The organism is Commensalibacter nepenthis (genome assembly GCF_029953305.1).
In the GTDB taxonomy this organism is placed as follows: domain Bacteria; phylum Pseudomonadota; class Alphaproteobacteria; order Acetobacterales; family Acetobacteraceae; genus Commensalibacter; species Commensalibacter nepenthis.
Genome location: NZ_JASBAN010000001.1, coordinates 1,308,186 through 1,365,856 on the forward strand (window position 1 = coordinate 1,308,186; position 57,671 = coordinate 1,365,856).

At 38.6% G+C, this 57,671-nt stretch carries 47 protein-coding genes and 2 pseudogenes (1 of these 49 only partly in view); 25 read left to right on the plus strand and 24 right to left on the minus strand.

Annotated features, from left to right (window positions below; all coding sequences use genetic code 11):
* From QJV33_RS06045 to QJV33_RS06080, 8 genes and pseudogenes are all read left to right on the plus strand, one after another.
* Positions 1-2,165, plus strand: a pseudogene (locus QJV33_RS06045) (bifunctional transaldolase/phosoglucose isomerase); it begins 698 nt to the left of the window's first position.
* Positions 2,166-2,241: 76 nt separating this feature from the next.
* Complete coding sequence (gnd, locus tag QJV33_RS06050) at positions 2,242-3,225, plus strand: phosphogluconate dehydrogenase (NAD(+)-dependent, decarboxylating) (protein ID WP_281462474.1); 984 nt, start codon at positions 2,242-2,244, stop codon at positions 3,223-3,225.
* Between the two features lie 384 nt (positions 3,226-3,609).
* Positions 3,610-5,241, plus strand: a complete 1,632-nt coding sequence (locus QJV33_RS06055) for an NAD(P)-binding protein (protein WP_281462475.1) — start codon at positions 3,610-3,612, stop codon at positions 5,239-5,241.
* 19 nt (positions 5,242-5,260) lie between these two features.
* Positions 5,261-8,839, plus strand: a complete 3,579-nt coding sequence (gene nifJ, locus QJV33_RS06060) for a pyruvate:ferredoxin (flavodoxin) oxidoreductase (protein WP_281462476.1) — start codon at positions 5,261-5,263, stop codon at positions 8,837-8,839.
* 177 nt (positions 8,840-9,016) lie between these two features.
* Positions 9,017-9,868, plus strand: a complete 852-nt coding sequence (locus QJV33_RS06065) for a Cof-type HAD-IIB family hydrolase (RefSeq protein ID WP_281462477.1) — start codon at positions 9,017-9,019, stop codon at positions 9,866-9,868.
* An 86-nt stretch (positions 9,869-9,954) separates the two neighbouring features.
* Positions 9,955-10,719 (plus strand): 6-phosphogluconolactonase, encoded by a 765-nt coding sequence (gene pgl / locus QJV33_RS06070; protein WP_281462478.1) that lies wholly within the window; start codon positions 9,955-9,957, stop codon positions 10,717-10,719.
* Positions 10,720-10,801: 82 nt separating this feature from the next.
* On the plus strand, positions 10,802-11,503 hold the full coding sequence (gene rpiA / locus QJV33_RS06075; protein WP_281462479.1) for a ribose-5-phosphate isomerase RpiA: 702 nt from the start codon (positions 10,802-10,804) through the stop codon (positions 11,501-11,503).
* A 16-nt stretch (positions 11,504-11,519) separates the two neighbouring features.
* Positions 11,520-12,077 (plus strand): gluconokinase, encoded by a 558-nt coding sequence (locus QJV33_RS06080; RefSeq protein WP_281462480.1) that lies wholly within the window; start codon positions 11,520-11,522, stop codon positions 12,075-12,077.
* On the opposite strand, the gene QJV33_RS06085 is transcribed toward QJV33_RS06080, so the two are convergent.
* Together QJV33_RS06085 and QJV33_RS06090 are read right to left on the minus strand one after the other, a co-directional pair.
* Entirely contained in the window at positions 12,067-14,271 is a 2,205-nt protein-coding gene (locus QJV33_RS06085; protein ID WP_281462481.1) for a TonB-dependent receptor, read from the minus strand. The genes QJV33_RS06080 and QJV33_RS06085 overlap by 11 nt on opposite strands.
* A gap of 59 nt (positions 14,272-14,330) precedes the next feature.
* A complete protein-coding gene (locus QJV33_RS06090) occupies positions 14,331-14,807 on the minus strand; it encodes a DUF2946 family protein (RefSeq protein ID WP_281462482.1) in 477 nt (158 codons plus the stop codon).
* A 162-nt stretch (positions 14,808-14,969) separates the two neighbouring features.
* On the opposite strand from QJV33_RS06090, the gene QJV33_RS06095 reads away from it, so the two are divergent.
* Together QJV33_RS06095 and QJV33_RS06100 are read left to right on the plus strand one after the other, a co-directional pair.
* On the plus strand, positions 14,970-15,767 hold the full coding sequence (locus tag QJV33_RS06095) for an energy transducer TonB (protein WP_281462483.1): 798 nt from the start codon (positions 14,970-14,972) through the stop codon (positions 15,765-15,767).
* A 30-nt stretch (positions 15,768-15,797) separates the two neighbouring features.
* A complete protein-coding gene (locus QJV33_RS06100; RefSeq protein ID WP_281462484.1) occupies positions 15,798-16,802 on the plus strand; it encodes an acyltransferase in 1,005 nt (334 codons plus the stop codon).
* A 65-nt stretch (positions 16,803-16,867) separates the two neighbouring features.
* Here the strand turns inward: QJV33_RS06100 and QJV33_RS06105 are convergent, their stop codons facing one another.
* The 11 genes and pseudogenes from QJV33_RS06105 to QJV33_RS06150 all read right to left on the minus strand — a co-directional run bounded on the left by QJV33_RS06105 (position 16,868) and on the right by QJV33_RS06150 (position 26,014).
* On the minus strand, positions 16,868-17,476 hold the full coding sequence (locus QJV33_RS06105) for an SCO family protein (RefSeq protein ID WP_281462485.1): 609 nt from the start codon (positions 17,474-17,476) through the stop codon (positions 16,868-16,870).
* A 65-nt stretch (positions 17,477-17,541) separates the two neighbouring features.
* Positions 17,542-17,838: a hypothetical protein gene (locus QJV33_RS06110; RefSeq protein WP_281462486.1), complete on the minus strand. Its 297-nt coding sequence runs from the start codon at positions 17,836-17,838 to the stop codon at positions 17,542-17,544.
* Positions 17,839-17,995: 157 nt separating this feature from the next.
* A pseudogene (locus QJV33_RS12075) lies at positions 17,996-18,133 on the minus strand (DUF7660 family protein); the annotation flags it as partial.
* 150 nt (positions 18,134-18,283) lie between these two features.
* On the minus strand, positions 18,284-19,252 hold the full coding sequence (locus QJV33_RS06115) for a HesA/MoeB/ThiF family protein (protein ID WP_281462487.1): 969 nt from the start codon (positions 19,250-19,252) through the stop codon (positions 18,284-18,286).
* Entirely contained in the window at positions 19,249-19,851 is a 603-nt protein-coding gene (locus tag QJV33_RS06120) for a thiamine phosphate synthase (RefSeq protein ID WP_281462488.1), read from the minus strand. The genes QJV33_RS06115 and QJV33_RS06120 overlap by 4 nt, the downstream gene beginning before the upstream one ends.
* Positions 19,852-20,613 carry a thiazole synthase gene (locus QJV33_RS06125; RefSeq protein ID WP_281462489.1) on the minus strand — a complete coding sequence of 254 codons (762 nt, stop codon included), beginning with the start codon at positions 20,611-20,613 and terminating at the stop codon, positions 19,852-19,854.
* On the minus strand, positions 20,613-20,810 hold the full coding sequence (gene thiS / locus QJV33_RS06130; RefSeq protein WP_281462490.1) for a sulfur carrier protein ThiS: 198 nt from the start codon (positions 20,808-20,810) through the stop codon (positions 20,613-20,615). Before thiS ends, QJV33_RS06125 begins: the two co-directional genes overlap by 1 nt.
* Before the next feature lie 14 nt (positions 20,811-20,824).
* Positions 20,825-21,739, minus strand: coding sequence for an FAD-dependent oxidoreductase (locus QJV33_RS06135; protein ID WP_281462491.1), 915 nt, complete (start codon positions 21,737-21,739; stop codon positions 20,825-20,827).
* A 436-nt stretch (positions 21,740-22,175) separates the two neighbouring features.
* A complete protein-coding gene (locus QJV33_RS06140; protein WP_281462492.1) occupies positions 22,176-22,646 on the minus strand; it encodes a glycine zipper family protein in 471 nt (156 codons plus the stop codon).
* Between the two features lie 355 nt (positions 22,647-23,001).
* Positions 23,002-25,788 (minus strand): DNA polymerase I, encoded by a 2,787-nt coding sequence (polA, locus tag QJV33_RS06145; protein ID WP_281462493.1) that lies wholly within the window; start codon positions 25,786-25,788, stop codon positions 23,002-23,004.
* 37 nt (positions 25,789-25,825) lie between these two features.
* Positions 25,826-26,014, minus strand: coding sequence for a zinc-finger domain-containing protein (locus tag QJV33_RS06150; protein WP_281462494.1), 189 nt, complete (start codon positions 26,012-26,014; stop codon positions 25,826-25,828).
* Between the two features lie 135 nt (positions 26,015-26,149).
* Between QJV33_RS06150 and QJV33_RS06155 the strand changes: the two genes are divergently transcribed.
* From QJV33_RS06155 to QJV33_RS06165, 3 genes are all read left to right on the plus strand, one after another.
* Complete coding sequence (locus QJV33_RS06155) at positions 26,150-27,211, plus strand: alpha/beta fold hydrolase (RefSeq protein WP_281462495.1); 1,062 nt, start codon at positions 26,150-26,152, stop codon at positions 27,209-27,211.
* A 384-nt stretch (positions 27,212-27,595) separates the two neighbouring features.
* On the plus strand, positions 27,596-28,045 hold the full coding sequence (locus QJV33_RS06160; RefSeq protein WP_281462496.1) for an META domain-containing protein: 450 nt from the start codon (positions 27,596-27,598) through the stop codon (positions 28,043-28,045).
* A 33-nt stretch (positions 28,046-28,078) separates the two neighbouring features.
* Positions 28,079-28,816, plus strand: a complete 738-nt coding sequence (locus QJV33_RS06165) for a dienelactone hydrolase family protein (RefSeq protein WP_281462497.1) — start codon at positions 28,079-28,081, stop codon at positions 28,814-28,816.
* A 47-nt stretch (positions 28,817-28,863) separates the two neighbouring features.
* Here QJV33_RS06165 and QJV33_RS06170 read toward each other — a convergent pair whose 3' ends face one another.
* Positions 28,864-29,118: a DUF3297 family protein gene (locus QJV33_RS06170; protein ID WP_281462498.1), complete on the minus strand. Its 255-nt coding sequence runs from the start codon at positions 29,116-29,118 to the stop codon at positions 28,864-28,866.
* Between the two features lie 420 nt (positions 29,119-29,538).
* A complete protein-coding gene (locus tag QJV33_RS06175; RefSeq protein ID WP_281462499.1) occupies positions 29,539-31,272 on the minus strand; it encodes a ShlB/FhaC/HecB family hemolysin secretion/activation protein in 1,734 nt (577 codons plus the stop codon).
* Between the two features lie 226 nt (positions 31,273-31,498).
* Here QJV33_RS06175 and QJV33_RS06180 point away from each other — a divergent pair, with 226 nt between their 5' ends.
* On the plus strand, positions 31,499-34,891 hold the full coding sequence (locus QJV33_RS06180; RefSeq protein WP_281462500.1) for a S41 family peptidase: 3,393 nt from the start codon (positions 31,499-31,501) through the stop codon (positions 34,889-34,891).
* Positions 34,892-35,060: 169 nt separating this feature from the next.
* Complete coding sequence (locus QJV33_RS06185) at positions 35,061-35,606, plus strand: DUF805 domain-containing protein (protein ID WP_281462501.1); 546 nt, start codon at positions 35,061-35,063, stop codon at positions 35,604-35,606.
* A 63-nt stretch (positions 35,607-35,669) separates the two neighbouring features.
* On the opposite strand, the gene QJV33_RS06190 is transcribed toward QJV33_RS06185, so the two are convergent.
* The gene (locus QJV33_RS06190; protein ID WP_281462502.1) at positions 35,670-36,026 is read right to left on the minus strand and encodes a hypothetical protein; all 357 of its coding nucleotides are present in this window, start codon (positions 36,024-36,026) and stop codon (positions 35,670-35,672) included.
* 117 nt (positions 36,027-36,143) lie between these two features.
* Here QJV33_RS06190 and QJV33_RS06195 point away from each other — a divergent pair, with 117 nt between their 5' ends.
* On the plus strand, positions 36,144-36,608 hold the full coding sequence (locus QJV33_RS06195; protein WP_281462503.1) for a copper resistance CopC family protein: 465 nt from the start codon (positions 36,144-36,146) through the stop codon (positions 36,606-36,608).
* On the opposite strand, the gene ccmB is transcribed toward QJV33_RS06195, so the two are convergent.
* Both ccmB and ccmA read right to left on the minus strand, forming a co-directional pair.
* Entirely contained in the window at positions 36,524-37,189 is a 666-nt protein-coding gene (gene ccmB, locus QJV33_RS06200; protein ID WP_281462504.1) for a heme exporter protein CcmB, read from the minus strand. The two genes, QJV33_RS06195 and ccmB, sit on opposite strands and share 85 nt — an antisense overlap.
* 1 nt (position 37,190) lies before the next feature.
* Positions 37,191-37,841, minus strand: a complete 651-nt coding sequence (gene ccmA, locus QJV33_RS06205; RefSeq protein WP_281462505.1) for a heme ABC exporter ATP-binding protein CcmA — start codon at positions 37,839-37,841, stop codon at positions 37,191-37,193.
* 161 nt (positions 37,842-38,002) lie between these two features.
* On the opposite strand from ccmA, the gene acnA reads away from it, so the two are divergent.
* Both acnA and QJV33_RS06215 read left to right on the plus strand, forming a co-directional pair.
* On the plus strand, positions 38,003-40,690 hold the full coding sequence (acnA, locus tag QJV33_RS06210) for an aconitate hydratase AcnA (protein ID WP_281462506.1): 2,688 nt from the start codon (positions 38,003-38,005) through the stop codon (positions 40,688-40,690).
* A gap of 155 nt (positions 40,691-40,845) precedes the next feature.
* On the plus strand, positions 40,846-42,000 hold the full coding sequence (locus tag QJV33_RS06215; RefSeq protein ID WP_281462507.1) for an iron-containing alcohol dehydrogenase: 1,155 nt from the start codon (positions 40,846-40,848) through the stop codon (positions 41,998-42,000).
* Positions 42,001-42,027: 27 nt separating this feature from the next.
* On the opposite strand, the gene pflA is transcribed toward QJV33_RS06215, so the two are convergent.
* The gene (gene pflA / locus QJV33_RS06220) at positions 42,028-42,777 is read right to left on the minus strand and encodes a pyruvate formate lyase 1-activating protein (RefSeq protein ID WP_281462508.1); all 750 of its coding nucleotides are present in this window, start codon (positions 42,775-42,777) and stop codon (positions 42,028-42,030) included.
* A 91-nt stretch (positions 42,778-42,868) separates the two neighbouring features.
* Positions 42,869-45,151, minus strand: a complete 2,283-nt coding sequence (gene pflB, locus QJV33_RS06225) for a formate C-acetyltransferase (RefSeq protein ID WP_281462509.1) — start codon at positions 45,149-45,151, stop codon at positions 42,869-42,871.
* A 462-nt stretch (positions 45,152-45,613) separates the two neighbouring features.
* On the opposite strand from pflB, the gene QJV33_RS06230 reads away from it, so the two are divergent.
* The 6 genes from QJV33_RS06230 (at position 45,614) to rbfA (ending at position 53,008) form a co-directional block, all read left to right on the plus strand.
* The gene (locus tag QJV33_RS06230; RefSeq protein ID WP_281462510.1) at positions 45,614-46,714 is read left to right on the plus strand and encodes a glycerol dehydrogenase; all 1,101 of its coding nucleotides are present in this window, start codon (positions 45,614-45,616) and stop codon (positions 46,712-46,714) included.
* 216 nt (positions 46,715-46,930) lie between these two features.
* Entirely contained in the window at positions 46,931-47,473 is a 543-nt protein-coding gene (gene rimP, locus QJV33_RS06235; protein ID WP_281463397.1) for a ribosome maturation factor RimP, read from the plus strand.
* Positions 47,474-47,482: 9 nt separating this feature from the next.
* On the plus strand, positions 47,483-49,015 hold the full coding sequence (nusA, locus tag QJV33_RS06240; RefSeq protein ID WP_281462511.1) for a transcription termination factor NusA: 1,533 nt from the start codon (positions 47,483-47,485) through the stop codon (positions 49,013-49,015).
* Between the two features lie 70 nt (positions 49,016-49,085).
* Positions 49,086-49,667, plus strand: coding sequence for an RNA-binding protein (locus QJV33_RS06245; protein ID WP_281462512.1), 582 nt, complete (start codon positions 49,086-49,088; stop codon positions 49,665-49,667).
* A gap of 54 nt (positions 49,668-49,721) precedes the next feature.
* Positions 49,722-52,586 (plus strand): translation initiation factor IF-2, encoded by a 2,865-nt coding sequence (gene infB / locus QJV33_RS06250; RefSeq protein WP_281462513.1) that lies wholly within the window; start codon positions 49,722-49,724, stop codon positions 52,584-52,586.
* The gene (rbfA, locus tag QJV33_RS06255) at positions 52,586-53,008 is read left to right on the plus strand and encodes a 30S ribosome-binding factor RbfA (RefSeq protein ID WP_281462514.1); all 423 of its coding nucleotides are present in this window, start codon (positions 52,586-52,588) and stop codon (positions 53,006-53,008) included. The genes infB and rbfA overlap by 1 nt, the downstream gene beginning before the upstream one ends.
* A 4-nt stretch (positions 53,009-53,012) precedes the next feature.
* On the opposite strand, the gene QJV33_RS06260 is transcribed toward rbfA, so the two are convergent.
* From QJV33_RS06260 to QJV33_RS06275, 4 genes are read right to left on the minus strand one after another with little or no spacing between them, the layout of a single operon-like run.
* Positions 53,013-53,612 carry a PqiC family protein gene (locus tag QJV33_RS06260; protein WP_281462515.1) on the minus strand — a complete coding sequence of 200 codons (600 nt, stop codon included), beginning with the start codon at positions 53,610-53,612 and terminating at the stop codon, positions 53,013-53,015.
* Positions 53,609-54,559 carry an MlaD family protein gene (locus QJV33_RS06265; RefSeq protein WP_281462516.1) on the minus strand — a complete coding sequence of 317 codons (951 nt, stop codon included), beginning with the start codon at positions 54,557-54,559 and terminating at the stop codon, positions 53,609-53,611. Before QJV33_RS06265 ends, QJV33_RS06260 begins: the two co-directional genes overlap by 4 nt.
* A gap of 14 nt (positions 54,560-54,573) precedes the next feature.
* A complete protein-coding gene (locus tag QJV33_RS06270) occupies positions 54,574-55,350 on the minus strand; it encodes an ABC transporter ATP-binding protein (RefSeq protein WP_281462517.1) in 777 nt (258 codons plus the stop codon).
* 2 nt (positions 55,351-55,352) lie between these two features.
* Positions 55,353-56,504: an MlaE family ABC transporter permease gene (locus QJV33_RS06275; protein ID WP_281462518.1), complete on the minus strand. Its 1,152-nt coding sequence runs from the start codon at positions 56,502-56,504 to the stop codon at positions 55,353-55,355.
* A gap of 222 nt (positions 56,505-56,726) precedes the next feature.
* Between QJV33_RS06275 and truB the strand changes: the two genes are divergently transcribed.
* Positions 56,727-57,647, plus strand: a complete 921-nt coding sequence (gene truB / locus QJV33_RS06280; protein ID WP_281462519.1) for a tRNA pseudouridine(55) synthase TruB — start codon at positions 56,727-56,729, stop codon at positions 57,645-57,647.
* Positions 57,648-57,671 lie beyond the last annotated feature (24 nt).

A 57,671-nucleotide genomic window follows, 5' to 3' on the forward strand; every position in this document is an offset into this window, starting at 1 on the left:
TGTTCGTGGTAAGGTTGCGCTTGCAAATGCAAAAATGGCATATCAATATTATCTTGAAGTGATGAAAAGCGATCGTTGGAAAAAGCTGGCTGCTGCTGGTGCGCATCCTCAACGTTTGTTATGGGCAAGCACAGGGTGTAAAGATAAATCTTTCCCTGATACGATTTATGTTGACGGGTTGATTGGTCAAGATACAGTGAATACAATTCCTCCTGCAACAATGGACGCTTTTCGCGATCATGGAACCGCTTCTCAGACCTTAGATAAAGATATTGAAGGTGCTAAGAAAATATTATCAGAAGCTCAACGATTGAATTTAGATCTAGCAGGCGTTACAGATAAATTATTAGCCGATGGTGTTGCTCAATTTGCCACTGCGTTTGACCAATTATTAGGTTCTGTTAAAGAAAAATTAGAAACTTTAAAAAGTGGGAAATAATTCAATGCAGGGTGAACAATTAATTCAAATGCAATCTGCACTGCCTGCAGAGCATGAAAAAGCAGTGCAAGAAGGTTTAAATGCTTGGGATAAAGATGGTAAAGTCAGAAAACTCTGGGCACGTGATGCATCTGTTTGGACGGGTAAAGATGAAAGCAAGTGGCTAGGTTGGTTGGATATTGTTGATGAACAAATCGGCGATCTTGCAGCTCTTGAAGCGTTTCAAAATGAAGTGAAAGCCAGAGGCTTTACGGATATTTTATTGTTGGGAATGGGTGGTTCTAGCCTTGGACCAGAAGTTTTAGGTGAAGTATTTGGACATCAAGCTGGTTTTCCAACCTTACATGTGTTGGATAGTACTGACCCACAGCAAGTCTTTACGTTTCAACAAAAAGTTGATTTAGGGAAAACGTTATTTATCGTTTCTTCTAAATCAGGTGGAACGTTAGAGCCAAATATTCTCAAGGCTTATTTTTATAACGAAGCCAAAAAGGTTGTTGGAGACACGGTTGGAAGTCACTTTGTAACAGTAACTGATCCTGGGTCTCATATGGAAGATGTTGCCAAGCAAGATGGTTTTTGGAAAATCTTTTATGGTAAGAAAGATATTGGCGGACGATATTCTGTATTATCAAACTTTGGTATTATCCCCGCAGCCGCAGCCGGTCTTCCATTAAGAGCTTTGTTAGAATCTGCTCATAAAATGCAAAAAGCATGTGCCGCAGAGACTTCTGTAGCGAATAATCTTGGTCTTCAGTTGGGCACCATTTGGGGAACTGCGGTTGCGCGATTTAACAAAGATAAATTCACGATTATTGCTTCTCCTGCCATTAACTCTTTGGGTGCTTGGTTGGAACAATTGCTTGCTGAATCAACAGGCAAGATCGGCAAGGGCATTATTCCTATTGACGAAGAAACTTTGACAACGCCAGATCATTATGGAAAAGATCGTTTGTTTGTTTATTTGCGTTTGAATGGCAATGTTGATGCAACTCAAGATAAAGCACTAGAAGCCCTTAAAGCAGCTGGTCATCCAGTGGTTACCTTGAATTTGCAAGACAAACATCAAATCACACAAGTGTTCTTTCAAACTGAGTTCGCAACCGCAGTAGCAGGCTCTTTCATTGGTATTGATCCATTCGATCAACCTGATGTTGAAGCCAGCAAAGTTGAAACCAAAAAAATTACCAATGCTTATAACAATCATGGAAAATTACCAGAAATTACCCCTGTGGTTCGTGATGGTAATTTCGAAGTCTATGCGGGTAAGGTTGAAGTTGAAAAGTTAAAAAATGCTTCTTCTTTAACGGAGGCGTTAAGGGAGGTATTCTCTCAGGTTCAAGCAGGTGATTATGTGGGCGTATTGGCTTATATCGAACGTGACCTTGCAACCCGTGCTTGGATTCAAAAAATACGTTTAGCTATTCGTGATAAGAAAAAAGTCGCGACGGCTGCGGAATTTGGTCCTCGTTTCTTGCACTCAACGGGTCAAGCTTATAAAGGTGGACCAAAAACGGGTGTGTTTTTACAAATTACGGTTGATGATGTCAAAGACTTGCCTGTTCCAGCTGAAAAATATACATTTGGAATTGTGAAAGAAGCTCAGGCTCGTGGTGACTTTGATGTTTTATCAGAACGTGATAGAAGAGTTATTCGCATCCATGTAAAAGGGGATATGAAAACAGGCTTGGAAACTTTGAGTAAAACTATTTTAAGCGCTTTGTAGTCTAAAACAGACAGTGTCTTGTAGAAGAAGCCACAAGGCACCGTCATTTTATGATATTAATTTAAAGGAAATTATTATGAAATTAGGTATGTATGGTTTAGGCAGAATGGGTGGCAATATGGCTGTTCGTTTGGCTCGTCATGGTCATGAAGTTGTTTTATTAAACCGTACGCGTGCAGTCAGTGATAAAATTCATGCTGAAGCACCTAAAAGCAGTGTTGTTGATAATTTAGAAGAATTGGTTGCAGCACTTCCTTCTCCTAAAATTATTTGGGTGATGTTACCTTCTGGTGATGTGACTGAGAGAGCGATTGAAACGCTTGGGAATATGCTCAGCAAGGGGGATATCGTTATTGATGGTGGTAACACTTGTTACAAAGACGATGTTCGTCGTGCAAAAATCTTACATGCAAAAGGTATCCATTACGTTGATGTTGGGACTTCTGGGGGTGTTTGGGGGCTAGAACGTGGTTATTGTATGATGTATGGTGGAAACCAAGAAGCTGTAGATCATATTGATCCAATTCTTGAATCTTTGGCACCTGGAATTGGTGATATTCCTCGCACAAAAAACCGTGGTTCTAATTTAAACCCACGTGCGGAAAAAGGATATTTACATTGCGGTCCAGCAGGTTCTGGTCACTTTGTGAAAATGGTTCACAACGGTATTGAATACGGAATGATGCAAGCCTATGCAGAAGGGTTTGATATTATGCGTATGAAAGGATCTGATCGTTTACCAGAAGATCAACGTTTTGATTTAAATATGGCTGATATTGCCGAAGTATGGCGTCGTGGTAGTGTGATCCCTTCATGGTTATTGGATCTGTGTGCTGATGCATTGGCTGTTGATGGTGACCTTTCTAAATTCCAAGGGGACGTTGCTGACACAGGCGAAGGTCGTTGGACAATCGAAGCAGCAATTGAAGAAGCTGTTCCTGCACCTGTTATTACAGCAGCGTTATTTACACGTTTCCGTTCACGTTCAGGAAATACCTATGCTGAAAAAATGTTATCAGCAATGCGCTTTGGTTTCGGTGGGCACGTAGAAAAGAAATAAAATTTTCATAAATTTTATTGAAACAAAAGCTTTAATCGTAAAGGTTAAAGCTTTTTTTTATGTCGTTTATTTCTCTTTTTGTTTTAAAAATATAATTTTATAATTTTTAATGTTTTTTTGTATTTTTTTTTAAAAAAGTAACTTATTTGTTATATATTCTTTGACATATTATACTATAGAATGACAGTTAAATGGCAATCTTATGCATATTATTAAGGATAAAAGGTAAAGAATTTATGAGCCAATAGTCATATGTTCTCATTTTAACTATCAAAAAATTATTCGATATAACTATCGTAATTATAAAAAATTAATTTAATTATTCAAGAAACAAAATAATGAATATGGCATAGATGATGTCTATTCATACGAGGAGGTCATGGTATGACAATCAAACAACATGATATGAGTCCCCAAATCAATATGGAGAAAAAGGATTTCGCTGGACCCGTTCGAACGGTAGTACCTGTTTATAATCACCATTTACCTCCTTGTAATCATGCTTGTCCAGCAGGTGAGGATATTCAAGGGTGGCTTTCGTTAGCACAAGCGGGTAAATTCCAAGAGGCTTGGGAGCATATTTTGATGAATAACCCTATGCCTGCGGTGCATGGACGTGCTTGTTATCATCCTTGTGAAGATTCCTGTAACCGTGGGGATTTGGATGGTTCAATTACAATTCACGCGGTTGAACGATTCCTGGGTGATATGGCGAATGCCAGTGGTTGGAAAGTTCCAGTTGCAGATAATAAAAATAGCAAAAAGATTTTGATTATTGGTGCGGGTCCTGGTGGGTTGTCTGCGGCGTATCATTTGCGGCGTATGGGGCATGAAGTTGAAATCAGAGAAGCATTTTCCATTCCTGGTGGTATGATGCAATACGGTATTCCAGCCTATCGTTTGCCACGTGATATTTTGAAACAAGATATCGATCGCATTGTTGAAATGGGTGTTAAGATTGTTTGTAACCATCGTGTTGAAGATTTAGAGCAAGAAAGAAAAGATGGTAAGTTTGATGCTGTATTTCTTGGGATTGGTGCAGGCAAGCCGTCTTTGATCGATATTCCCACACAAGAAGGATCTCACGTTTTATCAGCTGCTGAATTTTTACATGATGTCAGTGCTGGAAATCAGCCTAAGGTTGGCGCAAATGTATTAGTTTATGGTGCTGGAAATACCGCGATGGATGCAGCACGCTCTGCATTTCGTATGGGTGCAAAGACGGTTAAGATCATTTTCTTTTGGGATCGCCCTCATATGGAAGCACATGATTTTGAAATCGTTGATGCTGATGCTGAAGGAACCCAATTTAAATGTATGAGCACGATTGCTTCGATTGAAAAAAATAAAGTTGTTTTGAGGAAAATGGTTGTTGGCGATACAGGTCGCCCAGAGCCGACCGAAGAATTTGAAGATATGCCAATGGATACTGTGATTATGGCATTGGGACAAAGACCAGAAAGTAGTTTTCTTAGTAAGGTCGCTGGAATTGAATTAAATTCAGATGGGACGATTGTTATTGGCAAAGATATGATGACGGGTGCCGAGGGTATTTTTGCTGGTGGGGATGCCATTCGTGGACCACGCAGCGTTACCACTGCGGTTGGTTTGGGTAAAAAAGCAGCCAGATTTATTAATGGTTGGCTCAGTGCAAATGCATACCAGATTCCTGATAAAAATCCTATTTCTTACTATAAAGATTTACACTTACCTTTATTGGCAAATACACCTCAGACCATTCAAAAAGAACTGCCAGTTGATGAACGTATTGGATTTAAAGAAACTTTGATTGGTTTTTCTGAAGATGAAGCGGTTTACGAGGCACAACGATGCTTGTCTTGTGGAAATTGTTATGAGTGTGACAACTGTTTGGCAGCATGCCCAGAGCAAGCATTAACAAAATTAGGTCCAGGAAATGGGTACGAAGTCAATATGGATCGTTGCACAGGCTGTTCAGCTTGTTTTGAAACATGTCCATGTCAAGCCATTGATATGGTTACAGAGCAACGGGTGTAAGGTAAGGGAGAATATATAAATGTCTAAAACAATTATGGATGCCAATACAGCGGTTGCGCATATTGCTTATCGTGTCAATGAAGTTTGTGCTATTTTCCCAATTACGCCTTCGTCTCCGATGGCAGAAGATATTGATGATTGGGCTGCTAAAGGCAAGAAGAATATTTGGGGAAATACCCCATTTGTACAACAAATGCAAAGTGAAGGTGGTGCTGCAGGGGCTGTGCATGGAGCATTGCAATCTGGTGCGTTAACAACAACATTTACAGCGTCTCAAGGATTGTTGCTAATGTTGCCAAATATGTATAAAATTGCTGGTGAGTTGACATCAACTGTTTTCCATGTTGCTGCACGTTCTATTGCGACTTCTGCGTTATCGATCTTTGGCGATCATTCTGACGTAATGGCTGCTAGAATGACGGGCTTTGCGTTGCTTTGTTCTGATTCTGTGCAAGAAGCACATGATTTATCGTTGATTGTGCATGCTGCGACATTAAAAGCGCGTGTTCCGTTTATTCATTTTTTTGATGGTTTCAGAACGTCTCATGAATTAAATACGCTTGATATGATTTCTGATGATATTATCGAGAAAATGATCGATGACGATTTGGTTGCGGCTCATCGTGAACGTGCATTGAGCCCCGAAAATCCTTTTATTCGTGGAACAGCACATAATCCAGATACATTCTTTCAAGCACGTGAAGCCGTTAATCCTTATTATAATAAAACGGCTGAAATTGTTGAAGAATATATGGCTCGTTTTGAAAAATTAACGGGTCGTCATTATGATTTGGTAGAATATATCGGCGATCCAAATGCTGAATATGTTGTTGCATTAATGGGCTCAGCTGCGGAAACAGCAGAACAAACCGTTGCAAAATTGCGTGAAGAAGGAGAATCTGTTGGTATTTTAAAAATACGTCTTTATCGACCATTCCCAGCACAACAAGTATTGGCAGCGTTACCGAAAACAGTCAAAAGAATTGCTGTCATGGATCGTACCAAAGAATCTGGTGCGATTGGTGAGCCTTTATATTTAGATATGATTGCAACATTAGCAGAGGCAGTTGCAAGAGGTCATCGTGAGAATCTACCATTGATTATTGGTGGACGTTATGGGTTGTCTTCCAAAGATTTCACACCAGCGATGGTTAAAGCGGTTTATGATGAATTAAAAGTTGAAAAGCCGCGTCATGGTTTTACCGTTGGGATTAAAGATGATTTAACGCATACCAGCCTTGATTATGATCCTGCATATAATATTGAAAAAACAGACACAAAACGTGCAATGTTCTTTGGCTTGGGATCAGATGGTACGGTTGGTGCGAACAAAAACAGTGTGAAAATTATTTCCGAAGATGTCGGACAATATGCCCAAGGATATTTTGTGTATGATTCTCGTAAAGCGGGTGCGCAAACAGTTTCTCATTTGCGTTTTGGTCATGAACCTATCAAAGCAGCTTATCTAGTACAACAAGCTGATTTTGTTGGGTGTCACCAATTCCACTTCTTATATCGTCAAGATATCTTGGAACATGCTGCCGATAATGGAACATTCTTGCTTAACTCTCATTATAGTGCAGAGGAGGTTTGGCAACATTTACCACGTTTGACCCAACAACGTATTATTGAGAAGAAACTAAAATTCTTTGTAGTTAATGCTTCTAAAGTTGCTCAGGAAGTTGGTCTTGGAATGCGTACAAATACCATTCTACAAACTTGTTTCTTTGCAATTTCTGGCGTGTTACCTCGTGATGAAGCGATTGATTATATTAAAAAATCAATTCACAAAACATATTCTTCTAAGGGGGATGCGGTTGTTCAAAAGAACTACAAAGCAGTTGATGCCGCTTGTGACCATTTGTTTGAAGTTAAGGTTCCTGAATATGCATCCAGTAACTTAGCACAGGAAAATCCAGTGCCAGCCGATGCGCCTAAATTTATTCATGATGTAATCGTACCAATGTTTTCTGGTCGTGGTGAAAGCTTACCCGTTAGTTTAATGCCTGCGGATGGAACATTCCCCTCTGGAACAGCGGCTTATGAAAAACGTAATATTTCTGATTTTGTGCCTGAATGGCGTGAAGATTTATGTATTCAATGTGGTCAATGTGGATATGTTTGCCCACATAGTGTGATCCGTGCAAAGACCTATGATAAAAAAGAGCTGGAAAATGCGCCAGATGACTTTAAAACAGCCCCTGTGAATGCACGTGGATATCCAAATACAAACTTTACGTTGCAGTTTTATGTAGAGGATTGCACTGGCTGTACTTTATGTGTCAGCGTTTGTCCTGCACGTAGTACCACAGAACCTGAAGTTAGAGCGATTAATATGACAGCGAAGGAAACTTTGTTGGATCGTGAAAAACGGAATCTTGACTTCTTTAATACTCTTCCAGTGAATGATCGCAGCAAGATTAATTTTTCTAACGTGCGTGGTGTGCAGTTCCTTGAACCGTTATTTGAGTTCTCTGGTGCTTGTGCAGGATGTGGTGAAACCCCTTATTTAAAAGTATTAACCCAGTTATTTGGTGATCGTCTACAAGTCGCAAATGCAACAGGGTGTTCCTCTATTTATGGTGGAAACATGCCTGTAACTCCTTGGGCGATGAATAAAGAGGGAAAAGGACCAGCTTGGTCTAATTCGCTTTATGAGGATAATGCGGAATTTGGATTAGGCTTTAGAGTAGCTGCGGATAAGCAATTGGAAGTTGCTTCTAATTTGTTATTGAAAATGAAAGAGGATGTTGGGGAAGAATTAGTGAATGCTATTCTTACATCTACTCAGGTTCATGAATCAGAAATTAGAGCACAACGTTTACGTGTAGGAGAGCTTAAAACAAGATTAGCCCAGATTAATACTGTCAATGCTAAACGTTTATTAACCTTAACAGATCATTTTATTCGCCGTAGTATCTGGATTGTTGGGGGTGATGGTTGGGCTTATGATATTGGATATGGTGGTTTGGATCATGTTCTTGCCTCTGGTCAAAATGTCAATATTTTGGTGATGGATACCGAAATGTATTCTAATACAGGTGGACAAGCCTCTAAAGCATCTCCATTTGGTTCTGTTGCCAAGTTCGCATCTTCGGGTAAAGAAACAGTTCGTAAGGATTTGGCTTTAATGGCAATGACTTATGATAATGTGTATGTGGCTCAGGTTGCGATGGGTGCTAGCCCACAACATACTTTGGATGTGTTCCGTCAAGCAGAAGCCTATGATGGTCCCTCTTTGATTGTTGCGTATAGTCATTGTATTGGTCAAGGATTGGATATGCGTCAAGGATTGGTACAACAAGGATTAGCCACAGATTCAGGGTACTGGCCTTTGTTTAGATTTGATCCAATGATGCGTAAAATTGGTAAAAATCCATTTCAATTAGATTCTCCTAAACCCTCTATTCCATTAAAACAATATGCAGGGAATGAAATTCGTTATCGTAATCTTGCACGAGTTCGTCCAAATGAAGCAGAAGAAATGATGGATATGGCACAACAAGCCGTATTGCGTAAATATAAACAATATGAAGCATTAGCAGGGATTGAAGGTGGCGAAGTGAACCCCGTCGTCTTTGGGCTTAAAACGCGTTAATGCAATGAGAGTTTGATAAGATGAACCCTGCCATGAAAGTGGCGGGGTTTTTTATTGGAATGAAAGGATATCGAGTTCATATATATTCTACTTTATAGAGATGTTTTCCTTAGAGACAGTTTTAATTTTCATGATAGGATAAACAATAAATAACTATATTTTGTGAAGGAGGTTAGGTTGAATTTCTCTACTATGAGTCATATGAAAAAGACAAAAGAAGTATCAGGTAAAATAAAATTACTGGTTTCCGATATTGATGGAACCTTAGTAACAAATGATAAAAAGATAACACCAGAGGCATTTGCCGCTGCTGAAAAATTACAAAAAGCAGGCATTCATTTATGTCTGGTCAGCAGCAGACCCCCGCAAGGGATTCAGATGTTTTTTAAAGAGTTGAATATATTAACTCCTTTTGCAGCGTTGAATGGTGGGGAAATTATTGGCAATGATGGTACTGTTGTATCCAGTATGGCGATGAATACTCAGGATGCGCATGAAGTCTATGAATTGCTGCATAGTCGTGACGTAAAAGCGTGGGTTTTTGGAGGGTTTGATTGGGTTGTGTTTGATATGAATGACCCCTATATTTCTCATGAAAAGGCGGTGGTGGGTTCTGATCCAGAGCTTTTGAAACATATTAATGACTATCGAAATAGAATTGTAAAAATCGAGGGTGTGTCCTCTAATACAGCATTGCTGGATGAGTTAGCGGCACATATCAATGAAAAATATCCCAATACAGTCAGAGCTTTACGTTCCTCAGATCATTATTTAGATATTACCCATCCCAAAGCCAACAAAGGGTCAGCAGCGATTGAATTGGGCAAGCAATATGGAATAGATATTTCAGAGATTGCCTGTATTGGCGATATGGATAATGATATTCCTATGCTGGAAATTGCGGGTCTATCTATTGCTATGGGACAATCAACTGCAAATGTTCACCAACACGCGCATTTTCAAACGAAGAGCAACGAGGAGAATGGTTGGGCTTATGCGGTAGAACATTATATTTTACCAAGGGCATAATGGCGCTTTATTTTATAGTGAAAATAGTAAATTTTCGTTATGATTTATTTTAATTAAAAATTATTGTGTACAAAAAGGATTTTATAATGAGTGATAAAATAGAAGATATAGGGGAAAAAGGCCATACAGCGACAACAGGGTATGTGCTGGTATTATCCGATGTAATTGCGCAAGCAGAGTATTTAGCCAGTTCTATTTTACATCATGCAGAAGAAAAAAAGGGGGAACCCCTGCGTATTGCTTTGTCAGGCGGATCGACGCCTAAAAGATTATATGAATTATTAGGCAGTTCTGAATATACAGATCGCATGCCATGGCACAAAATTCATTTGTTCTTTGGCGATGAAAGAATGGTTCCACATACCGATTCAGACAGTAATTTTCATATGGTCAAAGAATCTTTGTTGGCTCATATTGATATTCCTTTTCGTAATGTCCATCCAATGCCGGTGTTGGATGATCCAGTAAAAGCGGCTGAAATCTATCAAGCTGAGTTACAAGCGATTTATGGTTCTGATACGCTACAAAAAGGGAAGCCATTATTTGATATAGTCTTGTTGGGTTTGGGTGGTGATGGTCATACAGCGTCTTTATTTCCTGGCACGCCTGTTTTACACGAGCAAGAGAAATGGGTATCTTGGAGTCAACCCTCTGATGCTCCTCATAAAAGAATGACATTAACCTATCCTGCGATTGCTTCCAGTCGTTTTGTGATGTTCGTGGTCAGTGGCGAAAGTAAAGCGCAAATTATTCGCGAAGTGCGTGATGAAAACAAACCCTATCCTTCTGCAGCAATCACAACCGAGGGAGAGTTACATTGGATTCTTGATCGTGCAGCAGGTGGTGAGTAAGTTATATAAAGAATAACTCTATAGCCGATCACGAGTGGAGGGTATAGAGGATTTGTTTTGCTATATCAGGGGAAAATAGTTGATGAGTATGGACGTAAGTCAAATAGAAATTTATAAACAACAAGTAGGAAAGGTTGCTGCTTCTTTAGTCACTTCGGGGATGATAGTGGGGTTAGGGAGTGGCAGTACTTCTGCTTGTGTTGTGCGTGCTTTGGGAAAACGATGGCAAGAAGAGGGCTTGCGTTTTATTGGTGTGCCAACGTCTGTGGAGACAGCACATTTGGCGCAGTCTTTTGGTATCGAATTGGCGACTTTGGGTCAATGTCCAGAGCTGGATTTGGATATTGATGGTGCTGACGAGGTTACGCATCAGCATTATCATTTAATCAAAGGGTTGGGGGGCGCATTATTAAGGGAAAAAATTGTTCGTTATGCAGCTAAGAAATTTGTAGTGGTGGTTGATGAGCGTAAGATGGTGGATCAATTAGGCGATCATACACCAGTGCCTGTAGAGGTAACTCCTTTTGGATGGGAAGCAACCGCCAAACATCTTGAAAAGATTGGTGCAAAAATTTCTATTCGTTTGAAAAAAGAGAGTAAGGAATTTTTTTTAACAGATGGTGCCAATATGATTTTGGATTGTAATTTTGGATTAATTACAGAGCCTGCACAATTAGAAAAAGCAATTAATGAAATTGTCGGGGTGATGGAAAATGGTTTATTTGTCCATTGTACGGATGAGGTTTTAATTGCAGGGCATGATGGAATACAACATTTAAAATAGATGGAGTACCTTTTTAATGAATAATCCCATAGCTGATCTTTCTTTGATCACACCTTGTTTACTGGTTATAATGGGTGTTTCTGGTTGTGGGAAAAGCAAGCTTGCCAAAGGATTGCAACAACAATTAAATTGGCCTTTTCAAGAAGGAGATAACCTGCATTCCGAGCATAATATTCAAAAAATGTCACAGGGAATTCCTTTGACCGATGAAGACCGTATGCCTTGGTTGCAAAAGTGCCATGATTGGCTAAAGGAACGTCAAACCAAAAGTAATGGCTGTGGGATTTTGACCTGTTCGGCTTTGAAAAAGAGTTATCGTGATATTTTAAGAAAAGATATTTATGGCTCTTTTTATTTTATTTATATTGATGTGCCTCCAGAAATATTGTTACAGCGTTTGCAAAAACGGAAAGGGCATTTTATGCCTGCCAGTTTGCTATCAAGTCAACTCGAAACGTTAGATACTCCAGAAGCAGATGAGGATTTTATCAAGATTACTGTAGCAAACGATCCTTTTGAAGAGGTGCTGCAAAAGGTATTACTCCGATTACAGCAAATCTCAATTAAAAGCTAGCGGTTAAGGAAACGTTAAAAGAGCGTCCAATGCCCGGTAAAGCACGGACTTGATTGTTTGCTATTAAATCTCCAATGGATAATCCACCCATTGGTAAGTAATATTTTTTATTCATAACGTTTTCGATACTGGCATCAAGACGGAACATATTCCAAGTATAGCTGGTGCCTAGGTTCAATAAAATATAACCAGGTGTTTTTGGTTCACGACGTAGTGGATCGGTTAGACCTTTGGCATTCACAAATTCCCCTTCAATACGACCGCTCCATGCCCCAATATATTGATTAAGACTTAGAGTGCCATTGACGGGCATCATATGATAGAGGTTCGTGTGATTGGTTAAATCTGTGCCTCTGACCCAGTTTAAATTACCGCGTAAAACGCCTTTACCAAATTTCTTATTATTCCATACATTATAGGTTCCAACAGAATTGACCCCATATAATTGCGCATTATGATTGGCAAACTGCAAGTTTGAAATGGTGGTTCCTGCACGCCCTGAGGCACTGCCGAGATAATTGACGTTAATATAATGATGGATATAGGTATAATAAGGTTGGATTTTTAACTCCCAGACTTCTTGTTTGACATCATGGAAATTAAAGCTGGTGCTGATGGTATTGGCGATTTCAGGTTTGAGGTTAATATCTCCTCTATATCCATTTCCATCTCCAAACCAACCAACCATACGCATTGCCATGCCTGTAGTTCCCCAAGAATAGCGTTCATATAAATTAGGAGAACGTGTTTTCCTGGCGTATCCTGTTTCCCAAGTTAAATGGGGATCAACTTTGTAGCGTACAAGGGCGGTGACGTCGAAATTAACATCTGTTTTTCCACGATCTGCACGATTAAAACGATTGATTGCGGCGCGTTCTGCGGCATTCATGCCAGTGAAGCCTTGATATCCAGAAACTTGCCCAGTATTCATCATGACCACATCGTTTCTGACACCCAGCAATGTTGTTACTTTGCGGTTCCATTGGGTTTCAAGCTCAGCATAGGTTCCTAAACGATTGCGATGACCGTTATTGATGTTATGATAAGTATTTGGACCCATCATCATGCTGCCTTGCAAGGCTGGCCACCAGTCATTGAGGGTATAATATGCGAATTCATTACCGATACGCAGGGTGTTTTTATTGTCCAAATAAATACTGCTTTTGATATCATATCCAGCCAGACGTCCGATATTATTCATGGGCATACCTGTGGTTGCGGTGTGCCCACCTTTGTCCCCAAGCATATTCATGGCGTGGGTGACACGTTGCCAATAACCACGTGCTTCCAAAGTCCCCCAATCAAAGTCACCTTTATAGTTACCGTTTATAAATACAGACTGGTTTTTTGTCATATCCATATAGGCATTGGGAAAGCCTTCGTAAGGTGTGTCTGTTTGACCTAGGTTTAACGATAATACATGGTTGTCTTTTTTATAGGCTAAGGTCACATCATGGTTAAACATTTTATATTGAGTAGACTTCACCTGACCCCCACCAGCGCCAGCGTGATAATTTCTTGATTGAGACCATCCGCCGTTATAGCGGATACTGAGATGGTCATTAGCAACCGTAACATCCCCAGAAGCGCCTAATCCTTTACCATTACTATGGAAAAAGCCAGAGACTTGTCCGTTGACGACGATTTTGTCTTTTTTCTTGGAAAAAACGGGGGATTTTCGTTTTATATCGATGGTTCCTCCTGTGCTGTCTCCACCTAGACTGACGGGGGTTATTCCAGCCATGATGTTAATAACGGATACATCATGGGGGTTCAAATATGAAAGCGCTGGATTCATATGATTGGGGCAATCCCCAGTAATGCGCATCCCATCAATGACGGTAGCCACCCGATCATCTGCCATTCCGTTTAAAGCTGGTAAAGAGGCAATACGTCCTGATTTATAGAGGCTAACCCCCATTTGGTTTTCCAATAAAGCACCTGTATCGGGGCTGTTATTGACAATGCTTTTTAGCTGATCAGCTTTTAGAAGGGTATTGCCTGGTGTGATTTCTGTTGGGTTATCAGAGACATCATCGGCGTTAATATTAATCGTTGGAATAGGAGCTGTGTTTGTGGATACTGACTGTGCAGAAGAAGACGGTGTTTCTGCTGCAAAAGTGGATGCTGTATGAATAAAAAAGACAGAAAGCATCAACGAGAGTTTATAGCTTGAGCGTTTAGAAGGGAACATGGTTCGACTCTGATCTGATATAAATTAGATAAAAATAGAGTAAGCTCTCTTTAAATTATTTAAAGAGAAGCAGTATCAGAATCAAAAGATGGAGGCGCTCGGGGAGGGTTGCTTTTAGTTAAAGGGGTTGGAGGTGCTTGAGAGAAATAAGCTTTGATCTGAAAAGCAATAAGAACAACACTTAATGCGGGAAGTTCAGGATTGCCTGATAATAGAGGAGTAGGTAAGGCAAAACTGGTGCATAGAGGGCATAAAACCATTCCATGTTGAGATTTTTGATGGTGATCTTGCTTTGTTTCTTTGGATTGCTGCATATGCTCCATATGCATGCAGTCTTCCATATCCATCGATGTCATAGAAGAAGCGGTTTCACCCATCATCATTGGGCAATGCCACCAATTACTGAATGTTAAAGGTGAAATCAGTAATTGGAGGATAAAGAGCGTCAAAACGACATAGATCATGTACAAAAAACCAGAATGCTGGATTTTATTTCTATTTTGTATCCAATTAATATGTAAATTAAAAGGCTGCATTGACGATCTTACATTTTATACTGTGTTTCTTTTCTGGTTAAAAAGAACGCGATTGTCAAATATCATTTTATTGGAATAGAGAATTGCTTTCTTGGTGTGGCAGGTATATCAACAAAACAAAGAATAAAACTATATCAATAAATATGGTTGCAAAATGAAACGATGAAACAGGAACCGATTTTACCATCTATGCATGTTCTAGAGATGGCTGTTCCACCAAAGCGTATGATACCTGCTTTGACAAAAATAGGTAAAGGGCGTTTGGTAGGGGATGGGTTCGTTGCTGTCTTGTTGCATGGTTTCTGTTTGTTGATTGCTTTTTGGTGCATGGATATTCCAAAGCAAGATAATCCTTTGCATTCAACGATAGAAGTGGCTTTTGAAGCGCCTGAAACACTTCCTATTCCTGAACAAGTCCCAGAATTACCTGATATAGTAAATAAAGACCTTCAAAGTCTATCAATAGATTCTTCTACACCATCAGAGTCGTTGCCTCAAAGTGATTCTATTGCGCCTTTACCAGTCGTTAAACCTCAACCTTTGGTACAAGAAAAAGTTTCTTCTCGCCCACAATCATCAGTAAGACCAAAGAAGAGTGAAGTGACACGTTCCGCGTTTTCTCAAGTTGGACAACAGGCAACACAGCCATCAGAGAATGCGGTTCATGCGAGTAAACCTGTGGTTAAAAATATTTCTGTAGCACAACGATGCAGTGCTTTATCCAAAGAATATCCAATGGCTGCGCGTCGGCGACATGAAGAAGGAACAGTTCAAGTAGGATATCAACTCTTGCCTGATGGGCAGATACAGCATGTCGAGGTGATTGAAACAAGCGGCTTTTCAGCTTTGGATCGTGCCGCAGTGAGTTCTGTGCGGGCAATTAAATGCCAGCCTGCACCAGGGCAGCCAGTCATCAAAACAAGTGTGCCTGTCAACTTTTCATTAAATAAAAATAATTAACCTTTAATTATGTATTCATAAGGGAAATAGGTGAGAAAAAATATTAATATTGAAGTATTAAGATGCCTTGCAATTCTTGCTGTAATTTTAATACATAACTCTGCACCTTATTTCGTTGATAATAGTTTGATGCACAGAGATATTCTGGGATGGGGTGTTATTTATTTTTATTACACAATATCCAGATTTTGTGTGCCTGTTTTTTTTATCATTAGTGCTTATCTTTATTTTACCAGTAATAAACCATTTCAATATATGAAACGGGTAAAAAGGCTTATACTTCCTTTCTTAGCATGGTCGTTGATTTATTGGTATTTTTTAAACCCGCATAGTTGGGGAACATTTTGGGGAATATTAAGCAGCCCAAGGGTCTATCATTTGTGGTTTTTATATATATTTATTGGATATTCGTTTCTGTTACCGTTATTAATGTCTTTTGCAAAAAACGCTAATAAAAATGAGTATAAACCTATTGTTATTCTTGTGTTTATATTTGCAATAACATTGCCTTCTTTATATCAATTTTTGCTGCTTTTCGGAATAAAAATAGTTCCTATTTCAGGGTTTTATTTTGATATCCCAGCCTATTTGGTTTTTGCTTTGGTTGTGCCGTTTATTTTAAAGAAAATGAAAAAGGCGTACGGCATCGCTTTATATAGCGCATTGATTATTATGAATATGATCTTAGCAATGATTTCAACCTATCAAAACAGAAGCTTTGTTGATTATTGGTTTACAGATACAACGTTCTTTGTTTTTACTTCTTCTTTGGTATTGTTTAATGGCTTTATTCATGCTGATTTGAGTTTTATTAAAGGAAAATTGGCTTGGTTGATTTATAAGATTGGAGAATGCTCTTTTGGTATTTATCTATGTCATGTGCTTGTTACAGAAATCATGTTCCGTTATGGTTTTTGTTATTTTGGCTCGCCAATCATAGGACCACTTGTGAATAGTGCTATAGTATTCATTGCTTCTTTTATATTTTGTTTAGGATGTGGTTACATTAAATATATCCGAGCAATTTTGTTATGATTTTTGATATAAAATCAAAGATAGATTATTTAAAATATATATAATCTATGTTTGATTATCATATATTATTGAATAATCGTATTTAATGTTTCAGCCAATTGCTCTGCTGATTCATTAACGCTGATCGAGCGATTATATTGTCCTGTTGGATTCATTAAAATAAATTGGTCATAAGGGTCAATCAATTTTGTTTTTTCAGTGACTTGAAGCGTTTTAAACGGAACATGATATAAAATAGAAATATCTCGGATAGCCAGTTCACCCCCTGATAATGCGATAATTTTACTATTGAAAGGTTTCATATATAACATCAATCGTTCAGGAGTATCATATTGGCTATCAAAAGAAATAAAAATGGAGGCAAGTTGCGATGATTTATTCCCTAATAACTCTATCACTTTACCCATCTTGTTTAAATTTTGACTGCATACATCATGTAGACAGCGAGAGGCTCCAAAATACATTAACATCCATCGTCCTCTAAAGCTGCCGTTACTGACAACGTTTCCAGAAGGGCTGAGTAACTGAAATCCTCCACCAATTGTTGCAGTTTGTTGCGGTGGGGTTTGGATTGTTTTTTTGGTATAAAAGATCCCGAAGGCTCCACCACCTAAAGCGATTAAAAATGCAATGGCGATGATCGCCCAAAAGGGTATTTTCTTTTTCTGTGTCATTGAACTTACTTGGGTTTATTGGTGTATAGAGGGTATAGTGAAAGGGGTAAATTGGGTGTGGTCTATTATTGTTGGTTTATTTTACCTATATCAACTTGGGCGATGCTCGCTTTATGATTTATTTTTGCAAAACAGGTAGTAACAGGACTATCAAATACGGTATCAATAACAGCATCATTTTTAAGGGACTCTAATATTATTGCATATATGTTTCCATGAAGTAAACCCGTTACTTTTACTTGGTTGTTTTGCGTGTCGATTTTGAAGAATGGCTTTCCAAGATGAGCATCGGCGAAATCTTGCATTATACTATTCATACCGCTAGAATCAAGAAAAGGAATAATTTGAAATGTTCCCGTCATATTCTTACATTCCTCAGCATAAGCAGTCATGGATAACAACGACAAAGATATCAACAAGGTAATATAAAATTTTTATTTGATGCTATTCTTGACTAAGAGTGAATTATACTAGTTATTCATATATTTTGGCAGCTTGCAGGAAATCTGTAAATATATTTCATAAAATATGAGTGGGAGGATATTGGTTTATATTTTTATAATATTCCTCTACACTTTCGATCCATGTTCGCATTGCTTTGAGAAAAGAAGATAAATCTTTATTTTCCCATTCCTCTGGATGGTTATGTAAGTTTTGACGAAAATTTTCTTTTAGTGGTAATAGGCTTTGTCATTGTTGTATTGATGAATGAAAATAAGTATGACTAGTTATACTATAAAATTTGTTAAAAAGTCGATCTGTACCCAAAGCAATCAAAGTCATATTATATGATTTTTATAATATAATTTATTGATTATCGACCAAAATAACAATTTCATTTGTAATTGTTGGTTGTAATGCATAGGCTGCTCTTGCTGCCCTGACACCAGTTTTGCACACACAAACAATACGTTGTGACAAAGGCGGTTGCCATGCAACAATTTCATTGGGTAAAAGGCGGATCACATTCACTCTTACACTTTGTGGAGCTTCTCGACTATCTCTTAATTCGATAATGCAATCATCAGGTAGAAGATCATTACGATCGATAAAGGTAATATTATTTTCTTGGGGTTCTTGAGCTTGGTCAAAACGGAAGTCGGTGAAATGCCATGTGCGACAATCGACATTAATTAATTGTCCTAATGGGGTAGGGGTAAAATCAAGTAAGACACTTAACGCCATTTGGGCTTGTATTGCTCCTAAAATAGATACGATCGGTCCCATTACCCCTACCGTATTACAATTTCCATCTGCTAATAGCATTTTAGGAAATAAAGCTCTGTAACTGGGTGCGCTACCACAAAAGCCACCAACATATCCTTGTCTCTCAATTACAGAGGCGCTAATCAATGGTAGTGACAATTTCAGACATGCATCTGATAAGATATAGGTAACCATAAAGCTGTCTGAGGCATCAATAACCAAATCTATATTTTGCAAAGCTTGGTTGACATTGCTAGGCGTTAATCTTTCTTGATGCACATCTATGGCGCAATGAGGATTAGATTGATTTAATATTGTCTTTGCAGATATTGCTTTACTTTTACCGATATCCTCCATCCGATACAAAATTTGTCGATGTAAATTATGTTCTTCAACTATATCATGATCGTAAAGGCGAATATATCCAACACCAGCACCGCATAAAAGTGGTAAAACCGTGCAACCTAATCCACCACAACCCACAACTAGGACACGAGCAGCTTGTAACTTATGCTGCCCATTTTCACCAATTTCTGGCAATCGCATTTGTCTTTCATAGCGTTGCATCATGAACAGCTTTTCCGAATTTGAGCAAGCCATTCATTACAACGATGGATAGGATCAACAGCGCATTGAATATCCGTTACCACAGCTACACTATCAGCGCCTGCGTGTAATATATTTTCTATTCGTTCAGGAGTGATCCCACCTATCGCAACAAGAGGAATATCTCTAATTTTTTGCTTCCATAATGTGATGCGATCCAACCCTTGAGGAGGGCATTTCATCTTTTTCAATTTCGTTGGATAGATAGGTCCCAATGCAATATAATGCGGGTTAAAGGATAAGGCTAACTCTAATTCCGCTTTATCATGCGTTGATAAGCCAAAATGTATATCAGCACGACGTAAGGCATTAAAATCAGCATCACATAAATCCTCTTGACCCAAATGAACAAAATTAATTCCCAGTTCCAAAGCCAATTGCCAATAATCATTTAAAATCAATTGTGCATTATATTTCTCACAATAGAGTTTGGTTTCATAAACATGCTGCCTTAATTGATCGAGGGGCATATTTTTAATACGCAATTGGACGAGTTTTACCCCAATAGGCAGAAGCTGTTTGATAAGATCAACCGAGTCAGTAATAAGATAAAAACGTTCCATTTAATTAAAATCCGCCAAACCATAAATAGGAGTGGAAGCATATGCCATATCGCGCTTTTCCATTAATCCTGCATGATAAGCCTTATGTCCTGCGATAATCGCATCACGAAATGCTGCTGCCATCATGATAGGATCTTTTGCTTTGGCAACTGCAGTATTTAATAAAACTCCATCAAATCCTATTTCCATAGCATGTGCAGCTTGGCTTGGTGATCCTATTCCCGCATCAACAATTAAGGGAATATTTTTGAAATAAGAACGCATTGTGCGTAAGGCTTCTATGTTTCTTAATCCTTGCCCAGAACCGATGGGAGCTCCCCATGGCATTAATACTTCACAACCTGCCTCTAGTAGTTTCTCTCCTACGATTAAGTCTTCTGTTGTATATGGAAAAACTTTAAAACCATCTTGGCATAAAATACGTGCTGCCTCGACCAAAGCAAAAGGGTCAGGTTGTAATGTATCTGCATTCCCAATTACTTCTAATTTAATCCAGTCAGTATTAAAAAGTTCTCTGGCCATTTGGGCAGTTGTTACTGCTTCTTTAACGGTATGACAGCCTGCGGTATTGGGTAAAAATTTCTTATTGACTTGGTTTAAAAGCGTACGAAAAGAAGCACCTGCTTTTCCTTCTCGTCTTAGACTAACAGTGATGATTTCCGTTTGTGATTCTGTAATCGCATCCGCAAGAATTTCTGGTGAGGGATAGCCTGCTGTTCCCAACAAAAGTCTAGAGTTGATTTTATGATCGTAAAACATCATTATCCTCCTTGCATAGGGGATAGAATTTCAATTTTAGAACCTTCTGTGACTGCTGTTGTCTCATAAACATGTCGAGGAACAAAATCACCGTTAATCGCAGTTGCGACAACAGTGCAATCTATATTTTGCTCTTTTAATAAATCAGAGAGTGTTTGTGCAGACGTTGTTAATAAATTTCCATTTAAATAAATATTCATTGAAATTTTTCCACCTAGAGTTTTTCGACGAATTGTTGTGCCATATAGGGTGCTAGTAAAAAGCCATGACGATACATGCCATTGATAAAGAAACGACTATCTTGATAGATAATCTCGGGGACATTATTGGGGAAAGAAGGTCTTAGTCCTGTTCCTGTTTCAACAAGTCTTGCTTCGGCAAATGCTGGATGAATGGCATATGCAGACCCAAGCATTTCTATTAACGCTTTGGCGCTGATTGAGCTGTCATCATGACTTTCTATCATTGTTGCGCCCAACATAAATTGTCCATTATGACGTGGTACTAAATAACACGGAAAACGTGGATGTAATAAACGAATAGAGCGTGAAAAAGAAACATCGTGAGATTCAAAAATCAACATCTCACCTCTGACAGCTCTGAGGTTAGGGAGTGATTTTGCTGCGTTAATTCCAGTACAATCAATAATTTTTCCTGATGGAGTGTTGGTATGAAAAACGACGCCTTTTTCGATTAATGTTGATCGTAATTCTTTTAAAGATAATCTTGGGTCTAAATGAGCTTCTTCTGGAAAAAAGAGCCCTTGTGAAAATCGATTGGATAAATCACTTTCCAAGGATTCAGGTGCAACCCATGTGTGAGAGTGTGTTTTATTGGCAAAGTTTTTAAGCTCAATGGTATCACGTGCTGGTGCAACGACCAATGTCCCTGTTTTTTTTACACTGCTGACATGATTTGACCACCATTCGATGGCTGTCATTCCATATTCAACGACGATATCAGGCGCACTTTCCCCTTCGCAAAAAGGGGCTAACATTCCACCAGCCAATAAGGATGCAGTTTTTACATCAGGGGATTCAATAACTTCGACTTTTTCATTATATTCAGATAGCACTGTCGCGACACATAATCCTGTGACGCCACTACCGATAACAGACCAACCACTCATAATATCATTTTCACTTTGTAAGAGAACATAATAATAAACATACTCTTTTCTTGTTCAATATTAATTTGACAAAAGATAACCTTCACAAAGAATTATAAATTGTTTTGACTATATTGTTTACATGAATTGGATTTTGTTTAAAAAACTACTAATCCTTATGTACTATTCTGTTTACTCTTTTTCGACACGAATATCTAATTATGGCTTATATTATATTAAGTCTGAAAAAAAGAAGTCAATAAAATATTTTTATATTTGTTACATAACAATAATAAAAAAATCTAAAGTTTTTGTTATTATCTTAACAGGCAAGTGATTTATCTGGGATTATATATGAATATTTGTTTTGAATAAAATATAATTCCGCCCTAAGGTTCAGATGGCAAGATTTATAAAATATGAAAAAATCTTATCCATCTGATGTAATTTATATATTTTATTGTGCGTAAACTGAGTTATCACCATTGGGTTGAACAACGACCGCATCAGGTTTCATTTTATTACCACGAGAAACCATGCAAGCCGTATAGGTTTGGTCATATTGTGTTTGAATATTGCCTTGCTTACCGTTGGAGTAACTGGTTGCGTTCAAGCCACCCCCCAATGCACCTCCAGCAGCGCCAATCGCAGCACCAGAGCCACCACCTAAAGCAGCGCCCAGTCCAGCTCCAGCGCCTGTGGCAAGTAATCCACCAATAATGGCTTTTTTATTCTGATGGGATGCTTGTCCTTGGACATCATTAGCAGCATATTTTTGACAATCTTGCTTTTCAGCTAAGAACTGTTCAAATGTTTTACCAGGAGGAGGAGTCATTTGTACTTGTGGTCCTAGTGGTGTTTCAGCACAGGAAGTCAGTGATAGAATTGCCCCCATAAAAGCAACAGTGCGGAGTTTATAAATTTTCATTATACTTAACCTTTTCATGTACAAATAAAGAAATCAAATTAGGAATCCTGTAGTATATGAATGTGCTAAGAGTATGGTCTTTGACCAGTAACAAGATACACATAATACTATTTTGATCATTGTTTTACAGTGAGAAAAAATAAAATTACAAGGGTTTATTCTATTCTGTAAAATATTATTTATTTAATGTTGTAAAATTTTTGATCTTTTTAAATGCTTTATACAAATGAATAGTTTTAATTAAAAGATCGATCTTTATATCTTTCTTAGGCATTAAGGCTATTGAAAATAAAGCAAGGTTGAAATACAGCAGCAATAAAGATTATTTTTATAAACAGTCTGTATTTCATAAGGGCTAATGTGCCTCTGACCAATTTTTTCCAATACCCGTTTCAACAACTAAAGGAATAGAGAGTTGAACCGTTTTTTCCATCGCTTCCTTGGCTAATTGAATCAGTTTCTCAGCATCTTCTTCTTTGACTTCGAATAAAAGCTCATCATGAACTTGTAATAGCATCTTTGCTTGTAATTGATGTTCTTTGATGGCTTTATCCATATCTAACATGGCATTTTTAATAATATCCGCAGCCCCACCTTGTAAAGGTGCATTGATAGCTTGGCGTTCTGCATAAGCACGCATTGGTCCTTTGGCAGTTTGAATCCCTGCAATCCAACATTTTCGACCAAAAGGCGTTAACACATAACCATTTTCTTTGGCTTCTTCTTGTGTTGTTTGCATATAGGTTTTTATTTCAGGGTAACGGTCGAAATAAGTATCGATATATTGCTTTGCAACTCCAGCTGAAACGCCTAGTTGTTTGGCTAATCCAAAAGCACTGATTCCATAAATAATACCAAAATTAATCGCTTTAGCTTGCCGACGAACTAAGGGATCCATCCCTTCAATGGGAGTGTTAAACACTTCAGAAGCTGTTCTGGCGTGAATATCCTCGTGATTAATAAAGGATTCTTTAAGCTGAGGAATATTTGCGACATGAGCCAATAAGCGCAATTCAATTTGGGAGTAATCCGCAGAAACCAAGACATGACCAGGGGCAGAAATAAATGCAGCTCTGATTTTCCCACCTTCCTCACTACGGATAGGAATGTTCTGCAAATTGGGATCCGTAGATGATAAACGCCCCGTTACGGTGCCTACTATATTAAAACTGGTATGAACGCGCCCTGTTTGTGGGTTAATTTGTTCGATTAAAGCATCTGTATAGGTTGATTTTAACTTAGCCAACTGTCGCCACGTCAGGATTCGATCGGCAATGGTGTGGCCTTTATCGCTGAGTTCTTGTAGGACTTTGGAATCCGTTCCCCAAGCTCCCGTTTTCATTCTTTTACTGCCAGGTAAATCCATCTCATCAAACAAGATTTCTCCAAGTTGTTTAGGGGAAGCAACATTGAATTTTTTCCCTGCCAGTTGATGAATTTCTTTTTCTTGTATTGCTATTTTCTGGCTGAATTCTTCTGACAAAGACCGTAACAAATCAGGATTAATTAAAATCCCATCTTGCTCCATTTGTGTCAGAACATTGATTAAAGGGCGCTCCATTTCTTCATACAAGCTCAGTACATGTAAAGAGCGCATTTCAGGACGTAATAACAGCCATAATCTCAATGTAACATCAGCATCCTCGGCAGCATAATCGGTTGCTTTGTTAATGGCAACTTGTTCAAATGAGATTCGTTTCCGTCCCGTGCCAGTAAGCTCATCATAAGAAATATTTTTATGGTCAAGATGAAGCTCTGCCAATTCATCCATATTATGACGATGTTTTCCTGTTGCTTGGACATATGAAATCATCATTGTATCATCATATGGAAAAGGAATAGGAAAGCCATTATGTTTGAAAACAAGGAAATCATATTTGGCATTGTGAAAGATTTTTAAAACAGAGGGATCAGTAAATAGCGGGCTGAAAGTTGTGATTAACTCAGCAACAGGAATTTGCTGCGCGCTTTGTTCTTCGAATAAATTGTCCTGTTGATGCGCAATAGGAATATAACAGGCTTTGCCTGGTGCAACTGCCATGGATATGCCAACAATATTGGCTTGCAATGCGTTTAAGCTATCGGTTTCTGTATCAAGCGCACAATAATGAGTTTCTTGAGCCAACTTTATCCAGTTCTGTAGCTGCTCAATGGAAGTAATCGTTTCATAATTCTCATAAGCAGGGGAAAGAATATGAGAGTGATCTTTATTTTCTTCTTTTACAGGTGCTGATAAAGTGCTGGATGAAGATGATGGTTGGGAAGGAGAGGATTGCCCTTTTGTATATCTTGCCAAGATAGAACGGAACCCTCTTTTTTGTAACCATTCAATTAAGGGTCCTTCTTGAGTTTGACAACATCCCAATTCATCTATGGGTGTTGGTAGATCAAGATCGTCTTTTAATTGAACAAGTTGATAAGAAATACGTGCATTTTCCTGATGTTCTTCTAAATTATCACGGCGTTTAGATGCTTTCATCGTTGGAATAGCAGCTAAGACATCTTCTAAACATCCATATTCATTAATCAGAGCCGCAGCTGTTTTAGGACCAATGCCAGGCACACCAGGTACATTATCTATGGAATCCCCCATTAATGCTTGCAAAGAAATCATTTGTGAGGGTTGAACACCAAATTTGGCGATCACTTCGGGTTCTCGAATAATTTTTTCTTTGATCGGATCTTGCATGCAAACATGGTCATTGACCAATTGCATCAGGTCTTTGTCTGATGAAATAATCGTGCATTGCCCTCCAGCTTTTACCATTGCTTTGGCGTAACTGGCAATAAGATCATCAGCTTCCCATCCTATCATTTCGATGGTTGGCAGTCCTAATAAACGAGAGGCTTCTTTTACCAACGCAAATTGAGGGATTAACTCTTCTGGCGGCGGTGGTCTTTGTGCTTTATAATCAGGATAAATATCATTCCTAAATGTTTTTCGTCCTGCATCAAAGATAACTGCCATGTGGCTTGCAGTGCGTTCACGGATGATTTTCATCATCATATTGGTAAATCCGTAAACCGCATTGACTGGGGTTCCAAAGGGATCCAACATAAGAGGAATTCCGTGAAAAGCACGAAAGATAAAACCTGATCCATCGACCAAGATAAGATGTTTTTCTGCAGAAGAAGAGGGCATGAAGGTAAAATCTATATTATGAATGGGTTTTATGCGATTATTCTTGGAAAAGAAATGTTTTAGAGCAATAAGGGCAAACCGCTTTATTGTCTTTTAATTTTAAAAAGACACGAGGGTGCCCTAATGCTGGGTTATTTCCTTCGCAAGAAACAGTTTTTTTATCAACATAGACGGTTTCGAATTGTCCGCGTTGTGGGTTTTGATAAAGTTCTTGTTCGGTTTTCATTAAAATATCCTTGTTTATTATTAAAAGAAACGTCAATACTAAAAAACTATATAGATATTATGTATTGAGTGTCCCATGAGAATTTTAAATCGATCCTTTCTAACACATTTCTGTCGTATGTGCTTCTCTTTTATAATGGGGTGCAGTTTTTTAGGTGGGAATAGCCATAATGCGCAGGCAAAAAATAGCCAAAAAACTGTTGAAATGGTTCAACAACAAAACTCAAATGATCCTTATGCGCGATATAAAAACTTGATTCCAGCCAGTGAATGGTTGATTTTGTCGGATGGTGCCAAGATTCCGTTGCGTATATGGCAGGCTCCTGCACAACGTGTGATTATTCTTGCATTGCACGGGTTTAATGATAGCCGTGATGCATGGGAAGATTCAGCAGAATATTTTGTTGATAAAGGTATTAGTATTTATTCCCCAGATCAAAGAGGATTTGGTCAAGCGCCTTGGCGTGGAAAATGGTCAAGCACCAATCAAATGGTGCAAGATGTTGTTGAGGAAGTGGCTATTATAAAAAAACGTTTTCCCAATACTCCAATTTATTTAATGGGGGAAAGCATGGGCGGGGCGGTATTAATGTGTCTGGCTGCTCGTGATGATGCCCCTCGAGTCAATGGATATATTCTGCTAGCCCCTGCGGTTTGGGGGTCAAAACAAATTGGCGTTGTGGGGGATATTTCTTTACGGTTTTTGAACCTTGTCGCACCCAATTGGCGACTAAACCCAAGCAAAACACCTGTTAAAAGAGTAACGGCCAGTGATAATAATGATTCTTTGATTCGATTATATTTTAATCCATTAACGCTTCATAACAGTAGAGTTAAGGCACTATATGGATTGGTAAAGTTGATGGATGATGCGATTAAGGCAGCTCCTAGAATTAAATATCATAGTTTGGTTTTATATGGTGATAACGATCAGCTAGTCCCCGCATCATCTATGTACTCTGTGTGGAAACAATTCCCCAAATGGGTTCGAAAAGATTACGTGCCAGGTGGCTATCATTTATTATTAAGAGATAAAAACCGTAAAATCGTAGTAAAAGATATTATTTCTTGGATTAATGATTCTGACCAATGGTTGCCATCAGGTGGAGATGCTGCAACGGCGGCATGGATGTCTGTTCATGGCAACGGTAAAGTTCCATTTTTTATGCCTAGCCAGATGGATAATATTGTTCAGTAAGTTATGTATTATGTTATGTATTATGGGTTTAATTCAGAATTAATCCCTAACAGAGGATGATTTAAAATAGGTCTTGTTATATTTTTACGATAAAATAATAATATTTTTAGATAGAATAAAGTTGTGATTATAAAAATTCACTATTTTTTATAATATCGCTCTTCAAATAAGCGGTTACTTTAAGGTAAAAGTGGTGCTGGTTTAAAGGGTGATTTATATTGAGACTTTGATTAAGACAACGATCCACTAGTAGTTTTTTTATTTGTATAGACAGTCAAAAAAACTGAGTGACGGCAATGAATATGATATTTTATTGATAGAGTAGACCTTTATACATTCTTGAAATTATGACATTATTCTTCTTTTATTATAAGGTTGATTGGAATGTTGAAGAATATTTTTTCGTGGGTTCTAGGGGTGCAAATCATGTTAGGGAGCGGTGTTGCTTATGCTCAAACGGTCACACAAGCTATTGCTCCGTTTGATGAATCTGTTTGGCGTATTGAAACTTTATATAATCAATCCAAAACTATTCAAACCTATCAAGGGGAAAGGAATTATGCTTCTATCTCTTTTAATCCCTATACGCATAGAGTAACAGGTCGTGGTTTATGTAATAAATTTATGGGAAAATTTGACCAGCATGATGATAAAGTGACGATTCATGATGTGGTGACAACCCATGAAAAATGTTTGTCTGACGATGTGAATACACAAGACGATCGTTTGTTTAACTATTTAAAAGAAGTTCATTCTTATTCTATTCATGGAAAAATTTTAAGGTTGAAAGACGCACAAAATCATTCTTTGATTATCGCACGTTGGGCTAAATAATAGATTATAAAATTAAAAAAAATAGGTGGCTAAATGATTATTCAAACCAATGAAATTGTTGATTTAAAAACGCCAACAGGTCTGATGCGCTGTCATATTTTTCGCCCCGTTGCAGATGGTCAATATTCAAGTGTAATTTTCTATTCCGAGATTTATCAAGTCACTCAACCTATTCGCCGTCTGGCTGAGTATATTGCAGGGCAAGGATATATTGTGATTGTGCCAGAGGTGTATCATGAGTATGAGCCATTAGGCACAGTGCTGGAATATGATAAAGAAGGCACTGACCGTGGAAATTGTTTAAAGTTTGAAAAGCCGATTTCTGCGTATGACTCAGATGCGGATACTGTGATTGAGTGGGCAAAACACTACGAACATGGCAATGGCAAAGTTGGGACAATGGGCGTTTGTTTAGGTGGACATTTGGCGTTAAGAGCAGCATTGAATTCTAATGTGCTGGCGGCAGCTTGTTTTTATCCAACCAATGTCCATGATTCAACCTTGGGGCAAGGGCAGAATGATGATACAATTCATCGTTTGGCAGAGCTTAAAGGGGAAACGATGTTTGTCTTTGGAAGACAGGATCCTCATGTGCCTTTTGAAGGTCGTCTTCAAATCCAACAAGCATTACAAAAAGCAGGTGCTGTGTATGAGTGGCATGAATTCAATGCTCAACACGCCTTCTTACGCGATGAAGGTCCGCGTTATGATGCAGAATTGTTCCAATTATGTATGGGATTAGTGATTCGTTTATTTGCGCGGAACTTATAGTGAAAGAAAAAGCATTATATGAGAGTAATATAATGCTTTTTTACTATTTATTTTTCTTCGTCAGTTTTTTCTTTGACATAAGCCTCAACAGGACCATTGAGTTTCATTGTCATGGGTGTTCCATCACGTTTTACAGTATTACCAACGGTTACTTTCACCCATTGTTCACTGATGCAATATTCCAAGATGTTGTCTTTTTCCACACCTTTGAAACGAATACCAACCCCACGGTTCAGTAATTCTTCGTTGTAATAAGGACTGCTGGGGTCAGCAGATAAACGATCGGGAAGAGTATCGGTCATGACAGAGATTCCTTGTTTGTAATCTTTAATTAGAGTGCTTTTATCTATTACAAAAAAAAACTGAAACATGACAAGGGAAATCGTTGGATAATTAGTTGTTTATTGATTTTATAGAGAAAGAAATTTTACTATATGTGAATTTTATATTAGATCGGTCGTTTGAATCTGTCACTTTTATTTCTCAAGAGTAGGTGTTTCATTCGCCTACTTTTTTTATTAACTTATTTAAACGAATAGATTTTTAAGAATGAAGTTTGATTAGTACCTTTCGGATGGTGGTTCTGTCAGGTATTACAAGTTACATGAAGATTACGAATATTTGTCGTATTCTATGAGTCAACGGGAATATACTTCTTTAACAGTTTAAAGAAACAGTCAGTAAAAATCATATTGTGATATACCCTCATTTTTATTGTTCTATCAAAAGTTTACACCTGCTTGAAAGGATGCGATCCACCCTTCTGGACGCAGCCCACTGGTTGTAATGGCATGGGTTGCGGATGCGTCCCATATAAACCGTTTTCCGGTGCGTCTTATGCCTATTCCTGAGCCTGCAATATTCCCGCTTTTTCTTATGTTTGATTGGGTTGAATGGTCGAATACAGCACGGATCATCCCTGTATCAAGGAGGGTATATATTTCTGTTCCTTTAATAAATGTATCGCAAAAACCTTGATAAGAACCACATTTCATGTGCTCTGTAGGTAATGTCCAAAACAGATCATTGCGCATAAAAATTCCTGCATTACCTATTAAACTTTGTTTAAGAAATCCTCGAACGGTATAGGGACCGCCAATTTGTATTTTACTGTTATTATATTGGTTTTTATTGCTATATTCACCATGAATAGAGGTGTGCCAGACAAGTGATTTAGTAATGGGGCTGTATCCATCAATATCAATAAAAGGCTTTACGTATTTCACATGAGGATTATATTCCCCAGTATTGACTACATATGTTTTCGTAGCCATTTCATTTAATCCAATTTTGCTACCCAAGCTTAAAAACCACGTACGTCCCCATATTTTTAAGAATTCGTTTGCACTGATATTGAGAGAGGACAAAGTAGCACTTTGTGAACGTAATTTTTGATGGTTAGTATAATTTTCAAAAGTTTCTGTTTGGTATTCTATACGAATAGAAGTAACGTCAATACGGGTTCTATTGATGACTCTGGAAAAACCTGCATGAAAATTTTTCTGTGTTGAGTCTGCACGTTGAGGATAATTTTTGATATATGTAGGATTATACATATCATCAGAGCGCCACCATCCTCCAAAAAATATCCATGGACCCATTGGGATAGAACCTTGTACAGTAAAGAATGAATTATGTCCGATACTTTGTCGTGCATTTAAGGAATGATCGTACTCAAAAGACCATACGTCTAATAGATGTAATAAATTACCTGTGGTTACTATAGAACGTCCCATTGTGCGACCTGAATTACTTTGACTGTAATTGTCAGAGAAAACTTTACCATGGATGATCCCCGCATTTGGTAATTCAATGTTGACAACGGATGCGTTGGGATCTTGACCAGGCACGATTTTCATAGAAATTTCCCAATTGGGTATCCGATTTAATTGGTCGATCCCTTGAGCAATATCTTCAAAATCCAAAACATCATTTCGTTGCCAAGGAAAAGCTAAGAACTCGTAAGTTCCTTTTTCTTCGCCATTAAATATAAAGGACTCTAGTTTCCCTTCCATTGCAGAAATACGTAAATGTCTAGAAGATAAATCTTGTTTAGGAAAATACATACGGGATGTAATATATTTTTGGTCAATATATTGTTGATTTAATGTATTTAATAACTGATGTAGGTCATCAACGGTTAGGCATCGGTTTTCCCATTTTTTGGTGATATGATGCACTGTTGATGGTGATAATTTGTAGGCGTTTTCAACGGTAATTAAGTTGATTTCCACACAGTTGTGAAGTTTAAAGGGAAAATCCTCACTTTTCATTTTAATACTGGGTGGCAGGGCATCTGATGTATCCATTCTTTGTTGGCGTTGTTGATATTGTAAATATTGAAGTGAACGGAGATATTGGTTGTTGTTGTAATAAGCAAATGCCTGATTTGCAGCGGGAGAAAGGAGGATAAAGTATAGACATGATATTTTAAAGATAATCTTGAGTTTTTCCATGCTTACTACCTTAAACAAGATATTATCAAGTCATTGATTTGTTATATTTATATGATTATCATTTTTATTAGTATATTTTCACGTTTTTCTATCAAAAGATAAATCTATGTCAAAGTATATTGACAGATATCTATTCAATATATCAATGTTGATAGTATATATATCACACTTAGCATATCTCTAATAATGATGATTCCAAAACAAGAATAGAAGGAAAATACCTATTATGATTTTGTTTAACCAGCGTAAAAGATTATGGCTCAGTACGATGTTGGTTCAGGTTGGACTATTAAGCGGTGGTGTATTTTCCTTTTCTGCATTTGCGGTGGAACAGCAGGATTCAAAAGAACAAGCATTAATGCGTTATCCGACTTTACATGGGGGTAAGATCGCTTTTGTTGCTCGTGGTGATGTGTGGGAAGTGGAAAAACAAGGGGGAACAGCTCGTCGTTTAACCGCTGATACGGGCGAGGATTTAATGCCCAGATATTCGCCCGATGGAAAATGGTTGGCTTTTACTGCCAGTTATCAAGGAAACCGTGATGTTTATGTGATGCCGGCTGCTGGTGGAGCGGTTAGGCGGTTAACCTATCACTCTGATGTGGTTGCTTCTGCTCCAGAGCGGTGGGGGCCTGATAATATGGTGGTGACTTGGACGCCTGATTCAAAAGAGATCGTTTTTTTATCCCGTAGAAATGCGTGGAACAGCTGGATGAGCCTTCCATTTACAGTTTCTATTGATGGCGGTTTGCCTAAACAATTGCCGCTCGATCGTTCTGGTTTTATGAGTTACGATACTTCGGGTAAAGAAATTGCTTATACGCGTATTTATCGCGATTTTCGTACATGGAAACGCTATGACGGTGGTTTGGCGCAGGATGTTTATACGTATAATTTTGATACGAAGAAGTTAAATCAAATTACGCATTGGAAAGGCACTGACACTATTCCAATGTGGTATCAGAATAAGATTTATTTCTTGTCAGATCGTGATGCCAATCGCCGTTTGAATTTGTGGGTGTATGACAAGAACACAGGCGAAACAACACAAGTTACCCATTTCACAGATTATGATATTGATTTTCCATCATTGGGTGATAATGGTATTGTTTTCCAACAAGGCGGTAAATTATATGTTTTGGATTTGCCGTCAGAGCAGCTTCATACTGTATCTGTTAAAGTTCCCGATGACGGCACACGTACCATGCCTCGTTTTGTAGAGGTTAATGATTCTATTCGTAAAATTGATGCTGCACAACAACCAGATTATTCAATTTCTCCTAATGGTAAACGTGCTGCTTTTGCCGCCAGAGGGAATATTTTTACGGTTCCTGTGGAACATGGTGCCATTCGGAATTTGATTTATGCTAGTGATGTTGATGCCGATCATCCTGTATGGTCGCCTGACGGGCAGTGGATTGCCTATACAACAGACAAAAACGGTGAACAAAATATTGCTATTCGTCCATCAGTTGGTGGAGAAGAAAAAATCCTAACGGATTTTAAATCAGGATATTATTATGCACCACGTTTTTCACCAGATGGCAAAAAACTAGCCTTTTCTGATGGAAATCATAATTTATGGTTGATTGATGTTTCTGGTAAAAATTTAAAGAAAATTGCTGTTGATCGTAACGCAGAAATTCATGATTTTAATTTTTCTCCTGACAGCAAATGGATTGTGTATAGTTTAACACAGGCTAATCAACAGCGTAATTTATGGGTGTATAATATTAATCAAAATATGCCTTCTCGCTTAACTACAGGTCAAAATAGTGATTATTTACCTGTATTTTCTCCTGATGGGAAATATTTATATTTTGTTTCTAATCGTTATGAAAATACGGTGTTTGCCGATAATGAAATGAACGCCTTAACGGTTAAAAGTGCGGGGATTTATATTGCGACTTTAGCCAATGATACTCCGTCACCTTTTGCTGTGCGTTCTGATGAGGGGCAAACCGAAACTAAGGAAAGCAAGGAAGATAAAGAGGCAAAAAAACCATCTGTTCCTGATGTAAAAATTGATACCCAAGGATTTGGTGAACGAATTGTTCCGGTGCCAATGACAGGGGGTGAGATTACCGATATGCAAGCTGCTGGGGACAAGATTTATTATCTATTATCTCCACCGCAAACGATTTCAGGAGAATTTTCTGGTGAAAAGCCTGAATTGCATGTTTATGATTTAAAAGAACGCAAAGACACATTAATAGAAAAAGGGATTGATAATTACAGCCTTTCTTATGATGGAAAGAAGGTTCTTTATAATCAAAAAGACTCTTGGATAATCGCGGATGCTAAAGAAAAACATGCCGATGATAAAACACTAGATGTTTCTTCGATGCGTGTTCGGATAGAACCACCCAAAGAATGGCAAGAAATGTTCGAGAATGCTTGGCGTTTACAAAGGGATTTATTCGTAAATCCGAAAATGAATGGTCAAGATTGGCAAGCTGTTCATGATAAATATGCGGCTCTTGTTCCTTTGGCTGGCTCTCGTTCCGATGTAAATTACATTATTGGGCAAATGGTGGGTGAGATAGGGAACTCTCATACCTATGTTGGAGGTGGTGACCAACAAGATCCTGTCAAAGCTGTTTCAACGGCGCTGTTAGGGGTGGATTTTGCCTATGATGCACAAAAAGAGCGTTATTCATTGGCTAAGATTTATCAAGGGGATAATAGTCGTAAACAATATCGCAGTCCTTTGACCGAGTCTGGATTGAATATTCATGAAGGGGATTATTTATTGTCTGTTAACGGGCAAGAGATCAAAGGAAATGTGAATCCTTATCAATTCTTTGTTGGGGTTTCTAATCCTGTGCGATTGTCTTTTGAAGATAAAGATACAGGTAAAGTCAAAAATGTTGAAGTTAATACCGTTAAAAATGAACTTTCTTTAAAAGAAAGAGAGTGGGTAGAACATAATCGCCAGATAGTCGATCGTTTATCCAATGGTCGAATTGCCTATATTTATCTATCTGATATGGAAGAATTGGGAATGCAGCAATTTATTCGCCAATTTTATTCTCAGCTTGATAAACAAGCTGTGATTATTGATGACCGTTGGAATGGGGGTGGTTTTATCGATCAAATTTTATTGGAAAGATTAAGACGTATCTTGGTTGGTATGACGACTAATCGTGAAAAGATGCAAGCAACCTTGCCTCAACAATTGATTAATGGACCTAAAGTAACCTTGGTGAATCAATATTCTGCCTCTGATGGCGATATTTTCCCCTATTATTTCCGTAAATACGGATTGGGTAAAGTCATTGGTAAACGCACATGGGGTGGTGTCCGTGGTATTCGCGGATATTGGCCTTTACGTGATGGTGGATATATTACCATTCCAGAGGAAAGCCTGTATGGATTGAATTCTGAATGGATTATCGAAAATCATGGGGTTGAACCTGATATCGAAGTTGAAAATACACCTGGTGAGTTACAAGAGGGTCATGACAAACAACTGGAAACGGCAGTTAATTATTTATTAAAAGAATTAAAAGATCATCCTTCTGTTTTACCAGCCCCCCCAAGTTGGGATACGGCTTATCCTCCTCAAGGGGAGCCTTTTGCGAAGAATGCTTCAGAAGCAAAGCATAATTCGAAATAACGGATATATTTAAAAGTATGTTTTTGATAAAACATGCTTTGCTTCTTATAATTTGTGATTTTAATGCAATGATATTTTACTTATTAATGATTGAAAGTAAAATATCATTGTATCGTAACCTGAAATAATGATTATCATTTTGTAATTTTTATGAATGAAAGAATATTTTATGTTACGTAATTTCTTTTTCTGGGCGATTCAGTGTATTCAAAGAGGATTTGATTTTAAAGGTAGAGCCTGTAGGCGAGAGGTCTGGAGCTATGCTGTTTTTATAGGTATTATCAATCTCTTATTATCCTTGATCATAGGAGAAACCCTTGCTGGAATTTTAATGTTCATTTTATTTATTATTCCGGGAATATCATCATGTGTAAAAAGATTACATGATATTAATCTGAGTGGTAAATGGGTGTTTGTGTTTTATGGGATGATTTTTGCTGTTTATGGATATGTTATATATATATTTATAGCTTTGGGAATGATGTCAGATCAATATCCCGGTATTGAAAATCTCTCTGACGAAGAAATTTGGCAATTTATGACGCAATATATGTCAGATGAAGTTGTAAATTTATTAGTTCTGTTTGGTATACATTTGGTTACCAGTATTGTCCTGTTAGTATTAATGTTAAAGCGCGGTACAGCAGGAGAAAACAAATATGGTCAGCCTCATGATTATATTGATCGAGACCGTTCTATTCTTGATAAACATTAATATCTGTTTAAATAAATAGTAAATTACATGGATTGTTCATGTGCTTTACTAAATTTACTTTACTCACAATAACGGTAAATGCGGTAAAAATATGGTGTAATACCCAGTAGCAAGCGTGCAGCTGTCGATTTTTTTGCCATTTTGTATGGGGCATTGATACCAATGATGGTTTTCAAGGAACATTGCAAAACCATCTTCTTCTTTACACTCTTTTTTCAATTGTCCGTTTGCAACAGTGCATTTTTTATAAAGCTCTTTTTCTTTGACAAAATAATAGCCATCTGCTGGATTGCAGTTAATCGTTGCAACGCCGTCTTTAATCCAACATCTTTTATAATTAGCATGTGCAGAGTAAGAACCCAGCACGCTTGAAAAACATATTCCTAAGAGAGTAAGGAATGCTATATGGTTACTAGGCATAATATTTATAGTTCCTATATTGAGATGCAGAATACAAAGAATGATATTGTTTTTGGGGGTCAAGATAGCTTAGGATGCATAAGGAATAAATTCTTTTTTATACATAAAGGATAAAAAGTGCAAAAATATTATCAAATTAGTTTTGCAGCTCTTTCCATATTCATCGGACTTAGTGTTGCTGGAACGTCTGTATATGCGATTGAGGTCAAAAGCTCTCTTCCAAAAGAAAATCAAACATTACAGGCAGGCATTCAAGAAATTATGTTGAAATACGATCATGAGTTTAATCCTTTTCGCAGTAGGTTATTGTTGGTTGGTGAAAAGGGAGAACCGAAACTTATTCCTGCAACGGTTTCATTGGATCATACACAGGTGAAAACAACTTATCCGTTAATTGCTGGAAAATATAAATTACAATGGCAGATTTGGACTTGGAAAGGCGAAGAAAGCTCTGGTGAAATTCCTTTCACTGTTGTTGGAAATGCACATGATACCAATCACTCCACAGCTAATTTTAGTCCAGCTCCAGCAACGAATGGACAAAGCGGTAATGCCAGCGCAAAGCAAGCACCAAGTAATTGAAGGTGAGGCATATAATTCATTGTATGCAGTTGAGCATCGGTAATCATTGCACCGAAAATGATAATGGGGGTCAGCAAGGGAAATGTCAGTAAAGGAAGCAAAAATGGGCTTCTTCTGGCACCTAAGGCAATACAAGTTGCCATTCCTCCTAGTAAAGACAAACATCCAGTGCCAATCATCAGGCTAAGGATAAATAAAGGGAGTGCATGATAAGGAAAGTTAAACATTAACGCCAAAGGAATGCTGGCAATTAGTAAGGGCAGGCCTGTGGTTAACCAATGCCCCAGCATTTTTGCGAATGCTACGCCATAAGGAGGTAATCCAAGTAACATAAGCTGTTCCAAAGACCCATCTTCATATTCATGGTTAAATAGGCGTTCTATGGGTAATAGGGCGGCTAATAAAACACATACCCATAAAATTCCAGGGGCAATTTGACGTAGTAATTGTGGTTCTGGTCCTAGTGCCAGTGGAAATAAAGAAGCGATTAAAATAAAAAACAAGATTGTGCCCAAACTGTCCGTGCTGTATTTCAGGGATAGTTGTATTTCACGGCGAATAAAGAATAAAAAAATACGCATCTTATAAAGAGGATACCATAGAGGAAGATGGAGTGAGATGAAGTGTTTTACTGTTTTCCAAAGGTAAAGGAATATGGGTTGTAGTGATAATCATTCCCCCTTGTTTGGTAAAATCCTTAAAGATAAACCCCAACTGTTCGATTGTTTCCTGATCCAGACCAACAGTGGGTTCATCCAATAACCATAATTGTGCAGGTTTTAGTAAAATACGTGCCAGCGCTGTGCGTCGCTTTTGTCCCGCAGATAACATACGAACAGCGATATCCGCCATGTGGTTCAGGTTCACAATTGTCAAGGCATGTTGAATATTGGTGTTATAAATTTGGCTGGTAAGTTGTAAGTTTTCTTTGACCGTCAAGGCAGGTTTCAAAGAATCCTGATGGCTAAGCCAAGCAATATTTTGTGTATGTTCTATAAATTGTTTGGAAATATCTTGGTCATTCCAAGTAATTATTCCCGCATCAACAGATTTCAAGCCTGCCAAAATACGCAGTAACGTACTTTTTCCAGCACCATTTTGTCCTGTGATAATTAGAGACTCACCAGAAGAGAGAGAAAAGCTAATATTTTTTAAAATTAGCTTTTCCCCATGAAAAGCACGGATATGATTAATTTTAAAAATATTAGCAGATATGATGGGCAGTGTTTGCATCCTTTTCGTTTCTGTACACACGTAAGTGAAAAAACAAAGTGACTCTGATAATTGCTTTTATTCGATTCGAGATATAAAAACTATATGTGATCGATAATTTTGGTAAAATAGTTTACTATATAGATTGTTCAGAAACGAAATATACGAATAAGGAAGCCATTATGAAGCTCATTGGCCAAGATAGTTTAAAAACATGTCGCACATTAGATGTTGATGGAAAAAGCTATCATTATTTTTCTTTACCCGAAGCAGAAAAAAAAATAGGCTCTGTGAAATATTTGCCTAATACATTAAAAGTATTGCTAGAAAATATTCTACGTTTCGAAAATGGAAAAGCCTTTACAGTTGAAAATGCAAAATCTGTCGTAGAATGGTTAAAAAATCATCGTAGTGATTCCGAGGTCCCATTTCGCCCAGCACGTATTTTGATGCAAGATTTTACAGGCGTGCCAGCCGTTGTGGATTTGGCTGCTATGCGTGAAGGAATGATAAATTTAAAAGGAGACCCTCAAAAGGTTAACCCATTAATTCCAGTAAATTTGGTCATCGATCACTCTGTGATGGTTGATTACTCAGCGTCTTCTACCGCATTAACACAAAATATTACCTTGGAATTCCAACGTAATGCTGAACGTTATGCATTTCTACGTTGGGGGCAGGAAGCATTTAAAGATTTCTCAGTGGTTCCACCGGATACAGGAATTTGTCACCAGGTCAACTTGGAACATATTGCTAAAGTGGTCTGGCATAATGAAGAAGATGGTAAAACCTACGCTTATCCAGATACTTTGTATGGAACAGATTCTCATACAACCATGATTAATGGTCTTGGTGTTCTCGGTTGGGGTGTTGGTGGTATCGAAGCCGAAGCTGCGATGTTGGGTCAACCGATCACCATGTTAATTCCTGATGTGATTGGGTTTAAATTAACAGGCAAATTGGCCGCTGGCGTGACTGCAACGGACTTAGTCTTAAAAGTTACCGAAATGCTTCGGAAAAAAGGTGTTGTTGGTAAGTTTGTTGAATTTTTTGGTCCAGCTTTGGATCATTTACCCCTTTATACCCGTGCAACGATTGCGAATATGGCACCTGAATATGGGGCAACTTGTGGGTTCTTCCCTGTTGACCAACAAGCACTTGATTATTTGCGTTTAACAGGTCGTGATGAGCATCAAATTAAATTAGTGGAAGCCTATCTTAAAGCCCAAGGCATGTTTCGTGATGCGAACGCTGTTGATCCAGAATTTACAGATACGTTGGAGCTTGATATCGGAACGGTTGTTCCTTCAATCTCTGGTCCAAGCCGCCCACAAGATCGTATTGATCTGTCCAGTGCAACAAAGGTTTTTGAAAAAGCATTAACGGACACCTTTAATGTTCCTGTGGCTCAAGATAAATCCTATCCCGTTGCAAATGCTGATTATAATCTGGAGCATGGTTCTGTTGTCATTGCCGCGATTACATCTTGTACGAATACTTCTAATGCCGAAGTGATGATGGCAGCTGGTTTATTAGCAAAAAAAGCACATGCATTGGGATTAAAGCGTAAACCTTGGGTCAAAACATCGTTAGCGCCTGGGTCAAAAGTTGCAACTAACTATCTGCAAAAAGCAGGGTTGATTGAACCATTAAATGCATTGGGTTTTAATATCGTTGGATATGGTTGCACCACCTGTATTGGGAATTCTGGTCCATTAGAAGATGATATTGTTGATGCGATTGAAAATAATAAACTAGTTGCTTCTGCTGTATTATCTGGTAACCGTAACTTTGAAGGTCGTATTTCCCCGAATGTGCGTGCGAATTATCTTGCCAGCCCGCCATTAGTGATTGCCTATGCAATCTTGGGAACGTTGCGTAAAGATATTACCAAAGATCCAATTGGTGTTTCAAAAGATGGTAAAGAAATCTATTTAAAAGATATCTGGCCATCAGCTAAAGAGATTTCTGATGCAATGGCTTCTTCTATTACCCAAACAGAATTCCTTAAAGGATATGATGGTGTAGAAAAAGGTCCCAAAGAATGGCAAGCCTTGTCGGTTGCGACTGGATCTCAAACCTATGGCTGGGATGAAAAATCAACTTATGTTCGTAATCCACCTTACTTTGATGGCATGGGTCAAGAAGCACCAGCAAAACGCCCTGATATCAAAGGGGCAAGAGTATTGGCAATCTTGGCTGATAACGTGACAACTGATCATATTTCTCCAGCTGGTTCTATTCGTAAAGATTCACCAGCAGGCAGATACCTGACTGAAAATGGGGTGAGTGTTGAAGATTTTAACTCTTATGGGTCGCGTCGTGGTAACCATGAAGTCATGATGCGTGGAACATTTGCCAATATTCGTATTCGTAACGAGATGGTTCCTGGTGTTGAAGGTGGATATAGTAAGCATTATCCTGATGGCAAAGAAGGTGCGATCTATGACGTTGCAATGCAATATATGCAAGAAAACACACCGTTGGTTGTCTTTGGTGGTAAAGAATACGGTATGGGTTCTTCTCGTGACTGGGCAGCCAAAGGTACCAATCTTTTGGGTGTAAAAGCAGTTGTTGCAGAGAGCTTTGAACGTATTCACCGTTCTAACCTTGTAGGAATGGGCGTGTTACCTTTGTTATTTGTAGAAGGCACCACACGGAAAACATTGAACCTTAAAGGTGACGAGCAAATTGATATTCTTGGTGTGGAAACCTTGCAACCACGTCAAAAAATGACAATGATTGTTCATCGTGCTGATGGTTCTACTCAAGAAGTTCCATTAATTTGTCGTGTGGATACCCAAGAAGAAGTTGAATATTACCGTCATGGTGGTATCTTACCTTATGTTCTCCGCTTAATGGCTGAGTAAGAATAATTTTATACTATTAAATGAAAAGAGAGCTATTTAGCTCTCTTTTTTTTATGCAGTTGCTTATTCTGATTTCAATTATAATTGAGTTGATTTTTATTATATATTTATTAGCCTTTTAATAAGATTGTGATTAATTATAAAGGTGTATTGGGATGAATCATTCAATTTCTTTGCCACGCTATGTCGAATATGGTAAAAATGCTATTCAAAAATTACCTGAATTATTAAAAAAAATTGGAATTTCAGCACCTTTTATTATCAGCGATCAAGTGATGTTAGCATTAGGTTTTGTAGATCAACTTTCAGATGTTTTACAAGAACAGGATTTTGGAATTTTTACCAATACGGTGCCTGAGCCTACTGCACAATCTATTGTGAATGGTGTGGTAGCGTTTGAGTTGGGACAATATGATGGTATTGTTGCCTTAGGTGGAGGCAGTGTTATTGATAGTGCCAAAGCAATTGCAATTTTAGGACGATTTGGTGGTAAAATTCAGAATTATAAATTCCCATATAGAATTGATAAACCAGGATTGCCTATTATTGCTATTCCTACAACTGCTGGAACGGGGTCAGAATGTACAGCGGTTACTATTATTACTGATGAAATTACACAAGAAAAGATGTTGTGTATGGGAGACGGTTTACTACCAACAGCAACGATTATCGATTATAGGTTTACAGTAACTGTTCCCAAAAGAATTACCGCAGATACAGGGATTGATGCTTTAACGCATGCGATTGAGGCATATGTAAGCAAAAAAGCAAATTTATTTAGTGATCAACAGGCTTTGTCAGCAATGCGTTTGATTGGTAAAAATATTTTAACAGTATATCACGATGGAAAAAATGAAACAGCCAGAGAGGCAATGTTATTAGCTGCAATGCTTGCAGGTGTAGCTTTTTCTAACTCTTCTGTTGCGTTGGTACATGGAATGAGTCGCCCTATAGGTGCGTTTTTTCATGTTCCTCATGGATTATCAAATGCGATCTTATTGCCATTGGTAACAGAATATTCCATTGGCGCTGCGTCAGAACGATATGCACAATGTGCCAAAGCAATAGGAATGGCAGAAGAAAAAGACGATATTCTTGTAGCTAATCAAAAATTAATAAAAGGTTTATATCAGTTAAATAAAGAACTTGAAGTGCCGAAAATTCGGTCTTTGGGAATTGAATATGACAAATTTAATCAAGTAATTCATATCATGGCAGAACAATCATTAAATTCAGGATCGCCTTTTAATAATCCTAAAGTCCCTTCGGCAAGTGAGATTATTGAGATATATCAAAATTTATGGGTATAAATTACAGTATTTGTAAAAACTGTTGTATCAATAAATGACTTTATGTCCGTAACTTGTCAAAATAGAGTGTAATCGTTTTAACGTCTCAACTGATGGAGGCTCAATGCCTTTTAATTTATAATCTTTGCCCAAAGTTTTCCATTTACTTGCACCCATTTGATGGAAAGGTAATAGTTCGATGCGTTCAATATTATCCATATCTTTGGTAAATTGCCCCAATAAATGTGCAGATTCATTATCATCTGTCCATCTTGGAACAATCACATATCGTATCCAAGTACGTTTATGTTGTTGATATAAATATTCTGCAAATCGTTTAGCATATTGATTAGAAATACCTGTCAATTTTCTATGGATATCATCATTGATTTGTTTTAGATCAAGCATGACGAGATCAGATTCATTGACCAAATTAATAATATCTTGGTTATAGTCACCGACATAACCATTGGTATCAAGACAAGTTGTAAGATTTTCTTGATGCACTGCTTTAAAAAGTTCTGTTATAAATTTTGCTTGTAAAACAGCTTCTCCACCAGAAGCCGTAACCCCACCGCCATTAGGTTGTAGGAAAGATTTATAGGTTACGATTTCTTTCATCAACTCTGGAACGGTGACAGTTTGCCCGCCTTTAATATCCAAAGCATCGGGATTATGACAGTATAAACATTGCATTAAACAGCCTTGAACAAAGACAATAAATCGAATTCCATCCCCATCAACGGTACCAAAAGATTCAACGGAATGAATACGTCCTGTAATAAGTTCTGCTGACATGTTGATGCTTTCATTGATAGTTGTAAGAAAGACCCTATAAAGGGTCTTTCTGTTCGTATTGGTTAGTTATAGAGTAAAGGATTACTTAATCTTACATAGAAGCTGTAAATGTACGATTAATGACATCATTTTGCTGTTCAGTAGTAAGCGAGTTAAATCTCACTGCATATCCAGAAACACGGATGGTTAGGCTTGGATATTTCTCTGGATGTTGTTGCGCATCAACCAAAGTTTCTTTGTTAAAGACGTTCACATTCAGATGCTGCCCCCCTTCGCGATTATCATTATGGTGGAAATATCCATCCATCATACCCGCAAGGTTTGCTTTACGCACAGAATCGTCTTTTCCTAAAGCATTTGGAATAATAGAGAATGTATACGAAATCCCATCTTTTGCATAAGCATAAGGAAGTTTAGCAACGGAAGTTAATGAAGCAACAGCACCCTTTTTATCACGCCCATGCATTGGATTTGCACCAGGTCCAAACGGAGCCCCTGCACGACGACCATCGGGGGTATTGCCTGTTTTTTTACCATAAACGACATTTGACGTAATAGTTAATACAGATTGTGTTGGTATGGCGCCACGATACATAGGAAGTTTGCCGATTTTCTTCATGAAGCGTTCGACAAGATCACATGCGATATCATCTACACGATTATCATTATTTCCGAATTGAGGATATTCCCCTTCAATTTCAAAATCAACGGCAACACCATTTTCATCACGAATTGGACGCACTTTGGCATATTTAATGGCTGATAATGAATCTGCAGCAACGGAAAGTCCTGCAATACCACAAGCCATTGTGCGAATAATATCGCGGTCGTGTAAAGCCATTAAGGCTGCTTCATAGCTATATTTATCGTGCATATAATGGATGCAGTTCAGTGCGGTGACATATTGTTTTGCCAACCAACCCATAAAATTATCCATACCTGCCATAACTTTATCAAAGTCAAGTAATTCATCCATCATTGGGGCTGTTTTAGGGCCAACTTGAAGTTTGGATTTTTCATCAATACCACCATTGATAACGTAAAGTAATGTTTTGGCAAGGTTTGCACGTGCGCCAAAGAATTGCATTTGTTTGCCAACCACCATTGGGCTAACACAACATGCGATGGCATAATCGTCACTGTTAAAATCAGGACGCATTAAATCATCATTTTCATATTGCAATGATGAAGTGTCAATAGACACTTTACTGCTGAATTCTTTGAACCCTCGAGGAAGTTTTTCAGACCATAGAATAGTCATGTTCGGCTCTGGAGAAGGTCCCATTGTATAAAGTGTATTTAGGAAACGAAAAGAATTTTTGGTGACTAACGTACGACCATCCAGCCCCATGCCACCAACAGATTCTGTTGCCCAGATTGGATCACCAGAGAAAAGCTCGTCATATTCTGGTGTACGAAGGAAACGAACCATTCGTAACTTCATGACAAAATGATCGATAAATTCTTGTGCTTGTTCTTCGGTAATTACACCATTATCAAGATCACGTTGAATATAAATGTCTAAGAATGTAGAGGTGCGTCCCAAAGACATTGCTGCACCATTCTGAGATTTTACAGCTGCTAGATAGGCAAAATATGTCCATTGGATGGCTTCTTGAGCATTGGTTGCTGGCTCAGAGATATCATATCCATAGGATGCTGCCATGGTTTTCATATCATTTAAGGCACGATATTGTTCCGTAATTTCTTCACGTAAACGAATAGTTTCTTCTAGATTCTTACCAGTTTCTAAGTCTTGTTGTAGTGAATCAAACTGTTTGCGTTTATCCGCCATTAAAAAGTCAATACCATACAGGGCTACACGGCGATAATCCCCAATAATACGACCGCGACCATACGCATCAGGAAGACCTGTGATGACACCTGACTTACGACAAGCCATGATTTCTGGTGTATAAACATCGAAAACGCCTTGGTTATGGGTTTTGCGATATTTTGTAAAGATTTCTAATACTTCAGGATCCAAAGCTTTATCATAAGCTTTACAAGAGCTTTCAATCATACGAATACCACCATTGGGCATGATCGCACGTTTTAATGGCTTGTCTGTTTGCAAACCAACGATTTTTTCCAAGGATTTATCAATATATCCAGCTTCATGAGATGTAATGGATGAGATAATTTTCGTATCAAAATCGAGTGGTGCCTTGGTGGCATTTTCGATTTTAATCCCTTCCATGACTTCAGCCCATAATGTATCCGTTGCTTGAGTGGCAGAGGCTAAAAAGGTTTCATCCCCCTCATAAGGGGTATAGTTATCTTGGATAAAGTCACGAACTTCAACTTTGCTTTTCCAAGAAAAACCTTTAAATCCTTTCCAAGCGATGGCTTGTTTTTCAGTAAGGTTAGACATATTGATCTCCATAAATCATTTAATAAGAGAAAGTCGTTTTCATTTTATGATGAAATGATAGGCAAATCCTTTTTTAATACGTTACCGAAAACAATAATGAAGAATATTCGTATTCAATTTAATAATAAGAATAATAAGATTTAATGTTCGAATAATATGAGATGCATAAAATTGAATAAAACAGCGTAAATTGGCGAGACCTCTGAATAAAAAGCAAGAGGCGTTAAAGAAAATTTTATATTTCGCCAGTCTCTTCATAGATTCTAACTTTATAGAATATTCACTATATTGTCATAATGATATTAAATCACGTTATTGTGATTTTTATTCTAGGGTTAAATCTGAATCTTTTCAAGGGTTAACTGATATTTTTTGTAAATAAAGTTAATCATTTATTAATAATTATAAAATCTGTTAGAGTGGGTGTTGATATGTAATTTTATAGTAAACAAGGAAATAATTATGTCACATCTTCCTCGTACAGTTACGTCTCCTAAGAAATTTATTATTGGTAGCGGGATTTTAAAAGAGCTGCATGAATATATCAAAGATTTCGGCACGAATGCGTTGTTACTCTGTGATGAATTTATTATAGAACGCGTTCATCAAGACACGTTGCCTTACTTACATATGGCTGGATTAAATGGTAAGGTTGAAAAATTTAATTATGAATGCACAGATGCTGAAATTAAGCGGATTATCAACGTTATAGATGCATCCTCTGCGAATATTATCGTTGGAATTGGTGGCGGGAAAACGTTGGATACGGCGAAAGCAGTTGCTTTTTATAAAAAAATTCCCGTTATTATTTTTCCAACGATTGCTTCAACGGATGCGCCTTGTACTGCACTGACAGTTATTTACAAAGAGGATGGGGCATTTGATCGTTACTTATATTTGCCACAAAATCCAGATGTTGTGATTGCTGATACCTCAATTATTGCACGGGCTCCAGCACGATTTTTTGCAGCTGGTGTAGGGGATGCGTTGGCAACTTATTTTGAGGCAAGAGCGTGTTACGCTGTGGATGGGGTCAATTTAGTGCTTAAAAGACCTTCTCGCACGGGTTTAGGGCTCGCACATTTATGCTATCAAGTATTACAAGAAAATGTTGAATGCGCCATGGATGCGGTGCGTGATAAGATCGTAACCCCTGCATTGGAACAAATAATTGAAGCCACGATTTATTTGAGTGGTGTTGGTGCAGAATCTGGTGGACTAGCAGCAGCACATGCGGTCAATAATGGCATGTCGATGGTTCCAGATTTACATAAAGCACAACATGGTGAAAAAGTGGCTTTTGGGTTATTGACACAGCTGGTTTTGGAAAATGCACCGAAACATGAATTTGAAGAAGTCATTCGGATTATGAAAGTGGTGGGGTTACCGTTGACGTTACAAGATATGGGATTGACCCAATTTATTGAGCAAGAATGGCGTAAAGTTGCCGAAATTGCATGTGATAAACATGATACGATGATGAATATGCCTAAAAAGATAACACCAGAAATACTTTATGACGCTATGATTGCTGCTAATAACTTGGCTGAACGATATAAATAATTGTTTTATCTACTATAATCTTGCCACCAAGATATTTTTTGAAAAAGTTAATGCTTGTAAATCAGAGTATTTTCTTGTAGAATGATAAAAAATTATCTTCCTTATTGTGGGGGGTGGCCTTAGTCGGTCACCTTTTTTGTTTTGGATTCATTAGAATTTTCAGATAACCGTCTTGAACGTCGTATTGCGGCATTGATCGAACCAACATTGGTCGATATGGGCTACGAAGTTGTTAGAATTATGATTTTAGGCAAAGTTGCATTGACCTTGCAAATTATGGTCGATCGTGCCGATGGATCATTGATTAACGTCGAAGATTGCGAACAGATCAGCCATGCTGTCAGCGCAATTTTAGATGTCAGTGATCCCATTGAGGGTGCATGGACACTAGAAGTTTCTTCTGCTGGGATTGATCGTCCTTTGGTTCGCCCAAAAGATTGGAATCGTTTTGCTGGTCACTTGGCAAAAGCCGAAACCATGATCCCTGTCGAAGGCAGAAGACGCTTTTCTGGTATCGCTTTGGGTGCAGATGATGAATATGCTCGGATGCGTTTAGATGATGGCTTAGAAGTGGCACTGCCATTCTCTGAGATTCGTAAAGCGAAACTGGTCTTAACGGATGCATTAATCGATGCGTGTCAGCATATGTTGGGTTCTGGTGGTGCTGTATCTGATGAATCGTCAGAAGTTGTTGAAGAAGATACAAAAAAAGACCAGTCAAAACGATCTGGTAAACATAATCGTTATAAAACACATTGAGAGGTTTCAATGGATACGTCTGTTTCTCGTCCTGAGTTATTATTAGTTGCGGATGCGGTTGCTCGTGAAAAAGCGATTAGTCGAGATGAAGTGCTTGAGGCCATGGAACAGGCCATTCAAAAGGCTGGTCGCGCTAAATATGGTCATGAAAAAGATATTCGTGCAGTGATTGATCGCAAAACTGGAGAGGTTCGCCTTTCTCGTTGGACAGAAGTTGTAGAAGAGGTCGAGCACGAAGATTCTCAGATCCCTTATGCAATTGCGATTAAAATTCAGCCTAATATTAAAATTGGTGAACATATTATTGATCCATTACCTCCGATTGACTTTGGACGAATCGCAGCACAAACAGCAAAGCAAGTTATTGTGCAACGCGTTCGTGAGTTTGAGCGTAATCGTCAATATGAAGATTTCAAAGACCGCGTAGGTGAAATTGTTAATGGCACCATTAAACGTACAGAATATGGAAATTTATTGGTTGAAATCGGTAGTTCAGAAGCATTATTGCGTCGTGACGAATTGATTCCTCGTGAAAATTTCCGTAACTCTGAACGGGTTCGCGCCTATATTTATGACGTTCGCAAAGAACCTCGTGGTCCACAGATTTTCTTATCTCGCTCTCATCCAGCATTTTTGGCAAAATTATTTGCTCAAGAAGTGCCCGAGATTTATGATGGTATTATTGAAATTAAAGCGGTTGCAAGAGATCCTGGTTCTCGTGCGAAGATGGCTGTGACCTCAAAAGATACGACGATTGATCCTATAGGTGCTTGTGTAGGTGTCAGAGGCTCGCGTGTTCAAGCGGTTGTGCAAGAGCTGCAAGGCGAAAAGATTGATATCGTGCCTTGGAGTGGTCAAGCTGCAACCTTTGTTGTGAATGCATTGGCACCAGCTGAAGTTACCAAAGTGGTGATGGATGAAGAAGCAGGTCGTGTCGAAGTGGTTGTTCCTGACGATCAACTCAGTCTAGCGATTGGTCGACGTGGTCAAAATGTTCGTTTGGCAAGTCAATTAACCCGTTGGGACATCGATATTTTGACCGAGACAGAAGAATCCGAACGCAGACAAGAAGAGTTCAAAACCAGAACCGCAACTCTGGTGAATGATTTGGATGTGGATGATGTTATTGCGGGTCTATTGGTTACAGAAGGGTTCCACAATATTGATGAACTGGCATTTGCAGCACCAGAAGAAATTGCTGAAATTGATGGTTTTGATGAAAATGTTGCCGCAGAGCTTGTGCAACGTGCTGAAGAATTTTTGGTTAAACAACAAGATTCTTTGGATCAAAAACGTCAAGAGCTTGGTGTAACAGATGATATTGTTGAGCTTGATTGCTTTACACCGCAAATGTTGATATTGTTGGGCGAAAAGGGTGTTAAAACGCTTGATGATTTGGCAGACCTTGCCAGTGATGAGTTGATTGATATTTTGGGAACAGATTCTTTGGACGAAGAAACTGCCAATGCTATCATTATGCGTGCGAGAGAACATTGGTTTGATGATGAAGAAGGTCAAGAGCCTCAGGAAAATGAAGGATAATTAAGCCAATTTGTGTAATATTTGTAGCTGTTTTGATGAAACCTCTTTTAATTCTTGGTAAACTGCGGTAATGATGAAGAAATCTGAAGCACCAAAGGAACAACGTTGTTGTTTGGTCACAAGAGAGAAAGGTCGTCCAGAAGATTTGATTCGTTTTGTTGTATCCCCTGATGAAATGGTGGTTCCTGATTTAACAGAGCGTCTTCCTGGACGAGGAATGTGGTTGCAAGCCAATCAAAGCGTGCTGCATACAGCAATACAACGCCGTATGTTTTCCAAAGCAGCGCAATGCCAAGTAAAAGTCCCAGATAATTTATTATCGATCATTATTGATGGTTTAAAATTTAGGATAAAAGATGGTTTGGGTCTTGCAAGGCGTGCTGGACAGATTACATATGGTTTTGTAAAAGTAAGGGAAAAGATTTCTCAAAATAATGTTGGGTTAATCATACAAGCCACAGATGGTAGTGAAGACGAAAAAAAACGTTTACTCTCTGGGGCAAAAAATTTGCCAGTAGTCGCAATTTTTACGGGTGAGGAGTTGGGAAAATTCTTTGGTCGTGATTATGTGGTTCATGCGGCAATTCACACAGGTTCGTTTGCGGGTCGTATTTTGAATGACAGTAAACGTTTGGCAGGGTTTATCAATTAAGGTATTGGGTTCGACGGGTTAGATCCGGCGAATGGATAAAGAATAGGCAGGTATATGAGCGAAGGCAACGATCAAGAACAAGGGCAAGGCAAAAAACGTCTATCTTTACGTTCGCCAGTAAGACAAGATGCAGGACGTACAGTCGATGCTGGGTCTATAAGACAAAGCTTTAGCCATGGGCGTACAAAAGTTGTGCAAGTAGAAGTGCGCAAGAAACGTGGTGCTTCTGGAAACAGTGAAAAAGCAACGGGGGCTTCAACTGGGGTTGCTCGTAAACCAGCAGCCAAGAAAACAGCGGGTGGATCAACTGGCAAACGTGCTTTGACAGCTTCAGAATTGGCGACACGTCAACGTGTGTTAGAAGAACAACGTCTTGATTTACAGCGCAAGGAAGCTGAGCGCAGAGAGCAAGAAAAAATTGCTATTCTCTCAGCTGCCGAAGAAGCAAAACGTCGCGAAGAAGAAAAAATTCAGCAAGAGGCTGCAGCTGCACAAGCTGCCAAAGAAGCCGAGCAAGCAGCACGCTTAGAAGCTGAAGCTATTGCAGAACAAGCAAAAGTTGAAAAGAATATTGTTGAAAAAGAGACTGTTAAAAAACAACCTTCTGCACCTAAATCCGTTGGCGGTGCTAAAAAGAATGGTGATCAATCTTTTTCGATGCGGAAAACGAAGGTTTCACATACACCAATCCCTGGTGAAATTACATTGGCTCCAACGCCAAAGCCCGTAGAACCTTTGGCAAAACGTGCAGTGATGCCAAGCAAGCCTGCATCAAAAGCAAATTCTATGCCTGCTGGTCTGGAAAATGAGAAAAATGCAGGTTTTGCTGGACGTAAAGCCGATAAAGACGACAAAACGATTAAGAAAAGTGGCGATTTTATTCGTACACGTTCTGCTTCTCATGATGATTCTGATGGTGAAGAGGGAGACGGCCGTAAAGGTGGTTCTCGTCGTAGTGCTGGCGCGGGTGCTGGTGCAGGCCGCAAAGTCAGTGGTGGTCGTGGCAAAAGTGGTGATAACCGTCGCTCTGGAAAAATTGATATTCAGGCAGCGATTGAAGGTGAAGATGACAAAGTTCGTTCATTAGCCTCTGTTCGTCGCCAAAGAGAACGCGAACGCCGTCAAGCTGAATTGGAAAGATTACGTGCAGATCAAGTTAAAGTTGTGCGTGATGTTACATTGCCCGAAACCATTACTGTGCAAGAATTAGCTAACCGTATGGCAGCACGTCAAGGGGATGTGATTAAAGCCTTGATGAAAATGGGTGTAATGGCTACGGTCAATCAGTCACTGGATGCAGATACTGCGGAATTGGTTATTGAAGAATTTGGTCATCGTGTTCATCGTGTTGCCGACAGTGACGTTGAGTTGGGTATTGAAGGTATCGAAGATACAACTGAAAATCTACTTGCTCGTCCGCCTGTTGTGACGGTCATGGGACATGTCGATCATGGTAAAACCTCTTTGCTAGATGCGTTACGGACGACGGATACAGCCAGGGGCGAAGCAGGTGGAATTACCCAGCATATTGGTGCTTATCAAGTAAAACTTCTTTCTGGTGCTAGAATTACATTCTTAGATACTCCAGGTCATGAAGCCTTTACAGCAATGCGTTCTCGTGGTGCATCTGTAACCGATATTGTGGTGTTGGTTGTTGCTGCTGATGATGGGGTTATGCCTCAAACCATCGAAGCAATTAAACATGCTAAGGCTGCTGGCGTTCCTATCATTGTTGCAATTAATAAATGCGACTTGCCTGGTGCTAATCCAGACCGTGTTCGACAAGAATTACTGCAATATGAAATTGTTGTTGAACAAATGGGTGGTGATACTCAGGATGTAGAAGTTTCAGCTAAAAAGCGTATTGGGTTAGATAAACTTGAAGAAGCCATTATTCTGTTGGCTGAAGTTCAAGAGTTAAAAGCAAATCCAAATCGTATTGCCGAAGGTGCAGTGATTGAAAGCCGTCTGGATAAAGGTCGTGGACCTGTTGCAACTTTATTAGTACAAAAAGGAACCTTGAACAAAGGGGACGTGATTGTTGCTGGTGCTGAATGGGGACGTGTTCGTGCGATGCTTGATGATAAAAGCGTGAATATGAAGCATGCGGGTCCTTCTGCTCCTGTAGAGTTATTAGGGTTGACGGGTGTGCCTCGTGCGGGTGAGCCTTTTATTGTGGTTGATAGCGAAAGCAAAGCCAGAGAAATTTCTGAGTTCAGACAACGTAAAGTGCGTGAAAAACAAGCTGCAGTTCGTCTGGCTGCTCGTGGTACTTTGGATCAAATGCTAGAACGTATTCAAGCTGGTGAACAAAAAGAAGTTGCTGTTTTGATTAAAGCAGATGTTCAAGGTTCTGCTGAAGCAATTCAAACCACAGTGTTAAAACTTGAGCATGAAGAAATTAAAGTCAATGTAATCTCTGCAACTGTTGGTCAGATTACAGAAAGTGATGTTCAGCTTGCGAAAGCATCGAATGCCATTATTGTTGCCTTTAATGTTCGTGCAACTGTGCAAGCAAGAGAGTTAGCACAACAAGAAGATGTGGATATTCATTATTATTCAATTATTTATCAAGTCATTGATGATATTGAGAAGTTGATTAAAGGGCGGATTGCTCCGAAACAACGTGAAAAATTCTTGGGTTATGCAGAAATCCGCAAAGTCTTCTCTATTGGTAAGACAATAAAGGTTGCGGGTTGTTATGTCACACAGGGCGTTGTCCGTCGTGGATGTGGTGTGCGCTTGCTACGTGATAACGTGGTTATTCACGCTGGTAACTTAAGCCAATTGAAACGCTTTAAAGACGATGTCAAAGAAGTTGCTCATGAATATGAATGCGGACTTTCTTTCGCAGGATTTAATGATCTACGTGAAGGTGATGTGGTTGAGTGTTACGAAATGGAAACTATTGAATCGTAATGAATAAGCCTCTATTTACCGGAAAAGGTTCCTTGGGCAATATGCCCAAGGGACCATCCCAAAGACAATTGCGCGTGGCAGAAGAAGTAAGGCATGTTCTTGCAGATGTATTTGCCCGTACGGAATTTCGTGATCCTGAGTTGCGTGATAAACGGTTAACAGTGACCGAAGTCAGAATGACTCCTGATTTGCGGAATGCTATTATTTATGTTGTTCGTTTAGGACAAGATAATGTAGAGGAGCTATTGCCTGCGTTGAAAAGAGCAGCGCCCTATCTTCGTTCTCAGTTAAGTCAAAAATTACGTTTAAAATTCTTGCCTGAATTACGGTTTCATGCCGATACAGGTTTGGACTATGCTGCTAAAATTGATGTATTGCTGCATAGCCCAGAAGTGTTGCGAGATTTAGATAAAGAAGACTAGTGTATTAACGTAGCTGTTGAATAGTTGTATTTATATTATTCGTAAGCTGCGTTAGTGCATTTTGTTCTAATTTTACAATATCATTATCTGTTTGTATTGACCCTTGAACAACAAAGTTCGTTCTTTGTTTTTGTACAGGGGCTTTGTCGTTTTGAGGAATGATAGACCATGAAGCTTCAAGGGTTAAATTTCCTATTTTATTAGCCTCTGCTTGTAAATCAAAGCGTCTGATATTAACCCTGACCTGATACGCGGGTGGGCTTGCGGGAGCTTCATCCGTAATCCATAAATGAGGATTTTTATCAGTCAAAAGATTCGTAATTAATCCCGTTGCACCAACGGATAAAATGCTGCTCATTCGACCATTAACACTGTGGTTTAACTCAGTGCCAGTGCGTGTCGTAATGTCTGTTGTATTTAAATAGTCTGGCACAGTAACTCGGGCAATATAGATGACAGACGCATTATTTGCCGCATTGAAAGCTTGTGCTGGCTTTGGTGCAATGTTGCCTTCTGTTAATGTATAATATTGTAAAGAAGGGGCAGCGCACCCCATTAATAAAGCAAAAATGCTGAGGGAGCAGTAAGTGGTTATCTTATTCATTGGCGACGACCTGTCAGTAAGATTTTAGGATTGCGTTCGATTTGGGTAGAGAAACCACGCAAAGAAGTTGCAGCATCTGCTAAATTTTGAAGAATAATCTCAAGGTTATTGCGTGTGGTTGATCGAACAGAAGTCATGGATTTCAGGTTTTGTAAAACTTCAGATGCATTGGTTAAGGTTTTATTGGTTGATGTTAATACCTTATGGATTTCAGCTCCTTTGCTTTTGATTTCTTGATCTCCATCGATCAATAATTTGTTTAAATTGCTAAACAAATTATCAAGTTTTTGATCAATATTCGCAATGAGTTTGTTGCTACTTTCTGAAGTTTTATTAACATTTTTTAATAAAAGGGGAACCTGTTCATTTAAAGTGTCTGCAAGTTTTCCCATTTTCAAAACAGTTTCATTGATATCTTTGGATAATTTTTCAAGTTGCAGATTCATTAATTCCGATTTGATTTGTTGAATTGTGGATGGGTGGGATGGGATTTCAATCAATCCATTAATTAACTGTGGATGAAAAATAGGTTTGTCATTCGGATAAAAATCTAAGAATATATTTGAAGATCCTGTAACAAAACTTTCTGTGCTTATTTCTGCACGCAGACCATTGGAAATCATGGTATCCATAAAGTCTTTATAATTTCTGTAGTGCGTATCAAGGCGTATTTTCCTGGGGTCAATACTGACGACAACAGGAATATAGGCTTGATGATCTTTTGGATCAAATTGCAGTGTGATAGAGCTGACCGTTCCGACTTGCACACCTCTGAAATTAACGGGTGCGCCAATCGATAAACCAGTGACCGAGCCTGGAAATACAATAATTGCCTGTTTTTTAGAGGAGAAAATATTAAAATTTCCAAAAAGGATAATAGCCGCCAACGCAAGAATGATCCCTCCTAGAACAAATGCTCCAATAGATGTTTGTTTAGTGATTGTCATAATGGATAGTCTTTCTATTTCGGATTTTGGACGGTTTGGCGATGCATAAAATCATTAACGATTGCGCAGGGTGGATTATCTCTTAATGCACGAGGGGAACCATGAGCAATAGGTGTCCTCGTTTCAGCATCGAGAAATATTCCGTCATCCGCAATGGTGAACAGACTGGGTAGTTCATGACTAACAATAATAATTGTTGTTCCCAACCCATCACGCAGATTTAAAATAAGGTCATCCAAACGTTTTGAGGTAATAGGGTCTAGTCCAGCAGAAGGTTCATCAAAGAATAATATTTCTGGATCTAACGCCAGGGCTCTGGCTAAACCACAGCGCTTTTTCATCCCTCCACTGAGCTCGGAAGGGTATAGATTAACCGCATGGCTCATTCCAACAAGTCCCAGTTTCATTTCAACCAATCTTTGTATCATGGATGCAGAGAGTTTTGTGAATAGTTGCAACGGTAGAGCAATATTCTCACCAACGGTCATAGAACTCCACAACGCAGCACTTTGGAATAATACGCCAAAATTACGCGCAATTTCAGTGCGATGCTTTTTGTTGGCTTGCCAGTAATTTTCACCCTTGACCAAAAAATTACCTGTTTTGGGAGGTAATAGACCAATTATGGATTTTAGCAATGTACTTTTACCACACCCACTGCCACCCATTAAAGCAAATATGCTGCCTTTTTTAACGGTGAAATTAATGTCTTGTTGAATGATACGTTCACCATAGCCAACGGTTAATTGCTCAATAGATAATAAAATATTGTTAGAAGATGATACATTCATGATTATATACCAATAATGTCGGCTAATACTGCGAAAACAGCATCCAAAGCGATCACTCCAACAATGCCCGCCACAACGGCTTTGGTTGCAGCAACACCTACATCAGCCGCGCTGCGTCCAGATTTCATGCCGATATAACAGCTGCTGACCCCGATGAACATTGCAAAGGCGATGGTTTTCGTTCCCCCAAAAATAAATTGATTAAAGGGAACAGCTCCGAAAGTTTGGTATAAAAAGCCAATGACGGAGACTTTTAACATTAAGAGCGAGACAATTAATCCGCCGAAAATACTCATCAAGCATGCATATAAATACATAATCGGCATTGTAATGATAAGGGATAACATAGAAGGCAAAATGATATATTCTGTTACGGGAATACCAAATACTTTTAACGCATCGATTTCTTCATTTCCTTGCATGGTTGCGATACGCGCAGCATAGGCGCCACCCGTTCGACCTGAGATGACAATAGCCGTCATTACAGCAGCAAGCTCTCTGACTGTTGCAATCCCGACGAGATTAGCCACGTAAGCATCGGCTGAGAATTTTCGTAATTGCACGGCACCTACAAAGGCTAGAATAGAACCCATTAAGAAATTAACAACACTGATGATCACTAAAGCCGAAGGACCCGCAGCTCTGATATCTCTAAGCAAATCATTAAGGCGCATATAAGAGCGCCCCATTAAGAATTTAAATACGCCCTTCAAAGCGAAAATAAAGAGCTGTAACGTTACTCCTAGACTATTTAAAGAATGAATCGTCCATTCTCCAAGATCATACAAAGGGCGGAATTGATATTTAGGCTTTGTGGTTGGTTCAGGCTTTCTGTCATTCAGAAGACCAACCAATTGTTGTGCAGCAACAGGTAAATTGTCTTTGTCAATGGAAATACCTTTGATGCTTGCAAGGTTTTTTACATCCCACAAAAAGATCACCAATCCACTATCCCAAGATCCCAGCTGGTCTGTGTTTATTTGAACAGATATGTTTGCAGAACAGTTTTTAAAAATATCGTCTGGTAACTGTGGTATATTATTGTTTTTTGCTAGCCAATCCCCATTTAACATAAGTATGGGTTTGTTATTATCGAACTTTAACGTCCATTGGGGGGATTGAGGTGGCAAACTTGATTTATTATCAGTCGTCAAGTGAAAACCTTATTAATGTATAATCTTAGTATTAAATCTATGTTTATCATAGAATAAACACAATTTTTGATTACGTTTGTTCTGATTGGTCAATACCATATTATAAAATTCTTGCTTTGTATAGAATATATCGTTTTATTTTAGTCCTTAGCGTGGTAATAAACGTAAAAGTAAAAATGTTCTTGATAATTAAATCAAGAGATTAGGAGAGTTATTGTATCTATGCGCAATAGGCGTGGACAAGTTGTTGATGGATGGTTGTTAATTGATAAGCCTTTGGAAAAAACATCAGCCTTTATCGTTAACAAAGTAAAATATGCTTTTGATGCACGTAAAGTTGGACATAGTGGCACTCTTGATCCTTTAGCAACTGGGTTATTACCAATTGCTTTTGGTAAAGCGACAAAAACGATTCCTTACATTTTGGATAAGAAAAAACTTTATCACTTCACGCTGACTTTTGGAGAATCTCGAACGACTGATGATGCCGAAGGTGAGGTAATGGAACGGTCTGATGTCAGACCAAGTGATGAGGAAATCAATAAAGCTCTTGAAGCATTTCAAGGCGAAATTTTACAGGTTCCTCCCATTTTCTCTGCGATTAAAGTTGATGGGAAACGTTCGTACGATTTGGCACGTCAAGGGGAAGTGCCAGAGCTTAAAAAGCGTCCTGCTAGGATTGATTCTTTTCGATTAATCCAGCGTTTGGATAAAGATCGTGCGAAATTTGAAGTTATTTCTGGTAAAGGCGTTTACATGCGTTCCTTAGCTAGGGATTTGGCGGTTGCGTGCCGATCTGTGGGATATATTTCCGAGCTGCGCCGTTTAAAAGTTGGTCCTTTTGATGTAACAGATGCATTTTTACTGGACAAAATTGTCGGAAACGACAACAAAGGAGAAGCTTCTTTGGATTTGATTCTGCCTGTTGAGACTGCGCTGGACGACATCCCGGCTCTAGCCTTGACATCAGATGAAGCTACAGAACTCAGCTTTGGTCGCGTTCTTGAACGAAATCAAGTTGCAGATCGTGTTTCACATTATGCGGACATTCCTGATGGAGTTGTTCGTGCTGTGGATGGGAAGCGTTTTGTTGGGCTATGCCGTTTAGGCTCTGAATGGTTACGTCCAATTCGTATATTTTAATATTTTTAGAAAAAAGGATAACAC

Bases quoted from the DNA above. Each gene is read 5' to 3' on its own strand.
- gnd (WP_281462474.1), top strand. From the start codon at position 2,242: ATGAAATTAGGTATGTATGGTTTAGGCAGAATGGGTGGCAATATGGCT.
- QJV33_RS06055 (WP_281462475.1), top strand. From the start codon at position 3,610: ATGACAATCAAACAACATGATATGAGTCCCCAAATCAATATGGAGAAA.
- nifJ (WP_281462476.1), top strand. From the start codon at position 5,261: ATGTCTAAAACAATTATGGATGCCAATACAGCGGTTGCGCATATTGCT.
- pgl (WP_281462478.1), top strand. From the start codon at position 9,955: ATGAGTGATAAAATAGAAGATATAGGGGAAAAAGGCCATACAGCGACA.
- rpiA (WP_281462479.1), top strand. From the start codon at position 10,802: ATGAGTATGGACGTAAGTCAAATAGAAATTTATAAACAACAAGTAGGA.
- QJV33_RS06080 (WP_281462480.1), top strand. From the start codon at position 11,520: ATGAATAATCCCATAGCTGATCTTTCTTTGATCACACCTTGTTTACTG.
- QJV33_RS06085 (WP_281462481.1), bottom strand. From the start codon at position 14,271: ATGTTCCCTTCTAAACGCTCAAGCTATAAACTCTCGTTGATGCTTTCT.
- QJV33_RS06090 (WP_281462482.1), bottom strand. From the start codon at position 14,807: ATGCAGCCTTTTAATTTACATATTAATTGGATACAAAATAGAAATAAA.
- QJV33_RS06095 (WP_281462483.1), top strand. From the start codon at position 14,970: ATGAAACAGGAACCGATTTTACCATCTATGCATGTTCTAGAGATGGCT.
- QJV33_RS06105 (WP_281462485.1), bottom strand. From the start codon at position 17,476: ATGACACAGAAAAAGAAAATACCCTTTTGGGCGATCATCGCCATTGCA.
- QJV33_RS06110 (WP_281462486.1), bottom strand. From the start codon at position 17,838: ATGACGGGAACATTTCAAATTATTCCTTTTCTTGATTCTAGCGGTATG.
- QJV33_RS06115 (WP_281462487.1), bottom strand. From the start codon at position 19,252: ATGATGCAACGCTATGAAAGACAAATGCGATTGCCAGAAATTGGTGAA.
- QJV33_RS06120 (WP_281462488.1), bottom strand. From the start codon at position 19,851: ATGGAACGTTTTTATCTTATTACTGACTCGGTTGATCTTATCAAACAG.
- QJV33_RS06125 (WP_281462489.1), bottom strand. From the start codon at position 20,613: ATGATGTTTTACGATCATAAAATCAACTCTAGACTTTTGTTGGGAACA.
- thiS (WP_281462490.1), bottom strand. From the start codon at position 20,810: ATGAATATTTATTTAAATGGAAATTTATTAACAACGTCTGCACAAACA.
- QJV33_RS06135 (WP_281462491.1), bottom strand. From the start codon at position 21,739: ATGAGTGGTTGGTCTGTTATCGGTAGTGGCGTCACAGGATTATGTGTC.
- QJV33_RS06140 (WP_281462492.1), bottom strand. From the start codon at position 22,646: ATGAAAATTTATAAACTCCGCACTGTTGCTTTTATGGGGGCAATTCTA.
- polA (WP_281462493.1), bottom strand. From the start codon at position 25,788: ATGCCCTCTTCTTCTGCAGAAAAACATCTTATCTTGGTCGATGGATCA.
- QJV33_RS06150 (WP_281462494.1), bottom strand. From the start codon at position 26,014: ATGAAAACCGAACAAGAACTTTATCAAAACCCACAACGCGGACAATTC.
- QJV33_RS06155 (WP_281462495.1), top strand. From the start codon at position 26,150: ATGGGGTGCAGTTTTTTAGGTGGGAATAGCCATAATGCGCAGGCAAAA.
- QJV33_RS06160 (WP_281462496.1), top strand. From the start codon at position 27,596: ATGTTGAAGAATATTTTTTCGTGGGTTCTAGGGGTGCAAATCATGTTA.
- QJV33_RS06165 (WP_281462497.1), top strand. From the start codon at position 28,079: ATGATTATTCAAACCAATGAAATTGTTGATTTAAAAACGCCAACAGGT.
- QJV33_RS06170 (WP_281462498.1), bottom strand. From the start codon at position 29,118: ATGACCGATACTCTTCCCGATCGTTTATCTGCTGACCCCAGCAGTCCT.
- QJV33_RS06175 (WP_281462499.1), bottom strand. From the start codon at position 31,272: ATGGAAAAACTCAAGATTATCTTTAAAATATCATGTCTATACTTTATC.
- QJV33_RS06180 (WP_281462500.1), top strand. From the start codon at position 31,499: ATGATTTTGTTTAACCAGCGTAAAAGATTATGGCTCAGTACGATGTTG.
- QJV33_RS06185 (WP_281462501.1), top strand. From the start codon at position 35,061: ATGTTACGTAATTTCTTTTTCTGGGCGATTCAGTGTATTCAAAGAGGA.
- QJV33_RS06190 (WP_281462502.1), bottom strand. From the start codon at position 36,026: ATGCCTAGTAACCATATAGCATTCCTTACTCTCTTAGGAATATGTTTT.
- ccmB (WP_281462504.1), bottom strand. From the start codon at position 37,189: ATGCGTATTTTTTTATTCTTTATTCGCCGTGAAATACAACTATCCCTG.
- ccmA (WP_281462505.1), bottom strand. From the start codon at position 37,841: ATGCAAACACTGCCCATCATATCTGCTAATATTTTTAAAATTAATCAT.
- acnA (WP_281462506.1), top strand. From the start codon at position 38,003: ATGAAGCTCATTGGCCAAGATAGTTTAAAAACATGTCGCACATTAGAT.
- QJV33_RS06215 (WP_281462507.1), top strand. From the start codon at position 40,846: ATGAATCATTCAATTTCTTTGCCACGCTATGTCGAATATGGTAAAAAT.
- pflA (WP_281462508.1), bottom strand. From the start codon at position 42,777: ATGTCAGCAGAACTTATTACAGGACGTATTCATTCCGTTGAATCTTTT.
- pflB (WP_281462509.1), bottom strand. From the start codon at position 45,151: ATGTCTAACCTTACTGAAAAACAAGCCATCGCTTGGAAAGGATTTAAA.
- QJV33_RS06230 (WP_281462510.1), top strand. From the start codon at position 45,614: ATGTCACATCTTCCTCGTACAGTTACGTCTCCTAAGAAATTTATTATT.
- rimP (WP_281463397.1), top strand. From the start codon at position 46,931: ATGGGCTACGAAGTTGTTAGAATTATGATTTTAGGCAAAGTTGCATTG.
- nusA (WP_281462511.1), top strand. From the start codon at position 47,483: ATGGATACGTCTGTTTCTCGTCCTGAGTTATTATTAGTTGCGGATGCG.
- QJV33_RS06245 (WP_281462512.1), top strand. From the start codon at position 49,086: ATGATGAAGAAATCTGAAGCACCAAAGGAACAACGTTGTTGTTTGGTC.
- infB (WP_281462513.1), top strand. From the start codon at position 49,722: ATGAGCGAAGGCAACGATCAAGAACAAGGGCAAGGCAAAAAACGTCTA.
- rbfA (WP_281462514.1), top strand. From the start codon at position 52,586: ATGAATAAGCCTCTATTTACCGGAAAAGGTTCCTTGGGCAATATGCCC.
- QJV33_RS06260 (WP_281462515.1), bottom strand. From the start codon at position 53,612: ATGAATAAGATAACCACTTACTGCTCCCTCAGCATTTTTGCTTTATTA.
- QJV33_RS06265 (WP_281462516.1), bottom strand. From the start codon at position 54,559: ATGACAATCACTAAACAAACATCTATTGGAGCATTTGTTCTAGGAGGG.
- QJV33_RS06270 (WP_281462517.1), bottom strand. From the start codon at position 55,350: ATGAATGTATCATCTTCTAACAATATTTTATTATCTATTGAGCAATTA.
- truB (WP_281462519.1), top strand. From the start codon at position 56,727: ATGCGCAATAGGCGTGGACAAGTTGTTGATGGATGGTTGTTAATTGAT.